The 53,294-nt window shown below is 71.4% G+C and carries 41 protein-coding genes, 1 pseudogene and 1 riboswitch (1 of these 43 only partly in view); of the genes and pseudogenes, 19 read left to right on the top strand and 23 right to left on the bottom strand.

Annotation, left to right across the window (positions count from 1 at the left end):
- A partial coding sequence (locus tag PPSIR1_RS15320; protein ID WP_006971993.1) for a histone deacetylase family protein occupies positions 1 to 827 on the top strand: 827 nt, incomplete at its 5' end.
- A 6-nt stretch (positions 828 to 833) separates the two neighbouring features.
- On the opposite strand, the gene PPSIR1_RS15315 is transcribed toward PPSIR1_RS15320, so the two are convergent.
- Together PPSIR1_RS15315 and PPSIR1_RS15310 are read right to left on the bottom strand one after the other, a co-directional pair.
- Positions 834 to 1,790: a GNAT family N-acetyltransferase gene (locus PPSIR1_RS15315; RefSeq protein WP_006971992.1), complete on the bottom strand. Its 957-nt coding sequence runs from the start codon at positions 1,788 to 1,790 to the stop codon at positions 834 to 836.
- A gap of 368 nt (positions 1,791 to 2,158) precedes the next feature.
- Positions 2,159 to 4,732, bottom strand: a complete 2,574-nt coding sequence (locus tag PPSIR1_RS15310; RefSeq protein ID WP_198154518.1) for a serine/threonine-protein kinase — start codon at positions 4,730 to 4,732, stop codon at positions 2,159 to 2,161.
- A 100-nt stretch (positions 4,733 to 4,832) separates the two neighbouring features.
- Between PPSIR1_RS15310 and PPSIR1_RS15305 the strand changes: the two genes are divergently transcribed.
- Positions 4,833 to 5,786 (top strand): sulfotransferase family protein, encoded by a 954-nt coding sequence (locus PPSIR1_RS15305; protein WP_006971990.1) that lies wholly within the window; start codon positions 4,833 to 4,835, stop codon positions 5,784 to 5,786.
- A gap of 274 nt (positions 5,787 to 6,060) precedes the next feature.
- On the opposite strand, the gene PPSIR1_RS42780 is transcribed toward PPSIR1_RS15305, so the two are convergent.
- Positions 6,061 to 11,175: a hypothetical protein gene (locus tag PPSIR1_RS42780; RefSeq protein WP_006971988.1), complete on the bottom strand. Its 5,115-nt coding sequence runs from the start codon at positions 11,173 to 11,175 to the stop codon at positions 6,061 to 6,063.
- A complete protein-coding gene (locus PPSIR1_RS15295) occupies positions 11,154 to 13,091 on the bottom strand; it encodes an ATP-binding protein (protein ID WP_006971987.1) in 1,938 nt (645 codons plus the stop codon). The genes PPSIR1_RS42780 and PPSIR1_RS15295 overlap by 22 nt, the downstream gene beginning before the upstream one ends.
- A gap of 82 nt (positions 13,092 to 13,173) precedes the next feature.
- Here PPSIR1_RS15295 and PPSIR1_RS15290 point away from each other — a divergent pair, with 82 nt between their 5' ends.
- Complete coding sequence (locus PPSIR1_RS15290; RefSeq protein ID WP_006971986.1) at positions 13,174 to 15,069, top strand: CRTAC1 family protein; 1,896 nt, start codon at positions 13,174 to 13,176, stop codon at positions 15,067 to 15,069.
- 135 nt (positions 15,070 to 15,204) lie between these two features.
- On the opposite strand, the gene PPSIR1_RS42775 is transcribed toward PPSIR1_RS15290, so the two are convergent.
- Positions 15,205 to 16,620: a DUF4397 domain-containing protein gene (locus PPSIR1_RS42775; RefSeq protein WP_157595582.1), complete on the bottom strand. Its 1,416-nt coding sequence runs from the start codon at positions 16,618 to 16,620 to the stop codon at positions 15,205 to 15,207.
- Positions 16,621 to 17,046: 426 nt separating this feature from the next.
- On the opposite strand from PPSIR1_RS42775, the gene PPSIR1_RS15280 reads away from it, so the two are divergent.
- Positions 17,047 to 18,045 carry a glutathione S-transferase family protein gene (locus PPSIR1_RS15280; RefSeq protein WP_006971984.1) on the top strand — a complete coding sequence of 333 codons (999 nt, stop codon included), beginning with the start codon at positions 17,047 to 17,049 and terminating at the stop codon, positions 18,043 to 18,045.
- 34 nt (positions 18,046 to 18,079) lie between these two features.
- Here PPSIR1_RS15280 and PPSIR1_RS15275 read toward each other — a convergent pair whose 3' ends face one another.
- The 5 genes from PPSIR1_RS15275 to PPSIR1_RS15255 form a co-directional block, all read right to left on the bottom strand.
- The gene (locus tag PPSIR1_RS15275) at positions 18,080 to 20,395 is read right to left on the bottom strand and encodes a PAS domain S-box protein (protein ID WP_006971983.1); all 2,316 of its coding nucleotides are present in this window, start codon (positions 20,393 to 20,395) and stop codon (positions 18,080 to 18,082) included.
- A gap of 219 nt (positions 20,396 to 20,614) precedes the next feature.
- Entirely contained in the window at positions 20,615 to 21,388 is a 774-nt protein-coding gene (locus PPSIR1_RS42770) for a hypothetical protein (RefSeq protein ID WP_157595581.1), read from the bottom strand.
- 123 nt (positions 21,389 to 21,511) lie between these two features.
- A complete protein-coding gene (locus tag PPSIR1_RS15265) occupies positions 21,512 to 22,513 on the bottom strand; it encodes a DUF429 domain-containing protein (protein ID WP_006971981.1) in 1,002 nt (333 codons plus the stop codon).
- Positions 22,514 to 22,601: 88 nt separating this feature from the next.
- The gene (locus tag PPSIR1_RS15260; protein ID WP_006971980.1) at positions 22,602 to 23,237 is read right to left on the bottom strand and encodes a UPF0158 family protein; all 636 of its coding nucleotides are present in this window, start codon (positions 23,235 to 23,237) and stop codon (positions 22,602 to 22,604) included.
- Positions 23,238 to 23,563: 326 nt separating this feature from the next.
- Entirely contained in the window at positions 23,564 to 25,069 is a 1,506-nt protein-coding gene (locus PPSIR1_RS15255; RefSeq protein WP_006971979.1) for a coiled-coil domain-containing protein, read from the bottom strand.
- Between PPSIR1_RS15255 and PPSIR1_RS51235 the strand changes: the two are divergent.
- The 7 genes and pseudogenes from PPSIR1_RS51235 to PPSIR1_RS15225 all read left to right on the top strand — a co-directional run.
- Positions 25,068 to 25,778, top strand: a pseudogene (locus tag PPSIR1_RS51235) (PCRF domain-containing protein); the annotation flags it as partial. The gene PPSIR1_RS15255 and the pseudogene PPSIR1_RS51235 overlap by 2 nt on opposite strands.
- Positions 25,742 to 26,032, top strand: a complete 291-nt coding sequence (locus PPSIR1_RS51230) for a peptide chain release factor family protein (protein ID WP_157595579.1) — start codon at positions 25,742 to 25,744, stop codon at positions 26,030 to 26,032. The pseudogene PPSIR1_RS51235 and the gene PPSIR1_RS51230, both read left to right, overlap by 37 nt.
- A 410-nt stretch (positions 26,033 to 26,442) precedes the next feature.
- Positions 26,443 to 26,745, top strand: coding sequence for a cell division protein ZapA (locus tag PPSIR1_RS15245; protein ID WP_006971976.1), 303 nt, complete (start codon positions 26,443 to 26,445; stop codon positions 26,743 to 26,745).
- Positions 26,746 to 26,802: 57 nt separating this feature from the next.
- Positions 26,803 to 28,149: a tyrosine--tRNA ligase gene (gene tyrS / locus PPSIR1_RS15240; protein WP_006971975.1), complete on the top strand. Its 1,347-nt coding sequence runs from the start codon at positions 26,803 to 26,805 to the stop codon at positions 28,147 to 28,149.
- A gap of 4 nt (positions 28,150 to 28,153) precedes the next feature.
- Positions 28,154 to 30,139, top strand: coding sequence for a hypothetical protein (locus tag PPSIR1_RS15235; protein WP_006971974.1), 1,986 nt, complete (start codon positions 28,154 to 28,156; stop codon positions 30,137 to 30,139).
- A 68-nt stretch (positions 30,140 to 30,207) separates the two neighbouring features.
- On the top strand, positions 30,208 to 31,176 hold the full coding sequence (locus PPSIR1_RS15230) for a hypothetical protein (protein ID WP_006971973.1): 969 nt from the start codon (positions 30,208 to 30,210) through the stop codon (positions 31,174 to 31,176).
- A 53-nt stretch (positions 31,177 to 31,229) separates the two neighbouring features.
- Positions 31,230 to 31,431, top strand: a riboswitch (cobalamin riboswitch).
- A gap of 26 nt (positions 31,432 to 31,457) precedes the next feature.
- Entirely contained in the window at positions 31,458 to 32,204 is a 747-nt protein-coding gene (locus tag PPSIR1_RS15225) for a cell surface protein (protein ID WP_086001347.1), read from the top strand.
- 24 nt (positions 32,205 to 32,228) lie between these two features.
- On the opposite strand, the gene PPSIR1_RS15220 is transcribed toward PPSIR1_RS15225, so the two are convergent.
- Complete coding sequence (locus PPSIR1_RS15220) at positions 32,229 to 32,666, bottom strand: MAPEG family protein (RefSeq protein ID WP_006971971.1); 438 nt, start codon at positions 32,664 to 32,666, stop codon at positions 32,229 to 32,231.
- 43 nt (positions 32,667 to 32,709) lie between these two features.
- Between PPSIR1_RS15220 and PPSIR1_RS15215 the strand changes: the two genes are divergently transcribed.
- Positions 32,710 to 34,680, top strand: a complete 1,971-nt coding sequence (locus PPSIR1_RS15215; protein ID WP_157595578.1) for a M28 family peptidase — start codon at positions 32,710 to 32,712, stop codon at positions 34,678 to 34,680.
- Positions 34,681 to 34,808: 128 nt separating this feature from the next.
- The gene (locus PPSIR1_RS15210; protein WP_006971969.1) at positions 34,809 to 36,539 is read left to right on the top strand and encodes a nuclear transport factor 2-like protein; all 1,731 of its coding nucleotides are present in this window, start codon (positions 34,809 to 34,811) and stop codon (positions 36,537 to 36,539) included.
- A gap of 14 nt (positions 36,540 to 36,553) precedes the next feature.
- Here PPSIR1_RS15210 and PPSIR1_RS15205 read toward each other — a convergent pair whose 3' ends face one another.
- The gene (locus PPSIR1_RS15205; protein ID WP_006971968.1) at positions 36,554 to 37,933 is read right to left on the bottom strand and encodes a hypothetical protein; all 1,380 of its coding nucleotides are present in this window, start codon (positions 37,931 to 37,933) and stop codon (positions 36,554 to 36,556) included.
- A complete protein-coding gene (locus tag PPSIR1_RS15200) occupies positions 37,930 to 38,589 on the bottom strand; it encodes a CDGSH iron-sulfur domain-containing protein (RefSeq protein WP_006971967.1) in 660 nt (219 codons plus the stop codon). The genes PPSIR1_RS15205 and PPSIR1_RS15200 overlap by 4 nt, the downstream gene beginning before the upstream one ends.
- Positions 38,590 to 38,663: 74 nt before the next feature.
- On the opposite strand from PPSIR1_RS15200, the gene PPSIR1_RS49310 reads away from it, so the two are divergent.
- A complete protein-coding gene (locus PPSIR1_RS49310; protein WP_198154517.1) occupies positions 38,664 to 39,620 on the top strand; it encodes a lipocalin/fatty acid-binding family protein in 957 nt (318 codons plus the stop codon).
- A gap of 27 nt (positions 39,621 to 39,647) precedes the next feature.
- Here the strand turns inward: PPSIR1_RS49310 and PPSIR1_RS15190 are convergent, their stop codons facing one another.
- Positions 39,648 to 41,621, bottom strand: coding sequence for a hypothetical protein (locus PPSIR1_RS15190; protein ID WP_006971965.1), 1,974 nt, complete (start codon positions 41,619 to 41,621; stop codon positions 39,648 to 39,650).
- Between the two features lie 25 nt (positions 41,622 to 41,646).
- Complete coding sequence (locus PPSIR1_RS15185; protein WP_157595576.1) at positions 41,647 to 42,498, bottom strand: UbiA family prenyltransferase; 852 nt, start codon at positions 42,496 to 42,498, stop codon at positions 41,647 to 41,649.
- A gap of 260 nt (positions 42,499 to 42,758) precedes the next feature.
- Between PPSIR1_RS15185 and PPSIR1_RS15180 the strand changes: the two genes are divergently transcribed.
- Together PPSIR1_RS15180 and PPSIR1_RS15175 are read left to right on the top strand one after the other, a co-directional pair.
- Positions 42,759 to 43,766, top strand: a complete 1,008-nt coding sequence (locus PPSIR1_RS15180) for a coiled-coil domain-containing protein (RefSeq protein WP_006971963.1) — start codon at positions 42,759 to 42,761, stop codon at positions 43,764 to 43,766.
- A 2-nt stretch (positions 43,767 to 43,768) separates the two neighbouring features.
- Entirely contained in the window at positions 43,769 to 44,419 is a 651-nt protein-coding gene (locus PPSIR1_RS15175) for a signal peptidase II (RefSeq protein ID WP_006971962.1), read from the top strand.
- Here PPSIR1_RS15175 and PPSIR1_RS15170 read toward each other — a convergent pair.
- Positions 44,407 to 44,886, bottom strand: a complete 480-nt coding sequence (locus tag PPSIR1_RS15170) for a SixA phosphatase family protein (RefSeq protein WP_006971961.1) — start codon at positions 44,884 to 44,886, stop codon at positions 44,407 to 44,409. The genes PPSIR1_RS15175 and PPSIR1_RS15170 overlap by 13 nt on opposite strands.
- A 148-nt stretch (positions 44,887 to 45,034) precedes the next feature.
- Here PPSIR1_RS15170 and PPSIR1_RS15165 point away from each other — a divergent pair, with 148 nt between their 5' ends.
- Positions 45,035 to 45,808, top strand: coding sequence for a signal peptidase II (locus PPSIR1_RS15165; protein WP_006971960.1), 774 nt, complete (start codon positions 45,035 to 45,037; stop codon positions 45,806 to 45,808).
- 9 nt (positions 45,809 to 45,817) lie between these two features.
- Here PPSIR1_RS15165 and PPSIR1_RS15160 read toward each other — a convergent pair whose 3' ends face one another.
- The gene (locus PPSIR1_RS15160; protein WP_157595575.1) at positions 45,818 to 46,954 is read right to left on the bottom strand and encodes a YncE family protein; all 1,137 of its coding nucleotides are present in this window, start codon (positions 46,952 to 46,954) and stop codon (positions 45,818 to 45,820) included.
- A 122-nt stretch (positions 46,955 to 47,076) separates the two neighbouring features.
- Between PPSIR1_RS15160 and PPSIR1_RS42765 the strand changes: the two genes are divergently transcribed.
- Together PPSIR1_RS42765 and PPSIR1_RS42760 are read left to right on the top strand one after the other, a co-directional pair.
- Entirely contained in the window at positions 47,077 to 48,471 is a 1,395-nt protein-coding gene (locus tag PPSIR1_RS42765; protein WP_006971958.1) for a hypothetical protein, read from the top strand.
- 108 nt (positions 48,472 to 48,579) lie between these two features.
- Positions 48,580 to 49,221 (top strand): hypothetical protein, encoded by a 642-nt coding sequence (locus PPSIR1_RS42760; RefSeq protein ID WP_006971957.1) that lies wholly within the window; start codon positions 48,580 to 48,582, stop codon positions 49,219 to 49,221.
- A gap of 38 nt (positions 49,222 to 49,259) precedes the next feature.
- Here PPSIR1_RS42760 and PPSIR1_RS51225 read toward each other — a convergent pair whose 3' ends face one another.
- The 6 genes from PPSIR1_RS51225 to PPSIR1_RS15125 all read right to left on the bottom strand — a co-directional run.
- A complete protein-coding gene (locus tag PPSIR1_RS51225) occupies positions 49,260 to 49,436 on the bottom strand; it encodes a hypothetical protein (protein ID WP_006971956.1) in 177 nt (58 codons plus the stop codon).
- Positions 49,437 to 49,756: 320 nt separating this feature from the next.
- Positions 49,757 to 50,074 (bottom strand): polyhydroxyalkanoic acid system family protein, encoded by a 318-nt coding sequence (locus tag PPSIR1_RS15145; protein WP_006971955.1) that lies wholly within the window; start codon positions 50,072 to 50,074, stop codon positions 49,757 to 49,759.
- A 63-nt stretch (positions 50,075 to 50,137) separates the two neighbouring features.
- Positions 50,138 to 51,355: a chorismate-binding protein gene (locus tag PPSIR1_RS15140; RefSeq protein WP_006971954.1), complete on the bottom strand. Its 1,218-nt coding sequence runs from the start codon at positions 51,353 to 51,355 to the stop codon at positions 50,138 to 50,140.
- Positions 51,352 to 52,077, bottom strand: coding sequence for a CDP-diacylglycerol--glycerol-3-phosphate 3-phosphatidyltransferase (gene pgsA / locus PPSIR1_RS15135; RefSeq protein WP_006971953.1), 726 nt, complete (start codon positions 52,075 to 52,077; stop codon positions 51,352 to 51,354). Before pgsA ends, PPSIR1_RS15140 begins: the two co-directional genes overlap by 4 nt.
- 6 nt (positions 52,078 to 52,083) lie before the next feature.
- Positions 52,084 to 52,881, bottom strand: a complete 798-nt coding sequence (locus PPSIR1_RS15130; protein WP_006971952.1) for an AIM24 family protein — start codon at positions 52,879 to 52,881, stop codon at positions 52,084 to 52,086.
- Positions 52,882 to 52,904: 23 nt separating this feature from the next.
- Positions 52,905 to 53,294: the 3' end of a monooxygenase gene (locus tag PPSIR1_RS15125; protein WP_006971951.1), read on the bottom strand. Its footprint extends 1,053 nt past the window's final position; the window shows 390 of its 1,443 coding nt (coding positions 1,054–1,443); its start codon lies beyond the right edge, outside the window; it ends in the stop codon at positions 52,905 to 52,907.

Below are 53,294 nucleotides of genomic sequence, written 5' to 3'. Positions count from 1 at the left end.
CCCTCTACAGCGCCGCCGAGCAGCTCGACGAGGACCGCGACTGGCACCCGACGGTGTTCCCCAAGCTCGCCCGCGGCCAGGGCGACCCGAGCAACCTCCACCACGCGGGCGCGTGGTGCTTCGACTCCGGCACGCCGCTCAACGCCTCGACCCTGACCGCCGCCGGCTGGAGCGCGGGCTGTGCCCTGGACGCGGCCCGAGCCGTTCGCGCGGGCGCGCCGCTGGCCTACGCCCTGTCCCGCCCCCCGGGTCACCACGCCGAAGAGGACATGTTCGGGGGCTACTGCTACTTCAACAACAGCGCCATCGCGGCCCGAGAGCTGCGCCAAGGCGGCGCGCGCGTAGTCGTCCTCGACATCGACTTCCACCACGGCAACGGGACCCAGAGCCTGTTCCAGACCACCGCCGAGGTGCTCACCGTCTCGCTGCACGGGGACCCCCGCGCCTACTTCCCCTTCTACACCGGCTACCCGCGCGAGACCGGCGAGGGCGAGGGCAGCGGCTACAACCTCAACCTCGTGCTCGAGGCCGGCTGCGACGGGCAGGCCTACCTCGCCGCCCTCGAGGCCCACGCGCTGACCACCATCCGCCACTTCGCCCCCGACTTCGTCGTGCTCGCCGCGGGCCTCGACGCCTACGCCAAGGATCCGATCGGCGACTTCGCCCTGAGCACCGAGGACTTCCACCGCGTCGGCGAGCTCGTCGGGGCCATCGGCGTCCCCGTCGTCGCCATCCAAGAGGGCGGCTACTACACGCCGCACCTCGGGCGCAACGCCGTCGCCCTGCTGCGCGGGCTCCGAGCCGGGCGCGGGCTCTCGGGCGGCTGAGCGGGGTCAGACCTCAGTCGACCAGATGTTCATGTCTTCGATGCCGCCGCCGATCCGGCACGACTGCGGCATGGTGCCCTGGTAGTCGAAGCCCAGGCGCGAGAACGCCAGGTTGATGCCGGGGACGCTCGCCCTCGCCAGCGTGAACGCCGTGGGGTAGTCGAGGCCGCGCAGGTCATCCATGAGATCCTCGAGGATGAACTGCATGTAGCCGCGGCCGCGGTGGCTGGGCAAGGTCGCGCAGTCGGTCAGCTCGGCCGTCTGCGCGGACGGGATCAGGTCCGCGCTCGCGCACGCGACCGGATCGCCGTCCGCCTCGATCAGGCGAAAGGGCGTCCCGCCTTCGATGGCCTCCGCGATGTAGGCCGCGTCGCCGCTGGGCGTCGGGTACTGCGTGAAGGTCCCGTCCAGCAGCGCGGCGATGCCCGGGGCGTCCTCGACCTCCGCCCGCCGGGTCTCGACCGGGGCGTGCTGGCGACCGCTCCCGCCCTTGTGCTCGATCAGGGACAAGACCTCGGCCACCGACCACGGGTCCGCGAGCCGAGCCCGCGCCTGGTCCGGGTAGGCCCCGAGCACGGCGCAGTCCTGCTCGCCGCGGTAGAAGCTGGGCATCAGGCCCTCGCGCCGAAAGCCCTCCGCCGCGAAGCCGGCCTCGAGGGCGACCGGGGCCAAGACCACCACGCGCCCGCGACCTCGGGCCTGGGCCTGCTCGAGCAGGCGCAGGCCCAGCTCACGCGCCTGCGCCTCGTCGGCCAGCCGCGGATGGTCACAGCGCACGCGGTCCGAGTAGGGCTCATCGCGGAGCTGGGCGCGGGCCCCAGCCCCGAGCTCCAGGGTCACGGACTGGCCTTGGGCCATCAACGCGTCGAGCCGCGGCTCGTCCCCGCCGAGCGCGAGCGGAGGAGGTGTGGGCGGCAGCAGCAGCGCAGGGGACAGGTCGTCGGAGAGCTTGGAGTTCAGCATGGCGTGGGCTTGGGCGCTCGGCTCGGGCGGGCCTGGCTTCGAGAGCGTGAGCTCCAGCGCGGCCTCGGCGACACCGCTCAGTCGCCGAGCTGCGCCTGTATCGCGGTGGATGAACGCAGAGCGCGGAACCGGCTGAGCTCGAAATACGAGGTGCGACGCCAGCTCACAGGCACTCAATGCGTTCGAGTGTGCTGTCACCCCCTATCACACACGGCGAACGCCGTCAACCTCGGCCAGACACCTCCCCAGCCTCAAAGTATCATCATTGATATCGTCATATCGAAACGCGGCGCCGAGCTCGGATTGGACGCAGTCGCAGGATCCGTGAGCCCGATCCGACGCCGCGGCGGCTCTGATCAGGGGCTGCTCTAGCCGTCGTGGACGACGCCAGGCCCTCCCTGCCCCACGTCCTCGAGCGCGTCGAGCTGCGCCCGTGACTCCGCGACCTTGCGGTGCTCGGGCCCGAGGGCGGCCTCTCGCACGGCGAGGGCCTCGGCGCAGCTCGCCCGCGCCTGCTCGAGCTCCCCACGCCCTTCGTAGAGCGCACACTCGGCCGCGAGGCTCGCCGCCAGTTCGAGGTGATCGGGGCCGAGGGCTTCGCGCTGGATGTCGATGGCGACCTCGAGCTCGCGCTCGGCCGCGTCGAGCTGCCCGAGGCCGGTGAGCGCCCGCGCCAAGCTGGCCCGCGCCTTCGCTACGGTGGGGTGGCGCGCGCCAAAAGACGCCGTATCGCGGGCGATCGCCTCCTCGAGGCTCGCCCGCGCGCCGGCGTAGTCCTCGACGTCGAGCTGCACCCCCCCGATGTTGCGCAGCTTGGTCGCCACGCGAGGGTGGGCGTCGCCATAGTTTTTCCGGGTGATCTCGAGGGCCCGGAGCAGCAGCTCGAGGCCGCGCTCGGGCTCGCCCTGGGCCGCGTAGATGCCCCCCAGGTTGTTGAGGGCCCAGCTGATGTCGGGGTGGTCGGCCCCCAGGGAGCGCTCGCGCAGCGCCAGGGCCCGCTCGAGGGAGCGCTTGGCCTCGTCGAGCTCGCCCTGCTGAAACTGAATGCCCGCGAGGCTCACGAGCAGCCTGGACTCCCGTTGGCCCTGGGGGTCGCCCGCGTGGACCCGCGCGACCTCGGCGTGTTCGAGCCACAGCCGACCCTCGGCCAGCTTGCCCTGAAACACCCCCGTCAAATCGCCCAGCTGGGCCGCCGCAGCGAACGCGCTCGTCCAGCGCCCGCCTTCGGCGGCCTCGAGGTACGCGGACTGCGTCAGCGCCACGGCCTCCTCGTACTTGGCCTCGAGCCCGAGGATGGACGCCTCGGCCAGCTGAACCTTGGTCGTCAGCGGCGGCCAGGCGAGGGCCTCCGCCCGCGCGTTCAGCTCGTCGATCTGCGCCCGCGCGCCGTCGAGGTCGCCGAGGGTCCGCATGTGCTCGATGCGCCACACCTGGCCGTAGACCTCGAGGATCGCCTCCTGCTGCGCTCGCCCTGGCGCGTCGACCTGCAGCAGCAGCGCGGCCTCGTCGACGCAATCGTCGACGGTCCCCGGCTTGGCCGCGGCGGGCAGCATGGTGATCAGCGTCTTCTCGTCCGCCCCGCTGAGGGCCTCGACCAGGCTCGAGAGCTGGGCCCGGTTCTGATCCAGGCACCACCGCGACTTGGCGACCGTGGCCGCGTCCCAGTCCGCGGCGACGAGTTCATGCTCGCACGCCTCCACCCGGCGGCCACGCCACGCCTCGGCCCGCGCGTCGAGCCAGGGCATCAGGCGATCGGCCGCGCTCGCACCATGGGCGGCGCCGCTGCCCTCGAGCCCGCCGCGCAGCCGCGCTCGCGCGCTCGCGTTCCACACCGCCTCGATCTCCTCCCCCGCCGCCACGCAGGCCGCCTCGCGCTGCTCGTGGTCCCAGCTGCGGTAGCCCAGCCCGGCCGCGACCCCCAAGCCCACGGCGGCCACGGTCACGACCCCGAGGACCCGAGCCCAGCGCCGACGCCCCCGCTCGATGGCCGCGAGCAGCTCGTCCATGCTCGCAAAGCGCTGGCCTGGGTCTCGATGCATGCCGCGGACCAAGACCGCGCGCAGCCACGCGGGCGCGTCGAGGCGGCTCAGGGGTTGCTCCACCCGACCCTCGCGCACCGCACGCGCGAGGGTCTCGACGGTGTCCCCAGAGAAAGGCCGCTCGCCGCGGATGGCCTCGAACAGCGCGACGCAAAAGGAGAACTGATCGCTGCGCGCCGTGACCTCGCCCGCGCCGAACTGCTCGGGGCTCATGTACGCGGGCGTGCCCAGGTAGGCCCCCGTCCGGGTCAGCCGGACGCCGCTGAACGATCCGCTCGAGCGCGGCAGCTCGTCGGACGCGGACGCGTCGAAGTCGTCCTCGAACACCCGGGCCAGGCCGAAGTCCATCACGCGCACGCGGCCGTCGTCGCCGATCATCACGTTGTCGGGCTTGAAGTCGCGGTGGATCAGCCCGGCTCGGTGGGCGGCCGCGAGGCCCCGCGCCGCCGCTTCGAAGATCGGCAGCGCCTTGTCCCAGACCCGCTCGTTGCGGCGGTTGCCCCCGGACAGGTTGGCCTCGGTCCACGCGCGCAGGGTCTGGCCCGCGACGAACTCCATGGCCACGTAGACCTGTCCCTCGTGGACGCCCACGTCGTAGATGGCGACGACGTTGGGGTGGCTGAGCTTGGCGAGGGCGAGGGCCTCACGGCGCAGCCGCTCGCGCCCGCGCAGGGCGCTCCTCGAGCCGCCCCTGAGCAGCTTGATCGCGACCTTGCGATCGAGCTCGGGGTCGTAGGCCGCGAGCACGACCCCCATGGCGCCGCTGCCCAGCGTGTCGAGGACGATGTAGCGACCCAAGCGCGGGCCGTGGCTTCCCGGGCTCCCGGAGTCCTCGGGGCCTGCCGCAGGCAGGTGCTCGCTCGCGGGTCGAGCCTCCGTCCCATCCAGACCAGTCGTGAGCACCAAGTCAGGATGACCCGGGTATGCCAACCAGCAACGCGGCACGAAAGCGCAGCGGGCGCGAACCCCTCGCCCAGCCCCGGGCTCTGTCATACTGCCGCCGATGCTCATCGTCACCGGCACGAAGCGCTCGGGCACCTCGATGTGGATGCAGATCCTCATCGCCGCCGGCTTCCCCCCCTTCGGCGAGGCCTTCCCGTCGAACTGGGGCGAGACCCTGCGCGGCGCGAACCCGGCCGGTTTTTACGAGTCCCTGCTGCGTCAGGGCATCTATTGGCGCACCAACCCCCACCCACGGACCGGCGCCTACTTTTTCCCCGAGCAGGTCGAGCGCCACGTGGTCAAGGTGTTCATCCCCGGCCTCGTGCGCAGCGATCGGGCCTACATCGGCCGGGTCGTCGCCACGGTCCGAGCGTGGCGCGAGTACGTCCACTCCCTCGAGCGCCTCTACGCCATGGAGGATGAGGCGCGCCTCGAACAAAAGCCCGAAGCGCCCCGCCCCGCGCGCATCCCCTCGGGTCTCGAGTGGTGGTCGGAGAACTTCGCCCTCGTGCGCGATATCGCCATCCGCCGCTACCCCATCCACGTCCAGAGCTACGACGGACTGCTCGCCGATCCGGCCAAGGTCATCCACTCGACGCTGCGCTGGATCGGCGACGCCGAGGTCGGGCCCCAGCAGGCCGAGGCCGCCGTCGCCGTGGTCGAGCCCAAGCTGCGCACCCAGACCCGGGCCGACGAGGACGCAGCCAAAGCCGAAGCCGAGACTGAAACAAAGACACCGGAAGACCCCGCGTCCCTCGGCGGCGTCCCGGCCGAGTTCGTGCCCCTGTTCGACGAGCTCTACGCGACCATCCACGCCGGCAAGGGCATGGCCAAGAGCTTCATCCTCGAGCTCAACGCCGCCAACCAGCGCCTGCTGCCGATCATCCAGGCCGCCCAAGCGAAGGTCCACGCCGAGAAAAAGCGGCGCCGGCCCGACGCCCAGTCCACGGACGGTGCCGGGCCAGCACCCAGGCCCGGCGGCTCCTTCCCCGACGAAGCCCTCGACTGGACCTGAGCGCGCCTGAAGCTCCCTCCCCCACGTCCTCGACTCAGAGGCCCGACCAAGCTCGTTTTGGCCGACCCGCTGTCCATTTTGGCCGTCGTGGACAACGCCGCGCCCCCCCTGCCCCACGCCCACGACTCCCTGTGAACGAATCCACGCCCCCGCTTGCGGGGGCGACCACATGCCCCCTCAAAGGTACGAGCCCCATTGCCCCACGACCAGAGCGGAGGAGCGGACAGCGACGAAGCGCCCCCGGTTCGAGGCGGCTGTGGGGGCAAAGCAGCGCTCAGCCCAGCATCGCCGAGAGCACGAGCTGGGCGTGCACGCCGTGGAAGGCGACCTCGTCCTCGTCGGTCACCGGCTCGAGCCAGGTGTTGAGCGCCGTATAGGCCGACGAGGCCAGGAAGCTGACCCAGATGGGATCGGGGTCCTCGAGGGCCCGGCGAAACTGCGGGTGGGCGGCGTCGAAGTGCACGCCCGCGTCGATGTCGACGAGCTGCCGGCCGCTCCCGGCCTTGGCCCCGATGCTGTCGAGCAAGCCCTCGTTCAGCAAGCTCTGGCGGACGCCCCGGACCAGGCGCAGCTCGTCGCGGATGCGCTCGACGAGGACGTCGACGGGGTCGGGCGGCGGCGGCTTGGCGGCCTCCCGCGCCGCGGCCTCGCGAGCCTCCCGCTCCGCCGCCTCCCGGGCCTCTCGCTCCGCCGCCGCCGCGGCTTCGCGCTCCGCCGCCGCTTCGGCCTCCGCCTCCGCCTCCCGCTCCGCCGCCTCCCGGACCTCTCGCTCCGCCTGCTCCCGCGCCTCTCGCTCCTCCTCGAGCTCGCGCGCGGCCTCGGCCTCCGCGGCCTCCTGGGCCTCGAGCTTGGCCCGCTCCTCCTCGCTGAGCAGCAGCCGGGCCCGCTCCGCGGCGTCCAGGCCCGGCGAGCTCGCGTCCCAGATGCCCAGGTGCGAGAACTCGATGGGTCGGACCTGGGCCGCGAGCTCGAGGGAGATCAGCCGACCGCAGCTCATGCGCAGCAGCGCCGTCTGGTTCAGGCGCTCGATCAGGTTGCCGGTGATGGCGTCGAAGCTCGCGCCCGAGAGCTGCGCCCGGGCCAGGCGAATGGCGAGGGCGCGCAGCATCTCGATCCGGACCGCGCGCTTGCGGACGACCTCGGCCTCGCCAAAGTCGGCCCGCTCGGCCCGGCGCAGGTCGGACTGGTGCTCTCGGAGCAGGCGCGAGTAGGCGTAGACGGCCCGGCTCTCGAAGTAGCGCTTTTGCACGGAGCTGAACGCCGGCGCCTCGAAGCGATCGTCGGCGGTCAGACCCGCGACCGCCCCCTGGACGGGGAACAGCGCCTGGGGATCGCGGACGGTGATCACCCGGACGCCGACGTTGTCGTGGCCCTCGCCCTCGTCACCGAGGATCACCCCGGAGTCGAAGGGCAGCCGATCGGGCAGCCACATCTGCCCGCGCATCCCGTGGCGCCCGCAGGCCACGGTCACGAGCGTGTCCCTGGGCGCCGCCAGCGGGGGCATGGGCGTGGCCCCGTCGCGGCGCCGCTCCCCGTAGACCCGCGCCCGCCAGCGCTGCGAAAAATCGTGCAGCTCGCCGAACAGCTCCTCGAGCTGCGGGGCCTCGTGGGCGCGGACCAGCAAGATCGGGAAGGGCGGCGGCACGTCGTGGCCAGGGTGGTGCGAGACCACCCACAGCTTGCGGTGTTCTTCGCGGCGCGCGATGAGCTCGTCGAGGCTGCGGCGGGTGCCGTCCACGTCGACGAAGCCGCGCAGCTTGGCGAAGGCCCGGCCGACCTCGTCGAGGCGCCGGGGGAACATGCCCGCGCGCGGGCACTGGCGGCGCCAGTAGGCCATGACCCACGACCACGCGAGGCCGCGCTGGCGCTCGTCGAAGCCCGCCTCCTCGTCCGCGTAGGCCCGCGCCAGGGCCTCGAGCAAGGGGCCGCGGATGTGCTCGCGCAGCATCACCTTGGTCTCCTTCAGGCGCTCGCCCTTGGGCTTCACCCCCGAGTAGTCCGACTTCAGCTCCGCCGCGTCGTCGTCGATGACCGCGACCACGGGCAGGATCGCCGCGAGCTCGAGCTCCTCGATCATCCGGCGGTCGTGGCACAGGGTCAGGCGCAGCTTCCCGCCGTCCCCGGGGGCCCACGGCGGGATCGCGATCTGACCGCGGAAGCCGTCGGCCTCGACCTCGACGTGGACCAGGCGCTGGTGCGCCGGGACCTCGATGCGCTCGAGCCGGGCCCGAGCCTCGAAGCGCGCCTGCTGCCGCCGCTCGTGGATCCAGCCCTCGCAGTCGACGAGCTCGTCGCGCGGGAACAGGCGCATCAGCTGGCTCAGCTCGCCCTCGCCCAGGCGCAGGATCAGCCGCTCGCCCGCGTACTCCAGCACCGGATCGGTGATGAAGCCGAGCTCGCCCTTGGCCGCGAACTCGGCCTCGACCTCGGCCAGGGAGACCTCGCGGGCTCCGGTGGTCTCGAACCAGGTCACGGCCTCGAAGCGGCCGTAGGCCTCGAGCAGCCAGCGGTGGAAGCCAAAGCCCGCCCCCTTGCTGGGCGGCCGGGGCACGCGCTCGGCCAGCTCGAGCACGGCCGCGGCGGTGGGCAGCTTGCCGTCGTCGACGAGCAGCTCGATGGCCGTCGTCAGCACGCTCAGGGGCTCGCCTGGGTGCAGGACCATGAGCTGGAAGTAGTCCTCGACCGCGGCGGCGTGGGCCGCCGCCGCGTCGCCCTCGCTGCCGGCGGGCGGGTTGGTCCAGTGGTGGCCGCGGATCGTCCGCCAGGCCCTCGCGTGGTCGAGGCTCAAAAAGGGCATGCAAAAGGCCGCCCACAGCAGCTTGCGCTCGGGCAGCTCGGGGATCCGCGAGCGGCCCTCGCGGGGCTGGGCCAAGCGCGCGTCCAAGAGCGCGATCAGCCCGGCCTCGACGGCCTCGCGCAGCGGCTCGCTGTCCCCCGCCAGCGCGTCGTAGTCGCTGGTCACCGGCGCCTGCTCCCAGCTCAGCGAGGCGACCAGGCCGGGCAACCACGCCCGCGTCGTCACCTCGCAGACCCGGCGCCGCTCGACCAGGAGCTCGACGGTGGCCCGCCGCGAGGCCCGGCGGGGGTGGCTGTCGAAGCGGTTGATCTCGAAGCCGACCAGGCCCGTGACGCCGCCGCGCTCGACGGGGACCGCCCACGTGTACACGCCGAGGCGCGGGTCTTGCTGCGGACGGCGCAGGAAGGCGCGGCGGCCGAGATCGCGCAGGTAGGCCTCGGTGTGATCGTGGAGCGCCTCCTCGCCAAAGATGGCCGCGAGCAGGTCCCGGTCCGCGTCGGCCAGGCGCAAGATCAGCTCGTCGATGCTCGGCACCAGCGGAACCTCGGTGCTGACATACAGCAGCTTGCCCCGCTCGCCCGCCGCCCCCCCCTTGCCGCGAGCCGCGGCGATCTCGACCAGGCTGAGCTCGCGGTGGTCCACGCTCGGAAAGCTCAGCATCCTCGCGACCGCGGTCGGCTCGGAATCCTGCCCAGGACTCACCGCCAGGCCCAGGCGCGGCATGAGCTCCGGCGCCTCGAGGCGCTCGAGCCAGCGCCGCGCCGCTCGGCGGCTGAAGCCAAAGGCCTCGAGCCAGCGGACCCCGAAGTCGTGGCGCGTGGCCACGGCCAGCACGTTGCGGACGACCTCGCGGCGGTAGGGATCGACGCCCTCGGCCCAGGCGCTGACCAGGGCCGGCAGCTGAGCCAGGATGACCACGGCCGCGCGCGCCAGCGGGCGCGTGAGCTCGACGCTGGCGTAGTCCTCGGCGAGCTCGAAGGGGCCCTCGATCACCGCGCTCAGCCCGACCACGCCGAAGTTGATGCCCTCGGCCTGGACGTCCGCGTAGAGGCAGCCGTCGACGATGATGCGCACGTCCGAGTCCAGCCCCGGGCGCAGGGCGACCTGGCCGACGTAGCCCTCGGCCTCGAAGCTCAGCGCGTGGCGCCAGTCGCCCTGGGGCAGGCTCGGCGGGTGCTGCCGCCTCCGCCACAGGAGCCGGTTGATCTCCCAGCCGACCTCGCGCACGAAGTCCTCGGTCACGTCGGCGCCCGCCGGGAACACGCGCTGGAAGGCCTCGCGCACCTTGGCGTGCTCGGCCAACACCACCGGACCCCAGCCCGGCGGGACCACGGCGCCCCCGGGGCGCTGGCTGACGATCATCAAGCCGCGCTCGGGGTCGTGGCTCGCCGCCAGCTCTCGCGTGGACATCCAGCGATCGTCGACGAGCTGCCAAGTCGGCAGGTCGCACAGCCTGCCCAGGGGCCCCGCGTCCGGGCGCAGCCAGCTCTCGTCGCCGTGCTCGACGAAGAACTCGTGCAAGCGCGAGAACACCTGCCCCGCCCCCAGCTCGCCGCCCGCGTTGTGGGCCTCGAGCCCCCCGGCCGGGTCGTGCGCGAAGGTCCCGGCCATCCAGTCCTCGGCCAGGCGCCCGAGGATGTGGTCGCGCAGGTGGCCGACGCCGACCATCATCGCCTGGTAGCGCGGGTCATTGCGGACCACGTCGGCCTGCGAGACGTCCTTGCGAAAGTCCTGGGCGTTGGCCCAAAACCACAGCCCGCGCGGGACCTCGGACAGCGGGTGCGTGACCACCTCGACGCCGTTGGACAGCACGACGACGCAGGCGCGATCGAGCTCGTGGGCGTGCACGCCCCCGACGAGGCTCACCCCGTCCCGCTCCCAGCTCATCCGCGCGTGCACGCCGCTCGCTGGCAAGCCGTGGCTGATGGACTCCCCGTCGAGGGTGATGGGCATCGAGGCCAGCGCACAGTACTTGCGCAGCATCAGCTCCTCGGGGATGGTCCCGCGCCGGTCGTGGACGAAGCGCATGAACAGCCCGGGCCGAAAGCGCTCCTTGACGTGCACGCGGGTCCGGTAGCTGCCGTCGCCCTCGGTCCCCAGGGCGTCCGGGACCGCGTCGATCAGCGAGATGGCGTCGTCTTGCTCGGGGCGCAGCACCCCGAGGATGCCCACGGCCTTCTCGTGGGCGCCCCCGTCGTGCACGCCCACGTCCCCGCCCACGCTCTCGATGCGAGCCCAGCGCGGGTTGAGGGCCATGACCGCGTTGCAGGCCAGGGCCAGCTCTCGGCGCGCGCGGATCTTGTAGGTGCTGCGGTCGACGAACAGCGCCGTGTACAGCTCGTCGAGGTCCGCCCAGTCGAGGGAGGCGTCGAAGTGCATGCGCATGTCGTCGCTGTCGATGGTGAAGTCGATGCGCGTGGCCCCGGCCAGCACCGCGGCCTCGACCAGCAGCAGGACGTAGCGGTGCGGATCGGCCAGCTGGAACTGGCGCATCTTCTGGCGCGCCTTGTCCCGGTCCAGGGAGAAGCCCCCGGCCGAGTCGAACTCGGCGTCATCCTGGAGACCGGCGATCAGCTCTGCGGCTTTGGACATCGTAGCTCCCGCACTTTCATGGCCGTCGCGGCCAGCTCGGCGTCGGCGGCGGCCTCGATGGCCCCGCGCTCGAGGAAGAACAGCTTGATCAGCTGGTAGGCGGCGAGCTCCGGCTCGCGCACGGCCACGCCCAGCAAGGTCCGGACCACGGGGTGGTCCGCGTCGACGACCAGCACCCGCCGGCGCGAGAACAGGCCCGAGCCGAGGGTGCCCGCGTCCTCGGCCGCGGTCAGCTCCCCGAATTCGCGCTGGCTGATGGCCACGCGGCCGTCGAGCAAGCTCCCGCTGTCGGCGAAGCGGCCGAACTCGCAGCCGGCGACCTTGTGCCCCCCGAGCTCGAGGATGCGCGCGGTCGCGTTGGCCAAGCTCGCCCACTTGCGCGCCTCGGCGGCGTCCGGGGCCAGGGGCATGAAGCGGCGCCGCCCGAGCAAGCGCGGCGGGCCCTGGACCTCGGCCAGGTCCGCGAGCGCGCCGAGCAGGCCGGTCATGCAGCTGCGCTCGAGGGGCGCGCCCTCCCGCGCCTGCTCCCACAGCTCGCCGAGCACCGCCTCCATGCCGGGGTCGCGGGCGTCCTCGTCCCCGTGCTCGACCTCGAGGGCCTCCGCCCGCGCCTGGGCCTCGTGGGCGGCGAGGCGCAGCTGCGCGGCCCCGCCGAAGCTCGCCAGCACCGGCAGCTTGGCGTCCTCGACCGCCCGCGACAGCGGCGTCGGACCGGCCGAGACCCACAGCTCGCCGAGGCGCGCGACCGCCTTGCGCAGAACCCCCCAGGTCAGCAGCTCCCCGCTCGGCGCCCGGGCGCAAACCAGCTTGGCGTGCGCCCGGCCGATGCCCTTGGCGTCGCGGATGTGCCAGCGCGCGGCCGCGTAGAGCTCGACGAGCTCGCGCAGCGCGGGCGAGGGCTTCGCCGAGGCCTCGGCGACGTCTTCGAAGGCGCCCCACAGCGCCGCGTCGCCCTCGCGGACCACCGCGTCGATGCGCTCGAACACCTGGTCGCGCAGCGCCCCCCGGGCCAGCTCGCGCAACTTGGTCACGACCTTGTCGAAGTTGCGATCCTTGATCACGTCGTCGCGGGTCAGGGTGTGCTCGAGGTAGCGCGAGGACACCTTGAAGCTCAGCCCGAGCAGGTCCTCGACGACGCTGCCGTGGCCCCGGCGCGCCTCGACCAGGGTCAGCCCGCCGTTGAAGTAGGCGTGCGAGCCCTGGCCGATCGCCCCCCAGTTCGGCGCCTCCCAGTCCAACCCCTCGATGGGGTCGTGGCCAATCTCGATGTGGGAGAAGTCGTCCTCGTAGCGGTGGACCAGCGGCAGGCCCAGGCCGAAGGGCTCGGAGATCAGCTCGCCCCGGACCCGGACCTCGCCGCGGGCGTGGCGGCACCAGTAGCGGATGACCTCCCCGGCCCGCCCCACGAAGGCGTCGTAGTCCCCGCGCGTGGTGTTCTTGATGATCCGGACCGTCGTGCCCTCCATGGCCTGGTCGAGGCGCAGGCGCTTGAAGTTGCGATCGACGTCGAAGAGCACCCGCCAGGCCTCACCCGCCCGGGCCGTGTCCACGCACACCGCGTCGGGCTCGATGGCGAACACCGACACGAAGCCGATGCCGAATTTGCCGATCTTGGTCATGTCCCCGTCCTTGGCCGACGAGAACAGGCGGGTCAGCTTGCTGTCGATGATCTGCCGGTCCATGCCCTCGCCGAAGTCCTGGACCGTGATGACCATGGCTCCAGCTTGGGCTGCGCTCGCGTCGCCGGCCTCGCTGGCCTCCCCGGCGGGCTGGAACTCGAAGTCGATCTCGACCTCCGCGCTCCCGGCATCGAGGGCGTTTTGGATGAGCTCGCGGAAGAAGCTCATCGAATCGGAGAACTGATTGATGAGGTCGTCGAGGGCGTCGCCGACATCGACGGCAGCGGGGCTCGTCATGGTGCAGGCACGCTAACGCGAGGGAGGCCCCGGCGTCGACGGTCGAGCTGTCCTCACCACCCCCAGCTGCTAAACTACGCCCGTGCCCTCGCGTCCCCTCGAGCTCGCCTCGACCCCGGCCCTCGCGGTGCTCGTGGCCGCCTCGGCGGCGGGCCCAGGCTGCCTGGTCGCCCCCACGGTGAGCGGCAACGGCGAGGAGGTGACGGGCTGGGAGGACGAGCTCGGCGGGGCCGAGACCAGCCTGCCGACGGGCGCAGACGATGCAGGAGAGGCCGGGACGAGCACCGGCGTCGACGCGGGCGAGGACGGGGCGAGCAGCGAGAACGCCGGGGCGACCGACGGCGACGACAACGGCGACGGGCCCGAGGACGCCGACGAGGGCACGGGCCCGCCGACGGACCTGCCCTGCTGCGTCGAGACCGAGGTGATGTTCACCGACGTGACCGCCCTCGCCGGCCTCGACCACGCGCACGGCGAGGGCTACGCGGAGCCCCCCGACTGCCTCATCGACACCCTCGTCCCGCCCAAGGAGAACTTCTTTTGCAGCATCGACTGGTCCGCGGCCGGGGCGGTCGCCGGGGACTTCGACGCCGACGGCTGGGTCGATCTCTTCGTCACCCGCCTCTACGAGCCCAGCATCCTGTACCGCAACAAAGGCGACGGGAGCTTCGAGGACGTGACCGCGAGCGTCGGCCTGGCGGGGGTCGACCACGGCTCGGGCGCGGCGTGGATCGACGTCGAGAACGACGGCGACCTCGACCTCTACGTCAGCGTGGTCGGGAGCCTGCGCCACCACCTGTTCATCAACCTGGGCGGCCAGTTCACCGACCAGGCCTTCATCCGCGGGGCGACCCTCGAGAGCGGCCACCCGCTGACCGGGACCACCGTCGCCCCCGGCGACTACGACAACGACGGCTACCTCGACCTCTACGTCAGCGACTGGCGCAACTCGGCCATCGGCGACCACCCCTCCTCGGCCCGGCTGCTGCACAACCGCGGCGGCGAGGGGGCCCCGGGCTTCTTCGAGGACGTGACCGAGCAAGCGGGGGTCAACGTCGACCAGGTCCACCTGCTGTCCGAGACCCCGACCGTCGGCACCTTCGTGCTGACCTCGACCTGGGCCGACATGGACGACGACGGCTGGGCGGACCTGCTGCTGACCTCGGACTTTGGCTGCAGCCGGCTGTTTTGGAACAACGGCGACGGGACCTTCCTCGACGGCACCGAGGCCGCCGGGGTCGGCAGCGACCGCAACGGCATGGGCGCGGCGATCGCCGACTACGACCGCGACGGCGACCTCGACTACTTCGTCACCTCGATCACCGGGCCCTACAACGACGGCAACCGCCTGTTCCGCTACGAGGGCGGCCGGACGTTCTCGGACCAGACCGACGCCGCGGGCGTGCGCGAGGGCTACTGGGGCTGGGGCGCCGTGTTCTTCGATCAGGACAACGACGGCGACCTCGACCTGAGCATGACCAACGGCTGGCGGGCGACGCTGAACCTCGACGATCCCATGGTCGCGTGGACCCACGAGCCCGGGGAGATCTTCGTCGACGAGGCCGAGGCCGTCGGCATCGTCGACGAGGGCGCCGGGCGGACCCTGCTCGAGTTCGACTACGACCGCGACGGCGACCTCGACCTCTTCGTCGCCAACGTCGGCGCGCCGCCCAAGCTGTTCCGCAACGACTCGATCACCCCCAACCGCTGGCTGCGGGTCGACCTGCGCGGGACCCAGACCAACACCCAGGCGATCGGCGCCCGGGTGCGGATCAGCGTCGGCGGCGAGAGCTGGATCCACGAGGTCGGCGGCAGCGACCAGACCTACCTCGGCCTGTCCGAGCCCACGGTCCACTTCGGCGTGGGCGGGGCCGACAGCGTCGACGAGCTGCGCGTGCTGTGGCCGGTCAGCGGGACCGAGCAGGTGCTGACGGACATCCCGGTCAACACCACGGTCACCCTGGTCGAGGGCGAGTAGGCCAGTCGCCGAGCAGGCGAGTAGGTCAGTCGCCGAGTAGGCGAGCAGATCAGTCGCCGAGCAGGCCAGTCGCCGAGCAACCAAGAAAAAGGGCGGGGCCCGAAGGCGCCCGCCCGTTCGCACGTCGTGCTTGGCTCAGGGGCAGACGCCGCCGCAATCGTCGACCGCGCCAACGCACAGGCCGTCCCAGCTGTTGTTGCAGCAAAAGGCATCCTGGGCGCACACGCAGTCGAGGACCGCCTGGACCTCGCAGCTGCCCGCCCCGCCGTTTTGGCAGCAGGTGCCCGAGGTGCAGGCCGACTCGTCGTAGGCGTCGCAGGTGCCGTTGCAGTCCGCGTTGGTGCTCGCGGCGTAGGCGTCGGGGTTGACGGTGTCGCAGCCGACGGAGTCGCCGTCGCAGACCTCGGTGCCCTCGACCATCCCGTTGCCGCACTCCTGCGCGTTGCACATCGAGGTGTCGTAGGCGGTGCAGTCCGCCGAGCAGCCCAGGGTGCCGCCGAGGGGGAAGCCCTGCGTCTCGCAGGTCTCGTCCCCGAGCTGGCCGGGCTCGCAGATCTCGCCGAAGGTGATGTTGCCGTCGCCGCAGGCGTCGGCGTCGATGCGCGCGGTCGAGCCGTCGGGCAGGTGCGCGAGCAGGAACACCGGCGCGCCGCCGGCCTCGTTGACCGCGTAGACGTCGACCAGGATGTCCGGGCCGAGGTCGGGCACGGAGAAGGTCACGTCGGGGACCATGTCGTCGTTGACGTCGACGCCGATCGGGATGGCGCCGGCGGGGGCGTCGATCTGCTGGGTGCCGCCGTAGTCGAGGTCCTGGATCAGCGGCACGGGCGGGTCGGCGAGGAGCCAGATGTCGACCTGGCCGACGTCGGGCGCGGTGTGGCTGACCTGGTAGCGGATCTCGCCCATGGCGATGCCCATGTCGTCGTCGACGAGGGCCAGGACGCCGAGCATGTCGAGGTAGTTGTGGGCGACGGCCGAGTACATGGTGTCGGCGGCCAGGTCGACGTCGACGGCGAGCACCGCCATGTCCGGGGGCATGCCGGCCGGGACGATCGCCACGTTGTGCGGGCCCTCGGGCACGGTCAGGTAGTCGGTGCCGGACTCGAAGGCCAGGTCGGCGACCACGGGCATGTCGCCGCCGTCGAGGTAGATGTCCACGGGCGGCGCGTCGACGCCGAGGTGGAGCACGCGGAGCATCGCGTCTCCGGGGGGCGGATCCGTGGTCTCGGTGTCCGCCGTCTCGCCCATGTCGGTCGTGTCGTCCGTCGTGTCCTCGGTGGTCGCGTCGTCCGTCGTGTCCTCGGTGGTCGCGTCGTCCGTCGTGTCGTCCGTCGTGTCGTCCGTCGTGTCGTCCGTCGCGTCGTCCGTCGTGTCGTCGGTGGTGCCGACCTCGTCGTCCGTCGTCGTATCGGTGTCGTCGGCGACGGTGTCGGTGCCGATCTCGTCACCGTTTTCGGTGCCGGGGGTAGTCGTGTCATCGGCACAAGCCGCGAGGGCCAAGCTGGCGACACCGAGTCCAAGGAAAAGGTTGTGAATCGAACGATGAGTCATGGGGAGATTCCTCTGCTGTCTATCGCTGGCCCCGATACAATTCGGGGGGACCCGCTACAGCAGAGCTCTTGCATACCACAATCCAAGGTCAACCTTCGTGTAGACTTGATGGTGTTTTTTGTCGCCATCACCGAGCTCCTTGGGTCTGACCGAGCCTACGCCCAGGCCTGCGGCCTCATCGATTCGAACGAGTGCAAAGCCGCCCATGCTCGTTTTCGTGGCCTCGCGTTCGCGGCGCGCTCCGAGTCGTGCAGCTTTCGCGGGAGCTCGGCTGCACCATCCGCAATTCGAATCGCCTCCAGAGTGTCTGTATTCGAACCTTTCTCCGAGTGCCACTACTGATTGCGAGCGTCGAGCCGACTTCGCGATGGGGGTCCCGATAAAAACCGACTTGCACCCTTGGGTTTCTAGGCTAGGTCCGCTGCCATGGGCATGCTCGTCGATGGCCAGTGGACGACTCGGAGCGTCCAACCCGACGCCAAAGGCCGCTTCGTGCGGTCCAGAACACGCTTTCGGCAGTTCATCCGGCGAGACGGCAGCACCCCCTTCGCGCCCGCCGAAGGCCGCTACCACCTCTATGTGTCGTGGGCCTGCCCCTGGGCCCACCGCGTATTGATCGCACGCGCCCTGCTCGGCCTCGAGCAGGCCATCAGCGTGTCCGTAGTCGACCACTTCATGGGCGACCGAGGCTGGCGCTTCGACCCCAGCGTGGCTGGAGCCACGGACGATCCCATCCACGGCGCGCGCCACCTCAGCGAGGTCTACGTGGCCGCAGAGCCCTCGTTCACGGGCCGGGTGACCGTGCCGGTGTTGTGGGACAGGACTAGCGGAACCATCGTGAACAACGAGTCGCGCGAGATCGTACGCATGCTCGATCACGAGTGCACGAGCCTCGCCCGCGCCCCCGTCGATCTCGCCCCTGGTGCGCTGCGCCCAGCCGTCGAGTCAGCCATCGACGCCATCTACGAGCCCATCAACAACGGCGTCTACAAGGCCGGCTTCGCGGGCTCCCAGGCCGCCCACGACGAGGCCATCCGCGAGCTGTTCGCGGCCCTCGACCACTGGAACGCCGTGCTCGGCGAGCAGCGCTGGATGACGGGCGAGCGGCTGACCGAGGCGGACCTGTTCCTGTTCACCACGCTGATTCGCTTTGACCTCGTCTACCACACCCACTTCAAGTGCAACCGCCGTCGCGTCGTCGACTACCCGAACCTGTGGGGCTTCGTCCGCGAGCTCTACCAGCTGCCTGCGGTCGCAACGACGTGCAACTTCGAGCACATTCGAAGGCACTACTTTGGCAGTCACCGAAGCATCAATCCGCGCGGCATCGTAGCCCACGGCCCCCAGCTCGAGCTCGACGGGCCGCACGGCCGCGACGCGGTCGGTGGCCAGGCCGCGGCGGATCTGTTCGCGCGCGCGCCCTGATCGCGCCGGGTCTGCGCCCGACCTCCGGGTGGGTTCAGCTCGAGGCGCGGGCCAGCTCGTCGAGGGGCGGCGGGCCGTCCTCGACGAAGCGCTCGACCAGGCTGCGCAGGGTCTTGATCGAAAAGGGCTTGTCGAGCTTGTGCGCGTCGGACAGGCCGCGCCCCAGCAGCTGCGTCGGGAAGTCTCCCCCGGTCATGAACACGATGCGCCGGCAGGCCTCGGGGCGCTGGGCGTGGACCCGCTCCCACAGCTCGGCGCCGGTCAGCTCGGGCAAGATGACGTCGCACAGGATGATGTCCCAGTCCTCGCTGACGATGCGCTGCAGGGCCTCGGTGGCCGTGCCCACGGTCGCGACCTCGTGGCGGGCGAGGGCCTCGCTGACCATCTCGCGGATCATCGGCTCGTCGTCGACCACGAGCACCCGCGCCGACCGGAGCACGACCCCGGAGGGCTCGCGGATCACCCGGCGGGGCACGTCGTCGTCGACGATCTCGGCCCCAGGCAGGCGCACGAAAAAGCGCGTGCCGACGTCGACCTGGCTCTCGACCACCAGCTCGCCGCCGTGGGCGGTGATGATCTCGTGGGTGATGGCCAGGCCGATGCCCGTGCCTTCGCCGACGGGCTTGGTCGTGAAGAAGGGATCGAAGATGCGCTCGAGCTTGTCCGGCGGGATGCCGCAGCCCGTGTCCGTGATCTCGACCTCGACGCGGCCGTCGTCGAGGTTGCGGGTGTAGACGTCGACGCGGTTGTTGCGGGGCGTGCCCGGGGCGATGGCCTGGGCCGCGTTGACCAGCAGGTTGAGGAACACCTGGCCCAGCCGCGCCTCGCTGCCGAGCACCGGGGTCACGGCCTGGTAGTGCTTGAGCAGCCGGGCGCGGTGGCGGACCTGCAGGTCGGCGATCTCGATGGTCGAGTCGAGCAGGGCGTGGACGTCGACGCGCTGACCGTCGCCGGAGTCGGGCCGGGCGAAGCGGCCGAGGTCCCGGGCGATCCGCCGGACCCGCTCGGTGCCCTCCTGGGTCCGCGACAGCAGCTCGCGGATGCGCGCCCGCGAGGCGGCCACGGCCACGGGGTCGTGGTCCGGGGCGTCGCGCATGCGGACCTGCTCGTCGAGCTCGTCGGCGAGCAGGCCGAGGTTGCCGATGACCCACGACAGCGGGTTGTTGATCTCGTGGGCCACGCCCACGGCCAGGGTGCCCACGGTCGCCAGCCGGTCGGCGAGGTAGAGCTGGCTCTGCATCTGGCGCTGCTCGCCGGCGTCGCGGATGATCGAGATGACCGCCGGCACGCCCATGAAGGTCGCCGGGATCGAGGCGACCTCGCCGATGAACACCTCGCCGTCCGAGCGCATGAAGCGGATGTCCTGCACGGGCTCGGGGGCCCCGGACTCGAACATCTTGGCGACCCGCGCCCGGGCCCGCGCGACGTCGCTGGGGTGGATGCGGTCGTAGACCGAGCTCCCGACCAGGGCCTCGGAGTCGGCGATGCCGAGCTGGGCGCGCGCGGCCGGGTTGACGTAGACGTAGCGCCCCTCGCTGTGGACGATGATGCCGTCCGGCGAGGCCTCGAACACCGAGCGCAGGCTGGCCTCGGACTGGCGCAGGGCCTCCTCGGTCAGCCGCCGCTCGGTGATGTCCGTGAACACGCCGATGATGTAGCCGTCGCCGCTGGGTATCCAGCGCACGTCCGCGGCCACGCGGTAGTCGTTGCCGTAGCGGTCGCGCAGGCTCAGCTCGCGCTCGCGCACGCGGCTGACGGTCTGGATGTCGGCGGTCAGGGCCGCGACCTCGCGCGCGTCGAAGACCTCGGCGAGCCGGCGCCCGGCGACGGTCCCCGCCCGCTGCCGGAGCATGCGCTCGAGCTCCCGGTTGCACTGGTGGATCTCGCCGTCGCGGCCGGCGATCAGCGCGGGCAGGGGGACGAGGTCGAAGATCGCCCGCAGCTGACGCGCGCTGATCTCCGGGAGGATCGAGCCCAGCGGGTCGGCCCGCTCCGAGCCCCCGCCGACGTCGGCCGCGATCGCCCCGCTGCGCTCGGCCACGGTCAGGCGCAGGGCCAGGCGCTCGGGCGACATGGGCACGCACAGGAAATCGTCGGCGCCTCCAGCCAGGGCCTCCTCGGCCAGCGAGAGCTCGCCCAGGCCGAGGATCCACCGCGCCCGCAGCTCGCGACGGTAGCGCGCGCACAGCTCGACGAGGTGCGGGCCCGCGACGATCACGATCGACGCGATCGGCAGCTCCTCGGTCAGGCCCAGGTCTCCGCGCGCGACGACCTCGTGACCTCGCCGCGACAGCGCGTCGGCGCAGTCCGCCCGCCGAACCGCGTCTGGATCGACGATGAACACCTTCACCGCAGACTCACCCCCTGCATCGCCTCCACGCCCAGCTCGCTCCGGATCACCACCATCCGTGTCACGCGGTGTTCAGGATACCACCGACGCGGTGGGGCTCGACAACCCAACGCGAGAGCGCCGAGAAGCCACTCCAGACTCTCGGCGCTCGGGTTGGCGTGGCGCGTTGTGACTGGTGGTCCAGTCAGCCCCAAGCCCGGGCTACGCCCCAAGCCATGGTCAGTAGCACAGCTGGGCGCCACCCACGATGTTGACGCACTCCATGCCCCCGGGGCAGGTCTTCCCGCCCGAGCAGTCCAGCTCGCAGTAGGGCGTCATCGCGTCGTTGCACACCGGCGTCGCGGTGCCACCGACGTTTGCGAAGCACTCGGCGTCCGAGGAGCACAAGTTGGTGCAGAAGCCGTCGTAGGGGTCGGTCTGCCCCTCCATGGTCACCGTCGCGCATCCGTCGAGGCCGGGGCAGTTGACCGCGTCGAGGCAGTGCGAGTAGAGCTGGCCCGCGCCGGGCTGGGGCGTGTTCGAGCAGCCCGAGATGTCGACGGCGCAGTTGTTACACGTCAGCGCCCCCTGGTCGTAGCCCAGGCTCTGGCAGGTCGCCCCGCCGAAGTCGTTGCCGTCGCAGCTCTCGCCGGGATCGAGCACCCCGTTGCCGCAGTCCGCTCCCCCGCCGGTGGTCGTGCCGCCGTCGGTCGTCGTGTCGGTACCGCCGTCGGTCGTCGTCGTATCCGTCCCGCCGTCGGTCGTGGTCGTCCCGCCGTCGGTCGTGGTCGTGTCCGTCCCACCATCGGTCGTGGTGTCGCCGCTGCTGTCCCCGCTCTCCTCCATCGTGTCCTCTTCAGCCTCGTCGTCGTCGCCGCTGTCGACGGTCGTCGGGGTGCCCGAGCCGAAGGAACCGAAGGAGGAACTCGTGGGGTCGTCGCCCGCTCCAGCACACCCGGAGGTCAGGACGAGGACCGAAACGACCGAACAAAACAACTCAAAATGACGCTTCATGACTAGGCTCACGATTGAGGCAAGGGAACGTCACACACCATACCACCCCGGCCTCCCGGCGTGTGAACAACTGAAACCTAGTGCCAGCATTGGGCTCGCCGCAGGCGACCGTTGCGAGCGCGACTACTCGGGGTTCACGCGAACGGGCGGCGTCCAGATCCAACCGTCTTGGAGCCACAGATCACCGAACTCGTCGATGACCTCGGCGAGCGGCCCATCCGCGTTGCCGAGCAGTAGATCTTCCGGTCCTCGCCAGCCCTCCCGCGCCCAAAAGTAGGCGCTAAAGGCGGCAATCACGGCGTGGAAGACGTGAATGTTGCGAACCACGAGATCCGGCCACACGCGGTCGAAGGCCAACTCGGCGACGAGCTCCGCGAGCATCTCGCGGCGGATCGCAAAGGTCTGGTCCACAGCCCCCAACCGGCTCCGCTGTTCTCGGCGCGCGCCGAACAAGCGGATGAGCGTCGCGCGCGGGTGCACCTCGATGAGGTTCTCGTGCAAGCGCAGCTGCGGCGACAGGCTCCGGCGCAGGTAGGCCGCCCGCGCGGCGAGGGGACCCATGCCCTGGCCGAGGGCCTCCCGGGGCTGCAAGGTCGCGCGCTCGAGCAGCAGCTCCGTCGCGCGCTGGGTGTAGGGCGTGACCGAGGGCTTGCCCGGATCCGTGCGACCCCGGCGAACCTGGAGGCGCTGGGCGTTGCGCGACATCCAGCGGACCACGGGGACCTCGCAATTGGCGACGCCTGGGCACGCGAGGGTGCAGCGGACGCAAGCGGGCAGGGTCAAGGGCGCGTCGAAGGCCACGACGGTGTCGTCGTCGAGCCAGCGCTCGAACCACTGCATGAGCACGTTGTCGCGGAAGGGCGCCTCGATGTGCCCCTTCCGCGCCTCGGCAGGCTGCTCCTTGTCGAGCTCACCGCCGCCGCGCTGGCCCCAGCGCGCCCGCGCCTCGGCCAGCACGAGCCGACCTTCGGGGCTGCGCGCCCGCGCTTGCGATCGGCGCACGCCCTCGGCCGCGCTCGACACGTTGGCCGCGTCGCCGAGGCCCGGATCGCGCGGGGGCTCGGCGGGCCCGAGCTCGAGCCGAGCCACGGCCGTGGTCTTGCCCCGACCGCCGCCGAGGCTCACCCCGACGAAGCGCTGAAAATGAGAGCGGGCGCCCCCCGGCGAACGGCGCGGGGAGAGCCCTGTCTGTTCCGACTCACTCAGGGCGAGTTCACTCCTGAACCGAGGGCATGCGCTCGACGAGGAAGCTCAGGTAGGCGATGGCCGCCGGCAGCTCGAGGGCCGGCAGCTGCTCGACGATCTCCTTGGCCTTGCTGCGCAGGGTCTCCGTGGGCCCCTCGCCCCGCCGACCGACGGGCTTTTCGAGGGGCACGTCGGGCTCCGGCGGCTGGTCGGGCTTGCCCCACGGGGGATCTTCGCCGAGCACGATGTCCTTCATGCGCAGCCAGCCGTTGATGTAGATGTGCAGCAAGTTCGCGCGGTAGCTGAACCAGCGATCGCGCTCGACGGGGTAGGACAGCAGCACGTCCTTGAAGCGACGGAAGGCGCCCTTACCGTCTATCGCCAGCACGAGGCGCTCGCGCAGGGAGTCGTCCTCGACGGAGGCCACGAAGCGCTCCATCCACCGGTACTGTTCCCGGGACGAGGCCGGGTCCAGGTGGACGTAGCGGTTCATGCTCTGCCGAATCTGACCGCGCTTCTCGTCGTCCTCGGGGCGGCTGTCGACGATGGTCACGACCTCGCCGGTTTCCAGGTCGAGGTAGCTGTGGGTCTCGGGGGCGTTGTGTTCGAAGGCGGTCTCGAGGGCAGACCAGTCGGGGTTGGGGGCGCTGGGATCGACTCGCATGGCTAAGGAGGTCTCTCGTTCTCGAATGGGCGCCGGTACGGCTACGCCCCGGGGGCCCTCAATGGTCCATGGGCCCCGACACCGTCCAGGGGAGTGGGACGGTGGGCAGGTTCGGCGCTGGTTGTGAAACCGCTGGTCAGGCGGTAGGTCGGTGACGCGCGAGGATTCGCGCGTGGATCAGCATAGTCCCCTCCCAGGGGGGAGGTCCAGCAAGATGGGTGATCCACGCGCCAGCGCCCCCCACTTGGGCCAGGTCTCCAGGTTCGGCCTCCCGCTTCAGCCACCTGAACCGATGCGCCATGGCAGCGCGGGCCAGCAACTGCGGCTCAAAGGAGCTTCTCGAGCTCGCGGTGGAGCTCCAGGGCGGACAGCTGGCCGCCGCGCTCGAGCTTGCGGAGCAGGCTCTGGATCCGCGAGCGGGTCGCCATGATCTGGCGGCGACGGGCGGGGCTGATGAGGTCGGTCTCGACGATCAGCGTCAGCTCCTCGTCCTCGAGCTCGTCCTCGTCCTCGTCGCCCTCGTCGTCCTCAGCGAGGGCGCGCTCGGCCACGCTGCGGGCCCGGGCCAGGGAGGCCTCGAGGTCGTGGATCCGCCGGCCGCGTTCCTCGACCTGGGCCTCGAGCTCCGCGAGGCGCGCGTCGCGGTCGTCGCCCTCGGCCGCGTCGGCCTGACTCTGCCCCTGCGCCTCGGCCAGCTCAGCCCGGACGCTGGCGAGCTCGGCCTCGAGGGCCTCGACCGGGCGAGATTGCACGTTCTCGAGCTCTCCGCGAGCCCGCGTGAGCTCCCAGCGCAGGGTCTGCTCGCGGCTCAGGGCCACGTCGAGGCGGCGGGCGTCGAGCTCCGCGTCGCCCTCCCCTTCGGCGCCCGAGTCTGGCTTGCCTTCCCCATCGTCGAAGTCTTCGGCCTCGAGGACCTCGAGGGCCTCCTCGAGGCTGGCGATGCGGTCTTGCGCCCCGTCGAGCTCGTCGAGCAGCTTCTGGCGCTCGATGGCCTGGAGGTCGTGCTGGCGCTGGACCTCGGCGAGCTGAGCCTTGAGCGGGCCGAGCTCGTCCCGAGCGGCGTCGCGGACTCGACCGCCGGCCCGCGCTCCGCTCGGCTCGGCCCCGAGCGCGGCCGGGAGCTCGACGTAGGTCACCCCTTCGCTGGGCACCCGGGGCCCGACGACCGCGACGAAGAGCTCGAAGCGCGGACTCTCCGCGCCGAGGGAGTTGTCGACCTCGATCTCGGCCGCGGACTCGTCTGCGTCGGCCCTGCCCTCGTCGCCCTCGGCCTCGAGCACCGCGCCAAAATCGTAAAAGGCGGCCAAACCCGGCCGCGTCAGGCCGTAGATGCGACCGTCGCCAGCGAGCTCCTCGACCAGGTCGGCGAGGGTCTCGTAGGCGCCGTCCTCGTCGCCGTCGGCCACGGGCAAGGTCAGGGCCAGGCTGCGCTCGCCGCCCTCGCAGCGCTCGGCGAGGACCTCGAGCATGGCGTCGCGCTCGGGGCTCGCGTCGCCGGCGAGGTGAACCAGGGCCACGCGCCAGCGCTCGTCCGCGGCGACCTCACCGGCGCCGTCGAGGCCGGCGAAGGCTGTCCCTCCGCGCACCCGGGCGAAGCTCGCGGCGCGCCGGCCGTTGCCGAGGATCATCCACGCCGCTCCAGGCCGCTCGTCCTCCCCTTCGCCCTCGCCCGTGGGCAAGAGCCGACCGAGCAGTTCAGCGAGGGGACCGTCCTCGGGGCCGCCCGCGTGGAGCACGGCCTCGAGCTCGCGGTCGTAGACGATCCGATCTTGCCCACGCCACAGCTCATCGAGGAACTGATAGCGCGCGGCCCAACGACGCTCGTCGCCCATGACGAGCGTTTCATACCCGCCAGGCTCCCCGGTGGCAATGGACGATCTTCGCCCCTCGACTCGCCCTTTGCCGCGGCGGCCTGGCGGTGATACTCCCTGCCAATCTGCCCAGCCCTCGGAGCCGACCCCAGCCCCGACCCTCAGACCGGCAGCGAGAGCCATGAACCCCCGCCTGCGCGCAAAGATCGAGAACATCGCCGAGCGTCACGAAGAGCTCGGAGAGATGATCTGTGACCAAGAGGTGATGGCCGACAAGCGCCGCTTCCTCGAGCTGTCCCGAGAGCACGCCGAGCTGACCCCGGTGGCCATGGCCTTCGCCAAGCTCGTCGAGCTCGAGCGCCAGCTGGGGGAGACCCGCGAGCTCCTCGACGACCCCGACATGCGCGAGCTGGCCCAGGCCGACGTCCGCGAGCTCGGCGGGCAGGTCGAGGACGCCGAGACCGAGCTGACCCGCCTGCTCACGCCCAAGGATCCCAACGACGCCAAGAACGTCATCCTGGAGATCCGCGCGGGCACGGGCGGCGACGAGGCCGGGCTGTTCGTGGCCGACCTGTGGCGGATGTACAACCGCTTCTCCGAGCGCCACCGCTGGGCCATCGACCAGGTCGAGTTCTCCGAGAACTCCGCCGGCGGCTTCAAGGAGATCACCGGCCGCGTCCAGGGCAAGGGCGCGTGGGCCCAGCTCAAGTTCGAGCGCGGCGTCCACCGGGTCCAGCGCGTGCCCGCGACCGAGTCCCAGGGGCGCATCCACACCTCCACCGCCACGGTCGCGATCATGCCCGAGCCGAGGACATCGACATCGACATCGATCCCTCGGACATCGAGTTCTCGGCCATGCGCTCGAGCGGCTCGGGCGGGCAGCACGTCAACACCACGACTCCGCGGTCCGCCTGCTCCACAAGCCCACGGGCATCGCGTGCGCTGCGACCAGAGAAGTCCAGCTCAGAACGCGAGCTCGCATGAAGCGCTGCGCTCGCGCTGCTCAGATCAGATCCAAAGCAAGCAACGCCGGCGTCCGTGGAGCGATCGACGCGAGGCTCAAAAATCGACTACAATTATCCGCAGGACCGCATCACCGACCACCGCGTCGCGCTGACCCGGCACAACATCTCCGGGTTCATGGACGGCGACATTGACGACGTCCTGGGCGCGCTGCGGGCCGATGACGAAGCCTCCCGCATGGCCGAGCTGACGGAATGACAGTCGTCATTCCGTCCGCTCTCTAGTTTGATGGCGGGACCGTGGCCGGTCCCGCCCTCGGCCCGGGCAGACCCGTCCCGAGCCTCCCACCCCTGCCCGGCCCTTCCGGGCCGTTGGTTTGGCGGGGATGAGGAGACTGGTGAGTCTGGAGGCGAAGGTGGTATGACCTTCGCATGAAGCAGTCGGTCAGCGTCGAGATCGCCGGCCAGACCCTGTCGATCCGCAGCGACGAGGGCCCCGAGTACGTGCAGGAGCTCGCGGACTACGTCGACGCCCACCTGCGCGAGCTCTCGGGCGGACGGCGCACCTACTCGGTCCAGCGCATGGCCCTGCTGGTCGCCATGCAGATCGCCGACGAGCTGTTCCGGGAGAAGGACCTGCGGGCGCGCTACCGGGCCCGGGTCGAGGCCCGGCTCGAGTCCCTCGAGCGCGTCCTCGACGAGCACGAAACTCAGCTCTCGACCCTCGAGGGCTGAGGCCGCAGCGGGCCGAAGCACTCGACCCTGGCGGGCGGATGCCCTACTTTGTCGCCCATGGGCGACCCCGACAGCCTGCCCCCCTTCGAATCTTCGGCGCTGAAGGTCCTGGCCGAGCGCGGCTTCATCGAGCAAGGCTCGGACTTCGCGGCCATCGACGCGGCCCTGTCCGCCGGCATGGTCACCTTCTATACCGGCTACGACCCGACCGCCGACTCGCTGCACGCGGGCAGCTTGCTGACGATCATGGCCATGCGCCACCTGCAAAAGGCGGGGCACCGGCCCATCGTGCTCATGGGCGGCGCGACGGCGATGGTCGGCGATCCTTCGGGGCGCAGCGAGACTCGCAAGATCCTGACCACGGAGACCATCCGCCACAACGTCAGCGCGCTGCGCAAGCAATTCAGCCGCTTCGTGCACTTCGACACCGGGGCCGACAACGACGCGCTCTTGGTCGACAACGCCGACTGGCTCCTCGGCGTGCGCTACATCGAGTTTCTGCGCGACATCGGCCGGCACTTCACGGTCAACCGGATGATCGCGGCCAAGACCTACCGCGACCGCCTCGAGGGCGAGCTGCCCCTGAGCTTCCTCGAGTTCAACTACCAGCTGCTCCAGGCCTACGACTTCCTCCACCTGATGCGCGAGCACGACTGCCGCATGCAAGTCGGCGGCTCGGATCAGTGGGGCAACATGATCGCCGGCGTGGAGCTCATCCGCCGGGTCGCGGCGGACCACAACAAGGCCCAGGGCCAGGATCCGGGCGAGGCCGACGCGGCCCCAGCCCACGCCTACTGCCTGACCTACCCCCTGCTGACCACCGCCGACGGCGGCAAGATGGGCAAGACGGCCAAGGGCGCGGTGTGGCTCGACCCCGAGCGCTACTCGCCCTACGACTACTACCAGTACTGGATCAACTGCCACGACCGCGACGTCGAGACCCTGCTGCGGGTGTTCACCGAGCTGCCCATGGACCAGGTCCGCGAGCTCGCCAGCCGCGAGGGCAAGGCCCTCAACGAGTCCAAGGCCATGCTCGCCTACGAGGCCACGCGCCTGCTGCACGGCGAGGACGAGGCCGCCCGCGCGCGCACGGCCACGGCCCAGGCCTTCGGCAAGGGCGAGGACTGGAGCGCGCTGCCCCTGATCGAGGTCCCCGGCGAGTCGATCAAGCTCCTCGACCTGGTCGTCCACGAGGCCGTCAAGGGCTTCAAGTCCAAGCGCGACGCCCGAGAGCGCATCAAGTCGGGGGCCGTGAAGATCGACGGCGAGTCGGTCACGGACGTCAACGAGGTGATCACCGCCGAGCGCTGCGGCGAGGACGGGCTGCGCCTGCAGACCGGCCGCAAGCGCCGGCTCCGGGTCAAGCTCAGCGGCGAGGCCCCGCCAGAGCCCGAGCAGGCTTGAGCCCATGGCCGAGGCGAGCGAGCCCAGCGAGCACGCACCGGCGGGCGCCTGGGCTCGCTGGCGCTACTGGCTGATCGTGCTCGTGCTCGCCCTCGTGGCCGTGTTCGCCCGCCGCGACGCCATCGACACCGGGGTCGTCAGCGACGACTACATGCACCACGCCATGCTCGCGGGCATCTACCCCGCGACGGGCGAGGACGGCCGAGACCGGCGGCCCTTCGACCTCTACGCCTTCTTGCCCGCCGACGCCGAGGGCCTCGACGAGCACGCCGCGGTCGGCACGACGCCGTGGTGGTCCGTGCTCCCCAACGACCCGGACGCCGACGGCGGGAGCGTGCGCTTCGCCGTGCTCCGGCCCCTGTCGAGCGCGCTGCTGACCCTCGACCACGCCCTGTTCCCGGGCCGCTCGGCGCGTCGCTGGCACCTGCACTCGCTGCTGTGGCTGCTGGCCGCCATCGCCGGGGCCGCGCTGGTCTGGCGGCGGCTGTTTGGCGAGGGGCTGGCCGTGCTCGCCGTGGCGCTGCTGGCCTGCGACCCGAGCTGGTGCACGCCGCTGGCGTGGATCGCCAACCGCTGCGCCCTCGTCGGCGCGACCTTCGGCTTCCTCGCCCTCGCCGCCCACATCTACCGCCGACCGATCCGCTCCCGCTCCGAGGGCGAGCCCCCGCCCGAGCGCGCCCGTCGGCTCGCCCTCGTCGAGGCCGCGAGCCTGGCCCTGGCCATGGCCGCCGGCGAGTACGGCCTGGTCGCCGCCGCCTACGTGTTGGCCTACGAGCTCGTCGCCGCCCGGGGCAGCGTCCGCGAGCGCCTCGTCGCCCTGGCCCCGGCCACCGCCCTGGCCCTGGCCTACCTCGCGCTCCACCGCCTGCTCGGCTACGGGACCTACGGGGAGGTCTACGCCAACGTGTTCGAGGCCCCGAGCGCGTGGCTGTCGACGGCCAGCCACCGCCTCCCGCGGCTGATCACCGCGGGGCTGTGGTCGATCCCCGCCGAGACCACCAAGTTCTTGTTTCAGCTCGACGCGCACGCGCCCTGGGCCGACCCCGGCGAGGACTTCTTCGACTTCATCGACTACCACCAGCGCGTCGCCTGGCTGGGCGTGGGCCTGAGCCTGACGCTGGCCATCCCCGCGCGCCTGGGCCTCCACGAGCACGAGCGTCGAGGGCTGCGCGCGCTGGTCCTCGGCGCCTTCTTGGGGCTGATCCCGCTGTGCTCGGCGCCTGCGCAAGTCCGGCTCCTGGTGCTCACCCAGCTCGGCGCGTGTGCGCTCATGGCCGGCGCCGCGCTCGGCTGCGTCCGCCTGGTCCGGGGCCTGTTCGTGCCCCCCCAAGATCGTGAAACTGGCCCCTCGCGCGGGCTCGCGCTCGCAGGCCTGGCCCTCGGCGCCCCGCCCTTGCTGCTCGCCCTGGGCCTCAACACCGCCCACGACCTGCGCTGGGGGCAGGACCAGCTCGACGAGCTGATCGAGTTCCAACGCCAATCCCTCGCGGCCTTCACCCAGGGCGACATCGGCCGGGGCCGCGTCGAGCCCGAGCGCCTCGACGGGGCCGACGTCGTCGTGCTCAACGCGACCTCGATCACCACCGCCCTGCACGGCAGCTACGTGCTCGACTACCACGACCAGCCCCTGCCCCGGAGCTGGCGGCCGCTGGCGATCCGGGCCCCCTCCTTCGTCGCCGAGCGCAGGGGCGCCAAGGTCCTCGAGCTGTCGGCCGTCGACGGCGGGTGGCTGCGCAACCCGGCGGAGCTCAACTTTCGCCGCAGCAGCCAATTGCTGTACGCGGGCGACGTCCGCGAGCGGCCGGGCCTGCGCGTCGAGGTCCTCGCCGACGTCCAGGGCTTCCCCACCCGGGTGCGCTTTCACTTCGACGTGCCCCTCGAGGAGCTCCTGTTCCTGCACGAGACCAAGGCCGGCCTCGTCGAGTGGACGCCGCCCCCGATCGGTGGAAACGCTCCGGTGCCCTTCGCGCGCATGACGGAGATCGACTGACACCTCCCCGTCCCCACGCCCTCAGCTTGACGTATCGAGGACACTAAGCTAAGTGTTCTGAGTACGCCATGAGCACCAAGCCCGAACGACTCTCGACCCTCGAGCTGCCCGCCGCCGAGCTCGTCCGCTCGCACCCACCGGTCTGGCGCGACGCCAACAAGAAGGTCATCGCCGCGCTCAGCTGCCCCGCCGACGCCGAGCATCGCGGCCAGATCCGGGTCACGCGTTGGCGCGCGGGCGCGCTACCCGAGACCCTGCCCGAGTCTTCCCCCGCCCTCGAGGCCCACGCCGACCTGTTTGGCTACGCGCCCGCGCCTGACGGCGAGACCCACTGGTACCTCAACTTCGCCGATCGCCGGCTGTTCATCGCCTACGGCAGCGGCCTGCTCGCCCAGGACGAGCTGCAGGTCGCCGAGCACCCCGCCCTCGGCAGCGTCGCCGAGGCCATGGCCGCGCTCCCCGATCAGGTCCCGCTCACGGCCGAGGACGAGCCCACGCCCATCCTGGTCGCTGGCGTCGAGCGACGCTGCGTGCTCGACACGGCCCCGGACCTCGACGCCGGGCGCGTCTACGGCCTCTACGGCCACCGCTTCCAGCGGGCGACCCCCGACGAGGTCCGCGGGGCGGTGACCGTGCTCGACCCGCCGACGGTCTCCAACATCCTGGCGATCGAGGCGCCGACGGCCTACCGCGGCGCGTACACGGCCAAGCAGATCCGCTTCATCTTGCGCACCGCGGTCGCGGGCTATCGCGCGGCCGCGCTCGAGTCTGCCGGCGCGCTCGTGATCCACACGGGCTTTTGGGGCTGCGGCGCCTACGGGGGCAACCGCGAGCTCATGGCGCTCTTGCAGATCCTCGCCGCGCGCATCGCCGGCGTCTCGCGCCTGGTGTTTCACGCCTTCGACAGCGAGGGGCTCGCGCTCTATCGCGCGGGCGAGGCCGTCGCCGCCGAGCTGGCGGGCCTCACCAGCCTCGACCAGGCCATCGCCGTGATCGTCGAGCTGGGCTACCAGTGGGGCGTCAGCGACGGGAACTGACTGGGAGGCGCCGAAGTGGGCGAGCGGCGATTGACCGGCGCGGCCGAGCCCGCTATGAGCGGAGGGCCGATGGTCCCGCGCGTGCGGGCCCGAGGGAATCCGGTGGAAATCCGGAGCTGCCCCGCAGCGGTGAGCGGGAACGAAAGCTGCATCGAAGGCACTAGGCCACGCCCGGGAAGCCGCAGCGAGTAGGTCACCGGGGTCTCGACCCCGTCGCCCGCGAGTCCGAAGACCTGCCGTCGGTGTTGTCCGTCACCCCGGCCCCGAGGGAGGGCCCGACCATGGCACGACCCACGATCTTCGCGCACCGATCCGCCCACTTTTCCATCGCCCTGATTGCCGCCTTCGCCCTCGCCTGCGTCGATGACCCCGACGCAGAGGACATCGACGAAGGCGGCACCAACGACACGGCCGAGACCGGCCCCGATCCCGAGGCGGCCTGCCTGCCCTGCGACGCCGACCCCGACGCGGGCGCCGACCCCTTCGCCGACTGCGTCCCCGTGTTCGAGCCCGCCGCCGCCACCGTCGAGGCCGGCGGCTGGAACCACGACCAGCTCCCCGACATCGTCCTCGGCCCCCCCGGCGGCACCCTCGACACCCTGTCCCTGGGCTGCGGCGGCGTGATCGTGCTGGGCTTCCAGGGCGCGGGCATCGTCGACGGGCCGGGGCCGGACTTCATCGTGTTCGAGAACCCCTTCGACGCCAGCTTCCCCGAGCCCATGGTCGTGGAGGTCAGCGCCGACGGCTGCGAGTGGTTCGCCTACGCCTGCGACCCCCTCGCCCCCGCCGACAGCGACTGCGCTGGCGCGACGCCGGTGGCCGCCACCCCCGGGAGCGACATCGATCCCACGGACCCCGAGCTCGCCGGCGGCGACGCCTTCGATCTGGCCGACGTCGGCCTCGAGCAGGCCTTCTTCGTGCGCCTGAGCGACCGCAGCGAGGCGACCTGGGACGCGCAGTACTGCGACCCGGGCCAGGCCGGCAAGGGCGGGGCCGACCTCGACGCCCTCGCCAGCGTCCACGGCTGATCTCGAGCGAGTACCGCGTGTCCGCTAGGTCCACACGCCGATCAGCGCGCTGACCAGCATGGTCACGATGATCAGGTAGCAGGGCACCGTCACCACGTAGACCCGCTTGGGCTGGAGCCCGCCGATCTTCGGCCCGAGCAAGCGCGGGTAGTTCACGCGCAGCGCCAGGTAGCCCAGGCCCAGGCCGCCGGCCAGCCATGGGTGGGCAAACACGGCGCACAGCCACAGCGCGACGAGGAAGGGCACCATCTGCTCTTGAGTGTTGATGACCGCCCGATCGGCCGCGAGCATCTCCCGATCGCCGCCGAAGTAGCGGTCGAATGGCTCCCCGCGCGCGCCGTACTCCCGCTGCAGGCGGTACTTCGTCCCGCGCTGAAGACCCAAGAGCAGGTAGTACCAGTACAGCAAGTAGGCGACGGTGACGGACACCGGGGCCGCGAAGCTCTCGGGCGACGGGGGCATGGACGCGATGCTACCTCGCGCGGCCGCGTGGTATCCCCAGCAGGTGCTGACGCGCGTCTCCTCCCTCGCCCTCGTCGCCGCCCTCGCCCTCAGCCTCGGCTGTGATCGCGGAGCCGCGGACGCGAAGGAGTCGCGCCCGCCAGCGCCGAGCACCGAGGAGCGCGAGCCCCCCGGCCCCGGCCTGCTCGAGATCGACGCCGACGCGATGCTCGACGGCATCACGTGGCTGGCCAGCGACGAACGCCGGGGTCGCTACACCTTCAGCCCCGAGATCCAGGACTCGGCCCTGTGGGTCCGCCAGCGCTACGAGGCCCTCGGCCTGAGCCCCGTCGGCGCGCAGATGATCCACCCCTTCCAAATGCGCACGGCCGTGACCGCTGGCGAGACCCAGCGCCTCGTGATCCACAGCGGCGCTCGAGCCCGCGAGGCCAAGGCCGACGAGTTCACCCCCATCGCCTTCGGTCGACCGGGCAAGGTCCGCGGCGAGCTGGTGTTCGCCGGCTACGCGACGCGCTGGGACCGCGAGCGTCAGCTCAGCTACTTCCGTCGGCTCCGCGGCCACGAGCGCGTCGACCTCGAGCGCGCCCCCGACGGGGTCTACGACGACCTCGACGGCGTCGACCTCGACGGCAAGATCGCCCTGGTGCTCATGCACGCCCCGCGGCGCTCGGACCTGCGCGGGCTCTACGTCGAGATCCGCGACGCCGTCCAGGACTTCGAGTTCGACGCCGGGCCGCTGCTCGAAGCGGGCGACGTCAAGGCCCTCGAGGCCCTGCACCGCCAGACCCGAGAGCGCATCGTCGAGCTCGCCGAGACCTCCATCGAGCTCGACGCCCTCGACGCAGCCTTTTGGTCCGTACCCGATCCGCGCGCCGGCATCGACGTCGAGATCCTCTACGCCCACCTCCTCGACTGCGCCATCACCACGCCCCAGTTCGTGCCCGAGCACAACCGCCTCGAAGAAAAGCTCGAGCGCCTGCGCGACGCCGGGGCCATCGGGGCCGTCGTCGTCAACGGCCCGCGCTCGTTCATGACCCCCGACGCGCGCGAGGCCGACGCCCTGCGCGAGCTCCCGGCCAAGGGCTCGGGCCTCGGCGTGGTCCGGGTCCACGCCCCCTTCCCCGTGGTCCAGCTGCGCTGGCGCGCCGCCGATCGCCTGCTGCGGATCGACGGCCGCAAGCTGTCCAAGATCCAGGCGAAGATCGACCGCGAGCTCGAGCCGCGCTCGGGGCCCCTGGGCGTCGAGGTCGAGCTCGAGGTCGAGCTCGACGAGGACTTCACCGAGAGCCCCAACGTGCTGGCGATGATCCCCGGACGCAGCGAGGACATCGTGCTCGTCGGCGCGCACCTCGATCACATCGGCGTCAAAGGCGAGGGCCACTGCCGGCCGCGGGGCGCCGGGGCGGATCTGATCTGCAACGGCGCCGACGACAACGCCTCGGGCACGGCGGTCGTCATGGACATCGCCCGCTCCCTCGCGGCCAGCGGCGAGAGCTTCGAGCGCACCGTGGTGTTCGCCCACTTCAGCGGCGAGGAGCTGGGCTTGTTCGGCTCGAAGGCCCTCGTCGCCGACCCGCCCTTCCCCCTCGAGCGCGTCGTGGCGATGATCAACCTCGACATGGTCGGGCGCCTTCGAGACGGGGCGCTGACCATCAGCGGGCTCGACAGCAGCGAGACCTGGCTGCCGCTGCTCGATGAGCTCGGGGTCGACGAGCGCGCGGAGCAGCTGCTCCTCGACCGCCACACCACCACGCGCAGCGACCACGCGCCCTTCTTCCGCCGTCAGATCCCCAGCTTGTTCTTCTTCACCGGCACCCACGAGGACTACCACCAGCCCAGCGACGAGACCGCGCGCATCGATCGCGAGGGGCTGGCGATCGTCGGCCAGCTCGCCCTCGACGTCGTCGTGGCGCTCGCCCGGGGCCGGGCCATCCGCTGGGGCGAGCTCGAGCCGGGTGAGGGCATCGGCTATGGCTTGACGGGCGCAGACTCGCCGACGCTGATCGAGCGCTAGCCCTTGGACGAAGCGGGCGCTCGAAATTGGGGTGCGTCGAGGCGGATGTCTGATCCCCCTCGCGCCCAAAAAAATCCTCACGCGAGCGCGGGCTGTCCCGCGAGGGCGCCAATGCTAGTCCCATCGTCATGAGCCCCTACGACGTCTACGTGCTCGTGCCCGCCCTCGAACAGCGCTGGTCGCAGCCGTGCATGTGGGCCCTGGCTAGACGCCTGCGGCCGCTGTTGACCAGCCTGGAGCTGAGCCTCTCGGTGCTCGCGGACGGGCTCGAGGCCTGCGTCGCGGGCGAGCGCGGCAGCTACCACGCCCACGCGGCCCAGCTGCGCGCGGTGCTTCGGTCCATCGAAGGGCAGCTCGACCTCATCGAGGCCGAGGCGCTCCGGTTGCACGACCCCAGATTGCCGTGGCTGGTGCCGAGCCAGGCCGGGCGCGAGGGCTCGACGCAGTCGCGGGCCCTCGCCGTGACGGCCCGCGGCCGGCAGCTTGGGACCTTCGACCGAGACCTTGGCCGCCTGCGCCTGCGCTACCTCGAGCTGAGCGCGGCGATCGGCTTCGACCTGGGCCTGGGCCTGGCCCTGTGCGGCCGGCCGACCCACGCGCGGGTCCTCGACTACGACGCCCTCGTCGATCCCGCGGGCCTGCTCGAAGCCCTGACCGTCGAGCGCTACGCCGAATTCGTCGAAGATCGGGTGTTCATGCGCGTGCACCAGATCGTCGAGGGTCAGCTCGAGCACTACCACCTGCTCCTGGCCGAGGCCCGCGAGGGCCTGGGCGGGCTCGGGCTCGAGTCGGCGCCGACGCCCAGATGCCCCGACGACCGGGCGCAGGCTGCTCAGCTCGAGGCCTTCGTCGCGACCCTCGATCAGGCCACGCGGATCATCGAGGTCTACGCCGACACCATCACGATCCTCCGCCACATGGACGCGTCGGACTACGCCCCCCTGCGCGTCGCCCTGCGCGACGCCAGCGGTGCGCTCTCGGAGCGGGCCCGGAGCCGGGCGCGGGTCGTCCACGAGCTGTTCCAGGCCCTGCTCGCCGAGTGCCCCGGCCTCGACCTGTTTCGCTGCGTCCAGGACCCCGCCGCGCAGCCCCGCAGCTATCGGGTCCTCGCCGCCTTCGAGCGCCTCGCCGCCGCGTGCAGCCTGTCCAAGTCCGTGCACGCGGTCATGGTCGACAACATGCTCGGGCAGCAGGTGCTGGGCACCCTCGGGGCCGAGGTCGTGACCCTGGGCAAGCTCGCCGCGGCGCCCGTACTGCCCGAGCTCGACCGCGCGATGACCCAGCTCTCGCTGTGGACCCTGCTCGCCCACGCCGACCAGGCCGGGCGGGTCATCCTCGAGCAAGAGCAGCGCTTTGGGCTCGCGGGTAAGTACAGCTTCGAGCCCAGCGCGGACGCGGCCAGCCCCGAGGCCATGCGCGCGAGCGTCGACGCCTACTACGGCTGCATCGTCTCGCGCTGCGCCGACGGCTGGGTCGCGCTGTTCGAGCCCGAGCGCGGGATGTTCATCGACCCGCCCGGGACCAAGCCCAGCCTCGGGCCCCGGCAGCTGCGCAACGCCTTCGAGGGCTTCTTCCTCGAAGTGTTCACGGGCATCCGCGGGCTCGAGCACCAGGTCCGCGAAGACCCCGTGCCCGCCGAGCGCCTCGACGTCGCCGACTACGAGCTCGCCGTCGACTGGAGCTTCCACGCCGAGACCTGCCTGGGCCCGACCGTGAAGGTCAGCGGGGTCGAGGTGTTTTGCTTCGACGCGCGCGGGCGCATCACCTTGGTCCAGGCCATCTGGGACACGAGCGCCGTCGCCCGCGAGATGCTCGAGCTTCGCCTCGCCCAGGGCGATCGGGAGCGCGCGGCCTCCTAGCCGCCCGACGAATTTCAGTTTTGCACGGAGCTGTCCCGACCCCGCCCCGGGTCGAGCGCGTCTTCGATCATCTGCAGCAACGGCCGAGTCCGATAGCGAAAGTCCTCGCCTCGGGCAGCGAAGCGTTCGAGCCGCGCCCGGGTCGCGTCGCTGGGCGCGGTCTCGTGCTCCGCGAGGGCCAGGGCCGCCTGTGCGGCGATCTGGAGGCTCCGGGCGCGGCGGCTGTCCTCGTCGAGGGCGCCCGCGACCAGAGCCTCGCGCACGGCGAGCATGTCCCCGCGCCCGGCCTCCCGGTCACCGGCGCGCCAGCGGGCCAGGCCACGCTCGAGCCGAGCGGCCAGCGTCGTGCCCTCCAGGCCCTCGTCCTCCTCCGCGAGGCGCTCGAGCAGCTCGAAGGCCTCGCTCGTGAACGCGACCGCGCCCGCCGTCGACCACCCGCACACCCAGCCGCGGTAGAGCGTGGCCTGGGCGTAGCCGAGGGACTCGGGGCCGAGGGCGACTCGGGCCCAGTCTCGCGCGAGCTCGAGGTCCTCGCTGGCCTGCCGACAGCGCCCGAGCTCGCTGGCCGCGACGGCGGCGTAGCGGGCAAAGCTCAGGCGCAAGTTCGCAGGGCAGGCCTCGGCGCCCGCGTCGAGGCACGCGCTCCCCCCCGCTTCGGCGATCGTCTCGGCGTCCATGAAGCGCCCCTCGAGCAAGCGCGCGAAGGCCAGGCGCGCCTGGGCCTCGAGGGTGCTCGGGTGCGCCGGGCCGCGCAGCTCGACGAGCGCCCGGTAGCCCGCGTCGAGCTCCCTCGCCGCAGCGCTCGCGCTCCCCTCCTCCTCGGCCTCGAGCAGGGCCCGGCCGAGCGCGACCTGGGCTTGCCCCTGCCCCACCCCGAGCGCCTCGAGACCCTGGGGCGTCGACGCCCACCGCCAGCCGAGGCCGCCCAGCGCTCCGAGCACGAGAACACCGACGCCCACGCCGAGCGCCCCGGTCCACCGACGCCGGGCTCGAAGCGGCGCCGCGAGGGCGCGGGCGAGCTCGGCCATGGACGCGTGGCGTTGGCTCGGCGCCCGAGCCAGGCCTCGGGCGAGGGCGAAGCGCAGCGCCTCGGGCAGCGCCGCGTCGGTGAAGGGCTCGAGCTCGCCGCTGGCCTTGGCCTCGGCGCTGGCGAACGCGTCCCGCCCCTCGAGGGCGCGCCACAGCGCGCTCGACAGGCAATACTGCGCGGCCTGATCCGCTTCGACGCGCGCGCCTGGCCAGCCCTCCGGGGGCCGGTCGCGCGCAGGCTCGACGCGAGCGCCCAGCGCAGCCACGAGGGCGCCCTCAGACAGCGGATGATCTCGGCTCGCCGCGAGGGCCTCGGCGACCGCCACGAAGGCGCCGAGGGTCCGCCGCCACGACGCCCCGCTCACTCGGCGGTGAAGCCTGCGGCCTTGTGGGCGCCGTCGCAAAAGGGCTTGTTCTTCGACGCTCCGCAGCGACACAGCGCCGCCCGGGTGCCCTGCCAAGCCTGGCGCCCGGAGCCCGTCAAGATCGTGAAGCTGCCGTTGACGAGCAGCGGACCGTTGGGCGCGCGCTTGACCTCGAGGGTCCCGCCGGCGTCGACCTCGGCGTCGCCGCTGGCCCCGACCGCGCCCTGGTCGTGGAAGGGGATGTCGCGGTGGCTGTTGTCGCAAAAGGGCTTTTGCTTCGACGCGCCGCAGCGACACAGCGCCGCCCGGTAGCGCACGCCGCCCATGTCCTCGGCGGCGCCGTCGATGTTGAGATCGCCGCTGAAGTAGAGCGGGCCGTCGTTGGCGACGAGCACCGTGTTGGTGCTGGCCGCGACCTCGGTCGGCCCGTTGTCCTTGCGGATGTAGGTCAGCGCGCCGGTCGGGCAGCGCTCGCACACCTCGGCGACGTCCTGGGCCGAAGCGGCCATGTCGGGTTGGCACCAGGGATTGCGACCGCCGACGAACAAGTCCCCGACGGCGCGTCCACACTCGCCGACGTGAATGCACAGCCGCTTGTCCCACTGGACGTCGACTTGATCGCCCGGGTACTCGTAGATGTTCTTTTCATCGGTCACCAGGTGATCGTCTCAGAAACTGGGTCCAAAGTGGAAGCAGTCCACCCAGGCAGGCCCAGTGTTACAATGTTCCGATGCTCTGGCGCCCCAGGTTCGACCAATTTCGCGTGACGACCCTGGCCGCGCTGGTGCTCCTCATCGGCGCGAGCTCGGCCTGCAAGGACGGAGACGAACCCCCGCCCGCGGCCGACCCCATGGACGACGCCTGGCTCGACGCCATCGAAGACGGCGACGAGGGAACAGTCCCCGAGGCCGAGCCCAAAACCGAGGTCGAGCCCAGCCCAACGCCGACCGCCCCGGCGGCCCCCGAGGCCGTGGCCGCAGCCGAGACTGGCGGCCTGGGTGAGACCGGCGAAGCTCAAGCGCCGGCTCCCGAGGCTGCTCCCGCGCGGACCGAGGCCGGCACGAAGCTCGCCGCGAACACGCCCCGCTCTCAACCGAGCGCCGGCTCGGCTCCGAGCCCGAGCGCCGAGGCTACGCCCACGCCCGAGGCCGCGCCAACGCCCGAGCCCACTCCCGAGGCCGCGCCAACTCCCGCGCCCGAGCCCGAGCCCCCCGCCGGCCCGCCCCCCCTGACCCTCGCCGACTTTGGCGGGACCTACGGCTACGTCGGCGGCCAAAAGCAGCGCGACGACTTGGCCGCGTCCATCGAGAAGGCCGTCGAGTCCCTCAACGTCGCGATCCGCGGCATCGGCCGCAAGCGCCTGACCAAGACCAACCCCATCGACTCCTGGGTCGAGCTGACCGTCACCGGCGACAAGGTCCGCACGCGCTTCGCCAGCACCTTCGACGCGACCTGCGTCGTCGACGGCGGGGCTTGCTACTGGACCAACAAAAAGGGCGTCAAGCACACGGTCAAGGTCCGCCGCAAGGGCAACAAGCTGATCCAGACCATCGTCGGCGAGGACGGGACCAAGACCTCGGTGTTCGTGATCTCCGAGGACCGCAAGCGCCTGACCGTGCACCACAAGATCACGGCGAGCCGGCTGAAGAACCCGATGACCTACCGGCTCAGCTACAAGCGCAAGTAGGCCAAAGCGGCACCAAGACCGCCCCCGTCAGGGCATCTCGTAGCTATTGCTGATCTCGAAGTCCGCGGGGTGCGGCGCGGGCACGCGGATGAAGCCGACCACGTCGACCTCGTCGATGGGCTCGCGCTCGATGCTGCACTCGGGCTCGCACACCAGGCTCTCGAGCCAGTGAAAGCGCAGCACCACGTCGGCCTCGGGGTCGCTGCCGCGCACCTTCAGGTGGTTGGTCCGCGCCTCGACCCGGCCGCCGCCCTCGGCGACGAGGTTGACCGCGACCGCGCCCTCTTTGACGCGGAAGATGCGGTGCCAGCCAAAGTTGGCGACGAGCTCGAGCATGGGGTTGGGCTCGCCGAGGTAGGCGTCGGGGCGGGTGACCACGACGTAGCGCACGGCGTAGGTCTCGAAGTAGTCGGCCAGCGCGGCCTGATCCTCGAGCACGCCGTCGGGGTAGCGGCGGTAAAAATTCGAGTAGGAGTGCTGGAGGTTGCGGACCGTGAAGCCGCCGAGGACCTGGGCGTCGGTGCGCCAGGCCAGCTCGTCGCCCAGCGGCGCGTTCTCGACGAGCACCCGCCCCTGGCCGTCGTCGTGGGCGTCGATCCAGTCGCACACCAGGCGGTCTTGGACGGCCTCGCCGTAGCGCAAGGTCGCGTGGAAGGCGAAGCCCGTGCCGGTGATCCCCGGGGTCTCGCCGTTGGACAGGGTCTCGAGGCGCGGCTGGAGCTCGGGCATGAAGTAGACCACGTCGGCCCCGAGGTGCTGCAGGGCCGGGACCGCGAGCACCCCGGCGAGCACCTTCTCGCGCCCGCTCCACTCCCCCGCGCGCAGGCTCTCGAAGCCGCGCACGGCGAGCTCGGCCGCCGGCATCGCGGCCAAAAAGCCCAGCGAGACCACGAAGCGGTAGGGCTGGATCTGCGCCGTCAGGCTCAGGTAGCTGCCGCAGTAGCTGAGCAGGGCGTAGCTGCCCAGGGCCACGGCGAACAGCCCAAAGCGCCGGTCCTCCTGCTTGCGCCAGCGCCACAGCTGGACCCCGGCGGCCGCGACGAAGAGCAGGCGAAAGCCCGTGCGCACGCTGATGAAGCCGGAGGTCTCGGGGTCGAGCAGGGTGCCGAAGAAGTCGGCGACGAGGAAGTCGAGGCCGGCCTGGCCGTAGTAGGCCGAGTCGAGGATGTAGTGCCAAAAGTCGAACGCGACCCGCAGCCACCACAGGTTCACGGCGATGGCGAACAGCGCGACGCCGACGACCATCGCGTGGTGCTTGCCCTCGAGCTCCCGGGCGTCCCGCAGCCACAGGAAGATCATCGGCGGGGCGAGCATGAAGAAGGTGTAGGGGTGCACGAGCAGGCACAGGCCCAGGCTCAGCCCCGAGGCGAGCGCCTGCCACACCCGCCGCTCCTCGACGAAGCGGTAGAACAGCCCCAGGGGCAGCAGGAACAGGTAGCCGGCGAAGTCGTACTCGACCATCCCGATCCACCAGCACCAGTGCACGAAGGAGTCGAAGAACCAAAACGCGCTCGCGCCCGCGGCCGCGACCAGGGCCGGCCAGCGCGTGAATCGAAGCAGCCGCGCGGCGGCGAACACCACCACCGGGACCAGCAGGTGCGCCACCACCAAGAACGAATTCCACGCGGCGCCCAGGCTCCACCCGAGCTTGCGGACGCCGACGTAGGTCCACAGCGCCCAGGCCTTGTTGTCGGCGTCGAAGATGGTCCCGGTCGGGAAGCCCGCGAGCAGGCTGACGTCGTAGGCCCAGGTCTCGCCGGCCTCGACCATGCCCTCGAACACCCGCTTGGCCTGGGCCAGGTGGACCGAGAGATCGCCGCGGGCGATGGGGTCCTCGCTGAGCACCAGCTCCGGCGGGATGTAGTGCCACATCAGGGCGAGGTGGACGAGGGCGACCGCGAGGGCCGCGAGGGCGAAGGTCAGGTGAGCGCGCGGCTTGGGCCCCGGCTCCGGGCTGGTCCCCGGCGCGCCCTCTTCCTGCGTCGTGTCCCCCTCCGACATCGGCCGAGATGGTAGGCGGGAAGGCTCAGCCGCCAAAGCGAGCGTCGACGGGAATCTGCAGCCACAGGCCCTGGGTGTGCCCGAGGAAGTAGACCGTCGCGCACTCGACCAGGAAGGCCAGGCCCAGGAGCAGGCGGACGCGGTTCCAGTAGCGCGGGGTGTCGTCGCCGAAGGGCACGAACACGCCGCCGATCGCCATGACGCCGGCCACCGGCGAGAGGAACAGGGCCGCGAAGCTGCCCGCCAACAGCAGCGCCCCACGGATCAGCCGCTTGGTCGCCCCCTCGCCCACGAGCACCGCCGTGGTCCGGGCGTCGTGGGCCGCGTCCTCCTCGCGGTCGCGCAGGACCTGGATGGACTCGAACACCATGGAGCACAGCCCCAGCTGCGCCACGAGCAGCCAGCCGACGATGTGGTCGAGGGGGAAGCCGATCAGCGGCATCGACACCCCCCACAGCGTCATGGCGACGACGTCGAGGCCCGGGACGCGCTTGAGCCTGTAGGAGTAGGCCCAGCAGATGCCGCCGCCGAGGATGAGCCCGACCAGCAGTTCGGCCTTCCAGATCACCGCCATGGCGACCAGCACCCCCAGCAGCCCGAGCTGGGCGTTCAGGGCCGCGCGCACGTTGGTGTGCAGGAACTGGGTTTTCTCCTCGTCCCGCGAGCTCGAGTCGAGGTCGTCGCCGAGGTCGTGGAAGTCGTTGTTGAGGTAGACCAGCAGGTTGAGCAGCAGGCCAAAGGCGAAGCGCCCGCCAAGCTCGCCGGCGGGGAGCCGGAAGGTCAGCATCAGGGCCACCGCGGCGACGAGGTTGGCCATCTCGAGGCGCGCCAGGCGAAAGCGCGCGACGTCGACGATGATCTTCAGGGCGGGGGGCACCTTCGGCACATTGTCACACAAGGCTCCCAAGCGTGCACTCGCGCACAGCCCGGTGCGCCAACGCACGGACTCGGGGCAGGGAACTCTCGCGGATAGGGGGCGTATGCGAGACCGGCGCAGGAATGCCACCGCCGATCGCCCAGTCCCCGAGCGGTCGGCCAACGAAAGCTCTGCGCCCCGTCCCCTTGCGCTCGCGCCTGACCGACTTACATGGCTTCCATCGCGTGGCTTTGCGGCGCGGTGGCCCACCCCGAGGCTCCATGGACCCATCGATCACCTCCACCGTCGTCGACGCGCTGCCGAGCGGCGGGTCCAAGGACTCCCGAGTCGACCTCTCCGAGCTGCAGCGCGAGCTCGAGGCCGTCGCCGCCGAGGCGCTGGACGCCCGAATGCGCGGCATCGACCTCGTGACGGCCGTTCACGACGACGAGGGCTTCCCCCAGCTGGCCCAGTTTCACCGCGAGCTGCGCGACGCCCTGCTCGTCGAGATCCCCAAGGATCTCCAGCCCTGGGTCGCGGCCATCGCCGGCGACGAGGCCCGGGAGCGCCTCGCGCCCAAGGCCAACGCGCGCAAGGCCAAGGCCCTGGCCAAGCTCGACGAGCAACGCGGGGCGCTGACCGAGCGCCTGTCCATGCTCCACGACGATCTCTTCATGCGGGCGCACACCGACCCCGAGGACGCGGGCGACGGTGACGCCCAGCTCCAGTCGGCGCTGTCCGAGCTGCTCGTGTTCGAGGCCGTGCGGCTCCAGCTCCTGGTCACCGTGTGGAGCTCGACGGACTTCGAGTCCCTCGGCGGGGACGAGCGCGCCATCGACCACATCGCCTGGGCCGAGGTCGAGGCCCTGATCGCCGAGCCGGCGATGACCGACGAGGCCGTCCGCCCGCTCCCGGTGATGGTCGCCGCTAGCAACCTGGCCCTGGTCAAGGACGCGGCCGAGCGCGTCGAGGCCCTGCGCCTGGTCAGCGAAGATCAGCGCGAGACCCTGCGCATGCGCGCGCGCCTGCGGGCGGCCCTCCGCGAGCTCCGCCTGCCCGAGTCCGTGCTCCTCGAGAACGCCCTCGCCGGGCTCCTCGGTGAAGACCGCCTCGAGCTGACCGAGCTCCAAGAGCAGCGCGCCATGGCCCTCGAGGGTCTGTCCCGCCAGGCCATGGACCAGCGCGTGTCTCGGGGCCGCCGGGCCCTCCGCCAGCCGCCCGAGAAGTGGCCGAGCCGGCGCAAGCCCGCGCTCTTCGACCTGCTCCGCTCCGCTCCGTCCGAGGACTGAGCTTGCCCTCGAGCAATGCCGAGGCCGAGGCCCGCCGCGGCTGGTGGTGGGGACCGACCGCCGTCGCCTCGCTGTGCCTGCTCGCCGATCAGCTGAGCAAGCAGTGGGCGTGGACGCGGCTGCGCGGCCAGCCGCCCCTGGTCCTGCGCCCCCAGGCCCTCGAGCTCGACTACGCCTTCAACACCGGATCGGCCTTCAGCCTGCTCGCCGACAGCCCCATGGCCCGGCCGGTGCTCATCGCCCTGAGCCTGGTGACGGCGGCGGCCATGGTCGCGCTGATTCGTCGGCTCCAGATCCAGCACGCCGCGGGCACGCGCGGCGCCCTCGTCGGCGCCCTGGGCCTGGCGCTGGTCCTCGGCGGGGCCCTCGGCAACCTCGTCGATCGCCTGGTCCGGGTCGACGACGTGCCCGTGCTGATCGCCAAGGAGCTGCCCTGGTGGATCGTCCGCGATCACCCCCTGCGCCTGGCCGAGGCCACCTTGCACGGGCGCCCCCACGTCGCCGTGCCCCACCGCGGCGTCGTCGACTTCATCGTCGTCTACCTCTCGCCGACGCTGAAGTGGCCGTCCTTCAACGTCGCCGACCTCGGCATCGTCGCCGGCCTCGCCGTGTTCGCGCTGTCCCTGGCGCTGCGCCGCCGTCAGCAGAACTGACCGTTGAAGCGCCAGCAAAGCTGCTGGCGCGCCGTCGACTGCGAGGGCGAGAACAGCTCGATGCGGTAGGCCTCGGCCGTGGCCAGGCCGCCGACGCGCAGGCCCAGCAAGGTCCCCGCCAGATCCGCCATGTAGGGCATGTGGCCGACGACCAGCACGTCCGTGTCGCCGTTGACCATCGGCCCGATCGCCCCGAGCACCGACTGGATCGTGCTCCCCGGGTAGAGGTCGTCGCGGGCCTCGACGGCCCCGGAGAAGGGCAGCGAGGCCAGGATGAGCTCCGTGGTCTGCACCGCGCGAACCAGCGGGCTGGTCCACACCAGGGTCGGCGCGACCTTGCGCTCGGCGAGCGCGCGCCCCGTTCGCCTCGCCTGCTCCCGGCCCTTCGGCGACAGGCAACGACCCGAGTCGCCGAGGCTGTTGGTGGAGGCGCGCGCGTCACCGTGGCGGACGAGGGTCAAGAACATGAGTGGTTGCGAGCATACGCCAAGGCGGATGTCCCATGGCTCCAGTTCACAGCCCGCCAACGCGCGTTGTTTCGCCGCAGGCGGCATTGCGCCTCATGCGCGCTCGCATGGCGCGCGTTGGCGGACTGAGGTAGGCTCCGCGCCACCCATGAGCGCGACCAGCAACTCCGGCGAGCCGCCCCGCATCAACCGCCTCATCCTCGTGGGTGTGGTGTTCGCCCTGGCCCTCGCTCTGGATCTGTGGAGCAAGGCCTGGGTCTGGGAGAACCTCCGCGAGGACGGCCTCAACACCGTGGTCTGCTCGCTCTCGGAGGCCTTTGGCGGCGACGAGACCTGCAAGTCCGTCGAGGTCGTCCCGGGCATCTTCTTCTTCAAGTACGGCTTCAACACCGGCGCCGCGTTCAGCTTCCTGCGCGACGCCACCTGGGCCCGGACCTTCTTCATCACGGTCACCTTCGCGGCGCTCGCCTACATGGGCTACCTCGCCTCGCAGATGCCGACCAAGCGCGCCTACGGCTTCGTCGCCGTCGGGCTCATCGCCGCGGGCGCGGCCGGCAACCTGCACGACCGCTTCGTCCGCGTCGACACGGTCTGGGACAAGGCCGCGGGCGCCTTCGTCGAGAAGCACGGCGTCGTCGACTTCCTCCAGTTCTACTACCCGTGGAACCCCGAGAAGTACTGGCCGATCTTCAACGTCGCCGACAGCGCGCTGGTCTGCGGCGTGTTCTTGCTGCTGATCTACCTGCACTTCCACGGGGCCGAGATGGAGGGCGCCGAGGAGTCCGAGGGCGAGGACGCCCAGGCCGAAGCCGACGGCGAGCCCAAGTCCAAAGGTCCGGTCAACGCCGACGGCGAGCCCGTCGACCCCGAGGCCCTGGCGACCGCCGACGACAACCCCAAGGTCCCCGCGGACGTCGCCTGACGCGAGCCCTCAGGGCCCGTCGAAGACCAGCAGCTCGTTGCCCTGCCAGTTGGTCGCGTAGACCCGCAGCGGCTCGTCGCAGGATCGGGGCTCCACGGCCACGCCGACGATCTGCTCGACCCCCGGGACCGCGTGCTCGTGGACGACCCGAGCGACGGTGTCGATGACCGAGACCGTCCCGCCCGTGAAGTTGGCGACGGCGATGAAGCGCCCGTCGAGGCTCGCCGAGATGGTCCGCGGGTTGTCGCCCACCGCCGCGCTGTCGAGCTCCTCGCCGGTCTCGGGGTCGTAGGTTGCGACCCGGTCCTCGCCAGAGCAGCTGACGATCAGCGCGTCGCGCCCGGGGCTCCAGATCACGTGGCGCGGGTACTCGCACACCGGCATCACCCGCAGCTCTTCGATTTCGTCGTAGCCCGACTTCTTGGGCACGAACTCGAGCACGTGGATCTGGTGGCTGTACATCGCGTTGACGTAGACCCGCCCCTGCTCGTCGACGACCATCCCCCGCGGGTGGTGGCCGACGCGGAAGTGGTCCACCGCCTTGCGCCGGCGCCGGTCCACGGCCGTGACCGAGTGGGCCGACCAATTCGCCACCCACAGCAGGCGCTCGTCGGGGGACAGGGCCATGACCTTGGGGTTGATGCCCACGGAGTAGGTGTGGCGCGCCCGCATGGTCTTGGCGTCCGCCTCGATGACCTTCGCCCCGGAGAAGCTCGACACGAACATGCGCGAGCCATCGGCCGAGAACAGGGTCTCCACCGCGTTGCCGTCGAAGCCCATGCGGCCCGCTCGCTCGAGCCCCGCCGTGGTCCACCGCCACAGGTTGTCGTGGCCCTGGTAGCCAAAGTTGGCCACGACCACGTGGGCGCCGTCGGGGCTGACCTCGACGGACTTGGGCAGGCTGCCCGTGGAGATCCGGGCGCTGAGCTCGAGCATGGGCGGGGCCACGCGGTAGTCGGACCGTTTGCGGCGCTTGGCCCGACCGCGGCCCTCTTCCTCGGCCCAGGGCGCCGCGCTGGTGTCCGCCCACGCCAGCTCGCTGCCCGCGGGATCCGGCTCGCTGGGGGTCACCGCGGGCTCCGGCCCCGAGCAAGCCACGGCCAGGCTCGCCAGGGTGAGGATGCGGGAAATTCGAGGCGCGCCCACGGTCGCCGGAGTGTGCCACAGCCCCAGGAAATCCCCGATTGAGTGCGCCCAGCCAGGCTCGATCGCGCGCTGGCGAAAACTCGGCGTCCGGGCCCGGACCGGCGCTGGGCTAGGCTCACCCCATGCGCCGCTGTGCGATCGATCGCCTCCGTCGACACCTCCTGAGCAGCCTCGGCCTCGCCCTCCCCTTGCTGGCCGCAGGCTGCGGCGACTCGGGGACGAACGACGAAGGCGCCGGCGTGACCACCAACCCAGACGAGGGCGCCGATCTCGGGGACGAGGCCGAGCAGAGCGAGGACGACCAGGGCGACGCGGTCGACGAGGAGTCCATGGACAGCTCGACGGGCTCCGAGTCCTCCGACTCGGAGAGCTCGGGCGAGGACACCTCGACGTCTTCGAGCGAAGACAGCTCGAGCTCGACCACGGGCGGCGAGGGCTGCGAGGTGTCCTTCGAGAGCTTCGGCCTGCCCAACGGCTCCTGGCCCGAGTGCGCGCTCGAGGAGTGGGGTCCCTTTGGCTGCCCCAACGAGTTCTACCTCGCCTGCGTCCCCCTCGAAGGCGCCGACAGCTGCGACGAGCTGTGCCCCGAGGGCGTGTGCGAGGCCTGCGTCGACCACCCCATCGTGCTCGACGGCATCGGCTCTTGCGGACCCTACGAGCTCGACGGCGAGTGCTGCAGCCTCGTCGCCCTCGAGGACGACTGCGGCGGCGGCATCGAGGGCCGGCCCTTCATCGTCGACGGGCAGCTCCGCTTCGCCAGCGTCCGCGCGGGCGAGTCGACCCGCGCCGCCCCCCTGCCCTCGACCCTCGCCGATCACCTCGCCGACCACTGGACCCGCGTCGCCCGGGCCGAGCACGCCTCCGTGGCCAGCTTTGCCCGCTTCGCGGCGCAGCTGCTGGCCGTCGGCGCGCCGCCCCAGCTGATCCGCGACGCGGCCCGAGCCGCCGTCGACGAGACCCGCCACGCCCGCGCGGCCCTGCGCCTGGCCGCGCGACATCGCGGGCACGACTGCAGCTTCGGCCCCCTCGACGTCCGCCGCAGCCTGGCGCCCTCGAGCTCGGCGCAGCCCCTCGATCGCAGCGAGCTCCTGGTCGCGTTGACCCTCGCGTGCGTCGACGAAGGCTGCGTCGGCGAGACCCTGTCCGCCCTCGAGATGCTGCACGCCGCCGAGACCTGCCGCGACGCTTCCCCCACCCTCGCGCGCTTGCTCGAGGGCATCGCCGCCGACGAGCTGCGCCACGCGACCTTGGCGTGGCGCTTCGTCGCCTGGGCCCTGGACCAGCGCCCCGAGCTGCGCCCCGCCGTCGCCCGCCGCTTCGCCCAGGCCCTCCCCCGCCGCGCGGCCGGCCCCGCGCCCGAGGTCTTGTCCGAGCACGACCAGCAGCTCCTCGCCCACGGCTGCCTGCCCGAGGCCCACCGCGCTCGCCTGCGTCGCCAGGGCCTCGCCGAGCTCATCGAGCCTTGTGCCCAGGCCCTCCTGGCACGCGCCGACACCCGCGGCGCCGCGACCCTCTGAGCCTCGCGCGCTCGGCCCATCACCCCCATCTATCTCTCCAATCGTCGCCCCCATTCGCCATGCGCGGCGATGTGGGCCGCGCTATGCCTGCGTCAGAGGATTCCCTTCATGACCCTGAAACTGACCCTGACCAAACAATCCATGCGCGCCTGCTTCGGCGCCCTCGTGGCCCTCAGCCTCACCGCTTGCCCCAGCGACGACGGAGCCGACGACGACATCGGCGAGACCGCTGGTGAAGAAGAAGAGGAGACCACCACCGAAGAGGAGGAGTCCACCGACACCACCGAGGACGAGACCACCACCGAAGAGGAGGAGTCCACCACCGAAGAGGAGTCCACCACCGAGGAGGAGTCCACCACCGAAGAGGAGGAGTCCACCACCGAGGAGGAGACGACCGAGGAAGAGACCACCGAAGAGGAGACCACCGAAGAAGAGACCGGCATGGGCCTGTCCTTCGAGGGCGACGTCTACCCGGTGATCATGGCCAACTGCAGCTGCCACGTGAACGGCGGCCCCGCTGGCCTCGCCATGCCCGACGCCGGCACCGCCTACGCCAACCTCGTCGACGTCGCCGCCACCCAGGAGCCCGGCACCCCCCGCATCGCCCCCGGCGATCCCAACGGCAGCTACCTCGTCGACAAGATCCAGGGCACCGCCAGCGCTGGCGGCCCCATGCCGCCCGGCGGCTCCCTCAGCAGCATGGACGAGATGCTCATCCTCGACTGGATCGCCGACGGCGCCCAGCCCTGAGCCCTCCACACACCATCCTGCATCCCAAGCGCCCCGCCTCAACGCGGGGCGTTTTCAATTCCAGCCTCCGCCTCCACCCAATAAAGCTGCTTGTGCCCCCGGGCCTCGTACATCGCCGCCAACGCCTCCAACTCCCCCCGCGACCCCGACCGCCGCATCACGAAGCGATTCCCATTGTCATCCTGCCGCCAGAGCACCCAAGACTCGCCCACCAACCCAAGCTAGCAACCGACCCCCACCCAGGCCCGAGCCACGACCCCGCACGATTTTCACCCAACCCAACCCAACCCAACCCAACCCAACCCAACCAAGCCAAGCCGCTCCTCACCCCCGCCAAACCACGCCCCCTCTCGAGGGGGCGATCACATGCCCCCTCGAACCCACGAGCGACCCTGCCCGAGGAGCGCAGCGACGAGAGGACCTGCCACAGGCAGGTCCGCTGCAGCCCCAGTTCCCTGCGCCCGAGGGGGTCCAAAGCAGCCGACCTGCCACAGGCAGGTCCAAAGCAACCCCAGTTCCCTGCGCCCGAGGGGGTTTAAGACAGCTCGCCTTTGCGGGCCTTCTCGATCCAGCTCAAGGCCTCCCGCTCGATCAGCGAGATGGCCTTGCTCTGAAACGGCCGGAACATGAAGGGCACGTCCAGCTCGAGGTCGAGCTGCCGCGGCTTGACCGTCATCGCCCCGTCCAGGCGCTTCCCCATGACCTCGAAGCTGAGCTCGACGCGGTCGTCACGGACCCAGTTGGCCTTGTAGTTGTACTCGGCAAAGCGCTCCCCGTAGGCTTCCGCGGCCTTGCGGGCGGCGAGCTTGGCGAGGTCGAGATCGAGATCGTGGGGAATCTTGTGCGTCTTCACGAGGACTCTCTGCGGTCATCCTAGCAGGTCTGCAGGTGCGTCTATCGCGACGCCCCTCCCCGCTCAGCGACCCCGATCGAAAGCACGCGCCTTGGCCAGGGTCTCGAGGCGCTCGGCCTCGGGATCGCTGTCGGCCACGATGCCCCCGCCGCTGCGCAGCTCGAGCCCGCGCGCGTCGAGCACACCGGTGCGAATCGGAATGCTCACCCGTACCCCGAGTCGGTCGAGGATCATGATCGCGCCGCAGTAGATGCCCCGCGCCTCGCCCTCGAGTTCGTCGATGATCTCGACGCTGCGCCGCTTGGGCGCGCCGGTGATGCTGCCTCCCGGGAACAACGCAGCGAACAGAGCGCGCAGGCTCCAGCCCGGCGCGAGTGCGCAGGACACTTCGCTGACGAGGTGGTGGACCGTCGGCAGCGACACCAGGCTCGGCGCTCGGGGTGCGCGCACGGTCCCGGGTACGGCGAGGCTGCCCAGGTCGTTGCGGACCAGATCGACGATCATCACGTGCTCGGCGCGGTCCTTGGCGCTCGCGCACAGCTCCTCGGCGGCCAGGCGATCGCGCCGGGGATCGGGGTCCCGGGGGCGCGTGCCCTTGATCGGCCACGAGCGCGCGAGGTCGCGGCCGCTCGGGTGCCCGCCCAGGCGCAGGTCGAGGAGGGTCTCGGGCGAGTTGGAGACGATCGCCCGCTCCGAATCGACGAGGATCAGCGCGCCCATGGTCGCGGGCGTGGCCCGGCGCAGGGCGTGGTAGACGGCGGCCACGCGCGCACCAAAGCTGCGCGTGCGCGCGGCCTCGGTCCACGGGGCGAACAGCTTCTGAGAGGCGTTGATCTGGTAGGTGTCCCCGGCGCGGATCGACTCGAGGGCGGCGCGGACCCGGTCGCGGTAGGCCTCGGCCGCGAGCTCGGGGCGCAGGGCCTCGAGGGGCCAGGGCGCGCCAAACTCGACCCCGAGCCCAGAGCCGTCCAGGGGCGTCTGCGAGCGGCACAGGTTCGGGTAGCGGCGCAGGACCAGGTGCGGCAACCCGCTGCTCCGCGGCGCTCGCCCGAGCAGCGCGGCGGCCCCGAGGTCGTAGCTGACCCAACCGATCCAGCCGTGCTCGGGCTGGGCCCGCCAGCTGGCCTCGACCTCGTCGAGGGCCGCGAGGTCATCGGCGACGACGACTCGATCGGGGCGGCGACCGATGGCGCTGCCCGCCTCCGCGCCGCCGTCGAGCCAGCACAGCTCGGGCTCGACCCCGTGGACGACGGCGTCGAGCAGCGCAGCCGGCCCGCTCACGTCGCGCCCTCGCCTCCCTCGGCTGCCACCTCGGCCGCGGTCTCGCCCTCGCCTTCACCGCCCGTGTCGCGCTCGCGCAGCGCCGTGATGAAGCCGCGCGTATAGGTGTAGGCGCTGATCACCGACAGCGCCGCGGACACGTAGAGCAGCAGCATGCCGACCTCGAAGAAGTGGATCACCCCGCCGATCGGCGCGCGGTAGGGGAAGTAGATCAACACCATCGAGATGCCGATGACCTGGAAGCTGGTCTTGGCCTTGCCCCACGCCCCCGCCGAGATCTCCACGCCCTCGTTGATGGCCATGGTCCGCAGCCCCGAGATGTAGAACTCCCGGCCGAGCAAGATGACCACCAGCCACGGCGGGATGCGCCCCTCCGCGACCAGGTAGACCAGCAGGGCCATGACCATGATCTTGTCGGCGAGGGGATCGGCGAACTTGCCGAAGAAGGTCACGAGGCCCTGGCGACGGGCGAGGAAACCATCCAGGAGATCCAGGCCGCCCGCGCTGAGGAACACGAGCATGGCGAGGAAGCCCATGATCGGCTCGGGCCGCCCGACCAGCCACAGCACCGGCGGGATCATGAACATGCGCCCGATGGTGATGAGGTTGGGCGCGTTGAGGATCTCGCGCTTGAAGGCCGCCAGCCCCGGGCGGCGCGCATCGTTCTTGCCCGCGCCAGCGTCCTCGGAGGCGGGCGCTCGCTCCTTTGGCTCCGTGCTCAAGGCGACTCAGCCCTTCTTCTTGCTCGCCTGGGGCTTCGCTTTGGCCTGCGGCGGCTTGCCGGCCTTGGGCGGCACCTTGGGCGGCGGCACGGCGCGCGAGGTCGGCACCTTGGGCGGGACCGCAGGCACGGCGGGGCTGGGGACCGCGATGGGCCCGCTCCGGGCGTCCTCGACGGGGCGAGCGGGGCCCTCGGGCAAGGCCACGAACACCGCGCCCTCGCCCTCGCAGCGCAGGAAGGGGCTGCCGCGCTCGGCCGAGGGCACGACGTTGCCGACCCAGCCGACGAAGCCGTCGTGGTGCACGCGGTGGGGGCGCTCGGGCGAGACCTTGATGGCCACGAGCTCGCCGGACACCCGCAGCGCGACCATGCCCTCACCGGCGACGCGGATCAGGGTGATGTTCGCCCCGCCGCGCGAGCCCGGGAGCATGCCCACGTCCCACATCAAGCTCGCGTCGAGGGCCCAGATGGTCCGCTCGACGAAGAAGCACAGGTCGCGCTCGAGCCTCAGCGGATAAAAGCGCTCGTCCTCGCGGGAGATGATCAGGTAGCCCTCGCCCTCGAGGGAGGCGAGGCGGCGGAACACGTCGGGCACGGCCCGCCCCTGCATGCGCCGATTGAGCGGCCGGATCTCGAGGTTCTCGCTGCACAAGAGCAGCGCGTCCGTACGCGTCATCGTCTCGCCCGCGACGTTGACCAGCAGGTGACCCTCCCGCGTGAGCGAGATCGAGTCGGTCCCGGGCTCGGGAGTCAGCAGGCGACTGAACGCGAAGCTCGTGACGCCGGGGATCTCGGAGGAAGGCACGCGCGGCCAGGTTACCCCGAACCCTACTTGGTGGCCATATACAGGATCCCCAGGCACATCTCGTCCAGGGTCCCGTCGCCCCAACCCACGTCCGCGGGCTCTAGCGGCCCGCCATCGACGATCGGCTGGTTCTCCGGGCTGTTGTCGTACTCGCAGTCGAGGCGCACCGCGTCCCCAGGCCCGAACAGCTGGGGCTCCTCCATGAGGTAGTCGCCCTGCCAGTTGAAGTCCCAGTCCTCGATGTTCAGCAGGCAGGTGTCCTCGCCCCCTTCCTCGAGGGTCAGCTGCGCGCGCGTCCCCAGCATGTGCATGTGCAAGGTCGCCCGCCACACCTCGAGCTCGTCGCTGGGCGACACGCCGAGGTTGGAGGTCAGGTACTGAATGATCGGGTTCTCGCGCGCGAGGGTCACGCC

This window comes from Plesiocystis pacifica SIR-1 (genome assembly GCF_000170895.1).
GTDB classification, from domain to species: domain Bacteria; phylum Myxococcota_A; class Polyangia; order Nannocystales; family Nannocystaceae; genus Plesiocystis; species Plesiocystis pacifica.
Note: the sequence above shows the minus strand (reverse complement) of the source record. Positions and strands in the feature narration are given on the sequence as shown.

Bases quoted from the DNA above. Each gene is read 5' to 3' on its own strand.
- PPSIR1_RS15315 (WP_006971992.1), bottom strand. From the start codon at position 1,790: ATGCTGAACTCCAAGCTCTCCGACGACCTGTCCCCTGCGCTGCTGCTG.
- PPSIR1_RS15305 (WP_006971990.1), top strand. From the start codon at position 4,833: ATGCTCATCGTCACCGGCACGAAGCGCTCGGGCACCTCGATGTGGATG.
- PPSIR1_RS42780 (WP_006971988.1), bottom strand. From the start codon at position 11,175: ATGTCCAAAGCCGCAGAGCTGATCGCCGGTCTCCAGGATGACGCCGAG.
- PPSIR1_RS15295 (WP_006971987.1), bottom strand. From the start codon at position 13,091: ATGACGAGCCCCGCTGCCGTCGATGTCGGCGACGCCCTCGACGACCTC.
- PPSIR1_RS42775 (WP_157595582.1), bottom strand. From the start codon at position 16,620: ATGACTCATCGTTCGATTCACAACCTTTTCCTTGGACTCGGTGTCGCC.
- PPSIR1_RS15280 (WP_006971984.1), top strand. From the start codon at position 17,047: ATGGGCATGCTCGTCGATGGCCAGTGGACGACTCGGAGCGTCCAACCC.
- PPSIR1_RS42770 (WP_157595581.1), bottom strand. From the start codon at position 21,388: ATGAAGCGTCATTTTGAGTTGTTTTGTTCGGTCGTTTCGGTCCTCGTC.
- PPSIR1_RS15260 (WP_006971980.1), bottom strand. From the start codon at position 23,237: ATGCGAGTCGATCCCAGCGCCCCCAACCCCGACTGGTCTGCCCTCGAG.
- PPSIR1_RS15255 (WP_006971979.1), bottom strand. From the start codon at position 25,069: ATGGGCGACGAGCGTCGTTGGGCCGCGCGCTATCAGTTCCTCGATGAG.
- PPSIR1_RS15245 (WP_006971976.1), top strand. From the start codon at position 26,443: ATGAAGCAGTCGGTCAGCGTCGAGATCGCCGGCCAGACCCTGTCGATC.
- tyrS (WP_006971975.1), top strand. From the start codon at position 26,803: ATGGGCGACCCCGACAGCCTGCCCCCCTTCGAATCTTCGGCGCTGAAG.
- PPSIR1_RS15235 (WP_006971974.1), top strand. From the start codon at position 28,154: ATGGCCGAGGCGAGCGAGCCCAGCGAGCACGCACCGGCGGGCGCCTGG.
- PPSIR1_RS15230 (WP_006971973.1), top strand. From the start codon at position 30,208: ATGAGCACCAAGCCCGAACGACTCTCGACCCTCGAGCTGCCCGCCGCC.
- PPSIR1_RS15225 (WP_086001347.1), top strand. From the start codon at position 31,458: ATGGCACGACCCACGATCTTCGCGCACCGATCCGCCCACTTTTCCATC.
- PPSIR1_RS15220 (WP_006971971.1), bottom strand. From the start codon at position 32,666: ATGCCCCCGTCGCCCGAGAGCTTCGCGGCCCCGGTGTCCGTCACCGTC.
- PPSIR1_RS15210 (WP_006971969.1), top strand. From the start codon at position 34,809: ATGAGCCCCTACGACGTCTACGTGCTCGTGCCCGCCCTCGAACAGCGC.
- PPSIR1_RS49310 (WP_198154517.1), top strand. From the start codon at position 38,664: ATGCTCTGGCGCCCCAGGTTCGACCAATTTCGCGTGACGACCCTGGCC.
- PPSIR1_RS15190 (WP_006971965.1), bottom strand. From the start codon at position 41,621: ATGTCGGAGGGGGACACGACGCAGGAAGAGGGCGCGCCGGGGACCAGC.
- PPSIR1_RS15180 (WP_006971963.1), top strand. From the start codon at position 42,759: ATGGACCCATCGATCACCTCCACCGTCGTCGACGCGCTGCCGAGCGGC.
- PPSIR1_RS15170 (WP_006971961.1), bottom strand. From the start codon at position 44,886: ATGTTCTTGACCCTCGTCCGCCACGGTGACGCGCGCGCCTCCACCAAC.
- PPSIR1_RS15165 (WP_006971960.1), top strand. From the start codon at position 45,035: ATGAGCGCGACCAGCAACTCCGGCGAGCCGCCCCGCATCAACCGCCTC.
- PPSIR1_RS42765 (WP_006971958.1), top strand. From the start codon at position 47,077: ATGCGCCGCTGTGCGATCGATCGCCTCCGTCGACACCTCCTGAGCAGC.
- PPSIR1_RS42760 (WP_006971957.1), top strand. From the start codon at position 48,580: ATGACCCTGAAACTGACCCTGACCAAACAATCCATGCGCGCCTGCTTC.